Source organism: Pseudomonas syringae (assembly GCF_023278085.1).
In the GTDB taxonomy this organism is placed as follows: Bacteria; Pseudomonadota; Gammaproteobacteria; order Pseudomonadales; family Pseudomonadaceae; genus Aquipseudomonas; species Aquipseudomonas syringae_Q.
Genome location: NZ_CP066265.1, coordinates 56,164 through 111,927, shown reverse-complemented (window position 1 = coordinate 111,927; position 55,764 = coordinate 56,164). Strand labels below are relative to the sequence as shown.

The 55,764-nt window shown below is 59.2% G+C and carries 60 protein-coding genes, 1 tRNA gene and 1 pseudogene (2 of these 62 cut by a window edge); 30 read left to right on the top strand and 32 right to left on the bottom strand.

Features of this window, described 5'->3' with window-relative positions:
• The 4 genes from hisH to I9H07_RS00560 all read right to left on the bottom strand — a co-directional run.
• On the bottom strand, positions 1–535 hold the 5' portion of the coding sequence (gene hisH / locus I9H07_RS00575) for an imidazole glycerol phosphate synthase subunit HisH (RefSeq protein WP_024646355.1). Its footprint begins 104 nt before the window's first position; the window shows 535 of its 639 coding nt (coding positions 1–535); its start codon is at positions 533–535; the stop codon falls past the left edge of the window.
• Positions 535–1,128, bottom strand: coding sequence for an imidazoleglycerol-phosphate dehydratase HisB (gene hisB / locus I9H07_RS00570; RefSeq protein WP_002551454.1), 594 nt, complete (start codon positions 1,126–1,128; stop codon positions 535–537). Before hisB ends, hisH begins: the two co-directional genes overlap by 1 nt.
• A gap of 92 nt (positions 1,129–1,220) precedes the next feature.
• Positions 1,221–2,420: an aromatic amino acid transaminase gene (locus tag I9H07_RS00565; protein WP_236423313.1), complete on the bottom strand. Its 1,200-nt coding sequence runs from the start codon at positions 2,418–2,420 to the stop codon at positions 1,221–1,223.
• 305 nt (positions 2,421–2,725) lie between these two features.
• A complete protein-coding gene (locus tag I9H07_RS00560; RefSeq protein ID WP_032606150.1) occupies positions 2,726–4,387 on the bottom strand; it encodes an OFA family MFS transporter in 1,662 nt (553 codons plus the stop codon).
• A 556-nt stretch (positions 4,388–4,943) separates the two neighbouring features.
• On the opposite strand from I9H07_RS00560, the gene I9H07_RS00555 reads away from it, so the two are divergent.
• From I9H07_RS00555 to I9H07_RS00540, 4 genes are all read left to right on the top strand, one after another.
• A complete protein-coding gene (locus I9H07_RS00555; protein WP_236423315.1) occupies positions 4,944–7,166 on the top strand; it encodes an AsmA family protein in 2,223 nt (740 codons plus the stop codon).
• Positions 7,167–7,261: 95 nt separating this feature from the next.
• Positions 7,262–8,329 (top strand): A/G-specific adenine glycosylase, encoded by a 1,068-nt coding sequence (gene mutY / locus I9H07_RS00550; RefSeq protein WP_024672619.1) that lies wholly within the window; start codon positions 7,262–7,264, stop codon positions 8,327–8,329.
• Positions 8,326–8,598, top strand: a complete 273-nt coding sequence (locus tag I9H07_RS00545; protein WP_002555777.1) for an oxidative damage protection protein — start codon at positions 8,326–8,328, stop codon at positions 8,596–8,598. The genes mutY and I9H07_RS00545 overlap by 4 nt, the downstream gene beginning before the upstream one ends.
• A 101-nt stretch (positions 8,599–8,699) precedes the next feature.
• Positions 8,700–8,775, top strand: a tRNA-Phe gene (locus tag I9H07_RS00540).
• A gap of 156 nt (positions 8,776–8,931) precedes the next feature.
• Here the strand turns inward: I9H07_RS00540 and I9H07_RS00535 are convergent.
• Both I9H07_RS00535 and I9H07_RS00530 read right to left on the bottom strand, forming a co-directional pair.
• Positions 8,932–9,114: a type II toxin-antitoxin system RelE/ParE family toxin gene (locus tag I9H07_RS00535; RefSeq protein WP_236423317.1), complete on the bottom strand. Its 183-nt coding sequence runs from the start codon at positions 9,112–9,114 to the stop codon at positions 8,932–8,934.
• Positions 9,107–9,352, bottom strand: coding sequence for a type II toxin-antitoxin system ParD family antitoxin (locus tag I9H07_RS00530; protein WP_236423319.1), 246 nt, complete (start codon positions 9,350–9,352; stop codon positions 9,107–9,109). Before I9H07_RS00530 ends, I9H07_RS00535 begins: the two co-directional genes overlap by 8 nt.
• 265 nt (positions 9,353–9,617) lie before the next feature.
• On the opposite strand from I9H07_RS00530, the gene I9H07_RS00525 reads away from it, so the two are divergent.
• From I9H07_RS00525 to I9H07_RS00510, 4 genes and pseudogenes are all read left to right on the top strand, one after another.
• Entirely contained in the window at positions 9,618–9,896 is a 279-nt protein-coding gene (locus tag I9H07_RS00525) for a hypothetical protein (RefSeq protein WP_010433117.1), read from the top strand.
• A 322-nt stretch (positions 9,897–10,218) separates the two neighbouring features.
• Positions 10,219–10,989 (top strand): annotated as a pseudogene (locus tag I9H07_RS24980) (PAS domain-containing protein); the annotation flags it as partial.
• Between the two features lie 69 nt (positions 10,990–11,058).
• On the top strand, positions 11,059–11,565 hold the full coding sequence (locus I9H07_RS24975; protein ID WP_236423355.1) for a methyl-accepting chemotaxis protein: 507 nt from the start codon (positions 11,059–11,061) through the stop codon (positions 11,563–11,565).
• 149 nt (positions 11,566–11,714) lie between these two features.
• Positions 11,715–12,218, top strand: coding sequence for a hypothetical protein (locus I9H07_RS00510; protein WP_024646347.1), 504 nt, complete (start codon positions 11,715–11,717; stop codon positions 12,216–12,218).
• Positions 12,219–12,253: 35 nt separating this feature from the next.
• Here the strand turns inward: I9H07_RS00510 and I9H07_RS00505 are convergent, their stop codons facing one another.
• From I9H07_RS00505 to I9H07_RS00455, 11 genes are all read right to left on the bottom strand, one after another.
• Positions 12,254–13,711, bottom strand: a complete 1,458-nt coding sequence (locus I9H07_RS00505; protein WP_236423320.1) for an NAD-dependent succinate-semialdehyde dehydrogenase — start codon at positions 13,709–13,711, stop codon at positions 12,254–12,256.
• Between the two features lie 117 nt (positions 13,712–13,828).
• Positions 13,829–14,986 (bottom strand): acetylornithine deacetylase, encoded by a 1,158-nt coding sequence (gene argE, locus I9H07_RS00500; protein WP_236423321.1) that lies wholly within the window; start codon positions 14,984–14,986, stop codon positions 13,829–13,831.
• Positions 14,983–16,137, bottom strand: coding sequence for an NAD(P)/FAD-dependent oxidoreductase (locus tag I9H07_RS00495; protein WP_058824060.1), 1,155 nt, complete (start codon positions 16,135–16,137; stop codon positions 14,983–14,985). The genes argE and I9H07_RS00495 overlap by 4 nt, the downstream gene beginning before the upstream one ends.
• Entirely contained in the window at positions 16,134–17,543 is a 1,410-nt protein-coding gene (locus I9H07_RS00490; protein WP_058824059.1) for an NAD(P)/FAD-dependent oxidoreductase, read from the bottom strand. Before I9H07_RS00490 ends, I9H07_RS00495 begins: the two co-directional genes overlap by 4 nt.
• Positions 17,522–17,833 (bottom strand): (2Fe-2S)-binding protein, encoded by a 312-nt coding sequence (locus tag I9H07_RS00485; protein WP_024674951.1) that lies wholly within the window; start codon positions 17,831–17,833, stop codon positions 17,522–17,524. Before I9H07_RS00485 ends, I9H07_RS00490 begins: the two co-directional genes overlap by 22 nt.
• Positions 17,830–19,671: an ABC transporter ATP-binding protein gene (locus I9H07_RS00480; protein ID WP_236423323.1), complete on the bottom strand. Its 1,842-nt coding sequence runs from the start codon at positions 19,669–19,671 to the stop codon at positions 17,830–17,832. Before I9H07_RS00480 ends, I9H07_RS00485 begins: the two co-directional genes overlap by 4 nt.
• Position 19,672: 1 nt before the next feature.
• Complete coding sequence (locus tag I9H07_RS00475) at positions 19,673–20,551, bottom strand: ABC transporter permease (RefSeq protein ID WP_236423325.1); 879 nt, start codon at positions 20,549–20,551, stop codon at positions 19,673–19,675.
• Complete coding sequence (locus I9H07_RS00470) at positions 20,548–21,504, bottom strand: ABC transporter permease (protein WP_024674948.1); 957 nt, start codon at positions 21,502–21,504, stop codon at positions 20,548–20,550. Before I9H07_RS00470 ends, I9H07_RS00475 begins: the two co-directional genes overlap by 4 nt.
• A gap of 31 nt (positions 21,505–21,535) precedes the next feature.
• Positions 21,536–23,173, bottom strand: a complete 1,638-nt coding sequence (locus I9H07_RS00465) for an ABC transporter substrate-binding protein (protein ID WP_236423327.1) — start codon at positions 23,171–23,173, stop codon at positions 21,536–21,538.
• A 93-nt stretch (positions 23,174–23,266) separates the two neighbouring features.
• On the bottom strand, positions 23,267–24,541 hold the full coding sequence (locus tag I9H07_RS00460; RefSeq protein WP_236423356.1) for an NAD(P)/FAD-dependent oxidoreductase: 1,275 nt from the start codon (positions 24,539–24,541) through the stop codon (positions 23,267–23,269).
• 72 nt (positions 24,542–24,613) lie between these two features.
• Positions 24,614–25,282, bottom strand: coding sequence for a haloacid dehalogenase type II (locus tag I9H07_RS00455; RefSeq protein ID WP_024674945.1), 669 nt, complete (start codon positions 25,280–25,282; stop codon positions 24,614–24,616).
• Positions 25,283–25,815: 533 nt separating this feature from the next.
• On the opposite strand from I9H07_RS00455, the gene I9H07_RS00450 reads away from it, so the two are divergent.
• The 5 genes from I9H07_RS00450 to I9H07_RS00430 all read left to right on the top strand — a co-directional run bounded on the left by I9H07_RS00450 (position 25,816) and on the right by I9H07_RS00430 (position 29,948).
• On the top strand, positions 25,816–26,673 hold the full coding sequence (locus tag I9H07_RS00450; RefSeq protein ID WP_024674944.1) for a GNAT family N-acetyltransferase: 858 nt from the start codon (positions 25,816–25,818) through the stop codon (positions 26,671–26,673).
• A gap of 133 nt (positions 26,674–26,806) precedes the next feature.
• Positions 26,807–27,520, top strand: a complete 714-nt coding sequence (locus I9H07_RS00445; protein ID WP_236423328.1) for a cupin domain-containing protein — start codon at positions 26,807–26,809, stop codon at positions 27,518–27,520.
• Positions 27,521–27,954: 434 nt separating this feature from the next.
• Complete coding sequence (locus tag I9H07_RS00440) at positions 27,955–28,404, top strand: hypothetical protein (RefSeq protein WP_236423330.1); 450 nt, start codon at positions 27,955–27,957, stop codon at positions 28,402–28,404.
• Positions 28,405–28,532: 128 nt separating this feature from the next.
• On the top strand, positions 28,533–29,240 hold the full coding sequence (locus I9H07_RS00435) for a hypothetical protein (protein WP_058390991.1): 708 nt from the start codon (positions 28,533–28,535) through the stop codon (positions 29,238–29,240).
• Positions 29,241–29,279: 39 nt separating this feature from the next.
• Positions 29,280–29,948: a hypothetical protein gene (locus I9H07_RS00430; protein ID WP_050585283.1), complete on the top strand. Its 669-nt coding sequence runs from the start codon at positions 29,280–29,282 to the stop codon at positions 29,946–29,948.
• Positions 29,949–29,966: 18 nt separating this feature from the next.
• Here the strand turns inward: I9H07_RS00430 and I9H07_RS00425 are convergent, their stop codons facing one another.
• The 4 genes from I9H07_RS00425 to I9H07_RS00410 all read right to left on the bottom strand — a co-directional run bounded on the left by I9H07_RS00425 (position 29,967) and on the right by I9H07_RS00410 (position 33,806).
• Positions 29,967–30,470: a GNAT family N-acetyltransferase gene (locus I9H07_RS00425; protein ID WP_024674940.1), complete on the bottom strand. Its 504-nt coding sequence runs from the start codon at positions 30,468–30,470 to the stop codon at positions 29,967–29,969.
• A gap of 129 nt (positions 30,471–30,599) precedes the next feature.
• A complete protein-coding gene (locus tag I9H07_RS00420) occupies positions 30,600–32,144 on the bottom strand; it encodes a phosphoenolpyruvate carboxykinase (RefSeq protein ID WP_024674939.1) in 1,545 nt (514 codons plus the stop codon).
• 179 nt (positions 32,145–32,323) lie between these two features.
• The gene (hslO, locus tag I9H07_RS00415; protein ID WP_024674938.1) at positions 32,324–33,226 is read right to left on the bottom strand and encodes an Hsp33 family molecular chaperone HslO; all 903 of its coding nucleotides are present in this window, start codon (positions 33,224–33,226) and stop codon (positions 32,324–32,326) included.
• A gap of 172 nt (positions 33,227–33,398) precedes the next feature.
• Positions 33,399–33,806 (bottom strand): RNA-binding S4 domain-containing protein, encoded by a 408-nt coding sequence (locus tag I9H07_RS00410; RefSeq protein ID WP_024674937.1) that lies wholly within the window; start codon positions 33,804–33,806, stop codon positions 33,399–33,401.
• A gap of 167 nt (positions 33,807–33,973) precedes the next feature.
• On the opposite strand from I9H07_RS00410, the gene I9H07_RS00405 reads away from it, so the two are divergent.
• The 4 genes from I9H07_RS00405 (at position 33,974) to gltP (ending at position 37,927) form a co-directional block, all read left to right on the top strand.
• On the top strand, positions 33,974–34,756 hold the full coding sequence (locus tag I9H07_RS00405; protein ID WP_024674936.1) for an EAL domain-containing protein: 783 nt from the start codon (positions 33,974–33,976) through the stop codon (positions 34,754–34,756).
• Positions 34,757–34,805: 49 nt separating this feature from the next.
• The gene (locus I9H07_RS00400; protein ID WP_200866813.1) at positions 34,806–35,249 is read left to right on the top strand and encodes an ATP-dependent zinc protease family protein; all 444 of its coding nucleotides are present in this window, start codon (positions 34,806–34,808) and stop codon (positions 35,247–35,249) included.
• Positions 35,246–36,151 (top strand): 30S ribosomal protein S6--L-glutamate ligase, encoded by a 906-nt coding sequence (gene rimK / locus I9H07_RS00395; protein ID WP_003318100.1) that lies wholly within the window; start codon positions 35,246–35,248, stop codon positions 36,149–36,151. Before I9H07_RS00400 ends, rimK begins: the two co-directional genes overlap by 4 nt.
• Positions 36,152–36,595: 444 nt before the next feature.
• Positions 36,596–37,927 carry a glutamate/aspartate:proton symporter GltP gene (gene gltP / locus I9H07_RS00390; protein WP_024674934.1) on the top strand — a complete coding sequence of 444 codons (1,332 nt, stop codon included), beginning with the start codon at positions 36,596–36,598 and terminating at the stop codon, positions 37,925–37,927.
• A gap of 107 nt (positions 37,928–38,034) precedes the next feature.
• Here gltP and I9H07_RS00385 read toward each other — a convergent pair whose 3' ends face one another.
• On the bottom strand, positions 38,035–38,706 hold the full coding sequence (locus I9H07_RS00385) for a glutathione S-transferase family protein (protein WP_236423331.1): 672 nt from the start codon (positions 38,704–38,706) through the stop codon (positions 38,035–38,037).
• Positions 38,707–38,895: 189 nt separating this feature from the next.
• Here I9H07_RS00385 and I9H07_RS00380 point away from each other — a divergent pair, with 189 nt between their 5' ends.
• From I9H07_RS00380 to I9H07_RS00370, 3 genes are all read left to right on the top strand, one after another.
• A complete protein-coding gene (locus tag I9H07_RS00380; RefSeq protein ID WP_236423333.1) occupies positions 38,896–39,174 on the top strand; it encodes a hypothetical protein in 279 nt (92 codons plus the stop codon).
• Positions 39,175–39,389: 215 nt separating this feature from the next.
• Positions 39,390–39,638 (top strand): TIGR02647 family protein, encoded by a 249-nt coding sequence (locus I9H07_RS00375; RefSeq protein ID WP_024674931.1) that lies wholly within the window; start codon positions 39,390–39,392, stop codon positions 39,636–39,638.
• Positions 39,639–39,820: 182 nt separating this feature from the next.
• Positions 39,821–42,667, top strand: coding sequence for a class I adenylate cyclase (locus I9H07_RS00370; protein WP_058824052.1), 2,847 nt, complete (start codon positions 39,821–39,823; stop codon positions 42,665–42,667).
• 215 nt (positions 42,668–42,882) lie between these two features.
• Here the strand turns inward: I9H07_RS00370 and rnk are convergent, their stop codons facing one another.
• From rnk to cyaY, 3 genes are all read right to left on the bottom strand, one after another.
• The gene (gene rnk / locus I9H07_RS00365; RefSeq protein ID WP_025388600.1) at positions 42,883–43,290 is read right to left on the bottom strand and encodes a nucleoside diphosphate kinase regulator; all 408 of its coding nucleotides are present in this window, start codon (positions 43,288–43,290) and stop codon (positions 42,883–42,885) included.
• 136 nt (positions 43,291–43,426) lie between these two features.
• The gene (locus I9H07_RS00360) at positions 43,427–43,663 is read right to left on the bottom strand and encodes a DUF1289 domain-containing protein (RefSeq protein ID WP_024672103.1); all 237 of its coding nucleotides are present in this window, start codon (positions 43,661–43,663) and stop codon (positions 43,427–43,429) included.
• 2 nt (positions 43,664–43,665) lie between these two features.
• Positions 43,666–43,998 carry an iron donor protein CyaY gene (gene cyaY / locus I9H07_RS00355; protein WP_024672104.1) on the bottom strand — a complete coding sequence of 111 codons (333 nt, stop codon included), beginning with the start codon at positions 43,996–43,998 and terminating at the stop codon, positions 43,666–43,668.
• 206 nt (positions 43,999–44,204) lie between these two features.
• On the opposite strand from cyaY, the gene lptM reads away from it, so the two are divergent.
• From lptM to I9H07_RS00325, 6 genes are read left to right on the top strand one after another with little or no spacing between them, the layout of a single operon-like run.
• Complete coding sequence (gene lptM / locus I9H07_RS00350) at positions 44,205–44,351, top strand: LPS translocon maturation chaperone LptM (protein ID WP_003377923.1); 147 nt, start codon at positions 44,205–44,207, stop codon at positions 44,349–44,351.
• Positions 44,352–44,360: 9 nt separating this feature from the next.
• Positions 44,361–45,608, top strand: coding sequence for a diaminopimelate decarboxylase (gene lysA / locus I9H07_RS00345; RefSeq protein WP_236423334.1), 1,248 nt, complete (start codon positions 44,361–44,363; stop codon positions 45,606–45,608).
• 4 nt (positions 45,609–45,612) lie between these two features.
• Positions 45,613–46,443, top strand: coding sequence for a diaminopimelate epimerase (gene dapF, locus I9H07_RS00340; protein WP_024672106.1), 831 nt, complete (start codon positions 45,613–45,615; stop codon positions 46,441–46,443).
• Between the two features lie 13 nt (positions 46,444–46,456).
• Positions 46,457–47,191: a DUF484 family protein gene (locus I9H07_RS00335; protein ID WP_058390997.1), complete on the top strand. Its 735-nt coding sequence runs from the start codon at positions 46,457–46,459 to the stop codon at positions 47,189–47,191.
• A 2-nt stretch (positions 47,192–47,193) separates the two neighbouring features.
• Entirely contained in the window at positions 47,194–48,093 is a 900-nt protein-coding gene (gene xerC / locus I9H07_RS00330; RefSeq protein ID WP_058390998.1) for a tyrosine recombinase XerC, read from the top strand.
• Positions 48,086–48,778, top strand: coding sequence for an HAD family hydrolase (locus I9H07_RS00325; RefSeq protein WP_058390999.1), 693 nt, complete (start codon positions 48,086–48,088; stop codon positions 48,776–48,778). The genes xerC and I9H07_RS00325 overlap by 8 nt, the downstream gene beginning before the upstream one ends.
• Before the next feature lie 80 nt (positions 48,779–48,858).
• Here I9H07_RS00325 and sutA read toward each other — a convergent pair whose 3' ends face one another.
• From sutA to glnK, 4 genes are all read right to left on the bottom strand, one after another.
• Entirely contained in the window at positions 48,859–49,188 is a 330-nt protein-coding gene (gene sutA, locus I9H07_RS00320; protein ID WP_024643544.1) for a transcriptional regulator SutA, read from the bottom strand.
• 97 nt (positions 49,189–49,285) lie between these two features.
• The gene (locus tag I9H07_RS00315; RefSeq protein ID WP_058391016.1) at positions 49,286–49,711 is read right to left on the bottom strand and encodes a secondary thiamine-phosphate synthase enzyme YjbQ; all 426 of its coding nucleotides are present in this window, start codon (positions 49,709–49,711) and stop codon (positions 49,286–49,288) included.
• A gap of 287 nt (positions 49,712–49,998) precedes the next feature.
• The gene (locus I9H07_RS00310; protein WP_236423335.1) at positions 49,999–51,336 is read right to left on the bottom strand and encodes an ammonium transporter; all 1,338 of its coding nucleotides are present in this window, start codon (positions 51,334–51,336) and stop codon (positions 49,999–50,001) included.
• 34 nt (positions 51,337–51,370) lie between these two features.
• A complete protein-coding gene (glnK, locus tag I9H07_RS00305; protein ID WP_002555808.1) occupies positions 51,371–51,709 on the bottom strand; it encodes a P-II family nitrogen regulator in 339 nt (112 codons plus the stop codon).
• A gap of 419 nt (positions 51,710–52,128) precedes the next feature.
• On the opposite strand from glnK, the gene I9H07_RS00300 reads away from it, so the two are divergent.
• Positions 52,129–52,395 (top strand): accessory factor UbiK family protein, encoded by a 267-nt coding sequence (locus I9H07_RS00300; protein ID WP_024672112.1) that lies wholly within the window; start codon positions 52,129–52,131, stop codon positions 52,393–52,395.
• Between the two features lie 33 nt (positions 52,396–52,428).
• Here the strand turns inward: I9H07_RS00300 and I9H07_RS00295 are convergent, their stop codons facing one another.
• The 3 genes from I9H07_RS00295 to I9H07_RS00280 form a co-directional block, all read right to left on the bottom strand.
• Entirely contained in the window at positions 52,429–52,734 is a 306-nt protein-coding gene (locus I9H07_RS00295) for a HigA family addiction module antitoxin (RefSeq protein WP_236423336.1), read from the bottom strand.
• A 9-nt stretch (positions 52,735–52,743) separates the two neighbouring features.
• On the bottom strand, positions 52,744–52,962 hold the full coding sequence (locus I9H07_RS00290) for a type II toxin-antitoxin system RelE/ParE family toxin (RefSeq protein WP_094188367.1): 219 nt from the start codon (positions 52,960–52,962) through the stop codon (positions 52,744–52,746).
• A gap of 220 nt (positions 52,963–53,182) precedes the next feature.
• Complete coding sequence (locus tag I9H07_RS00280; protein ID WP_058391000.1) at positions 53,183–54,100, bottom strand: AraC family transcriptional regulator; 918 nt, start codon at positions 54,098–54,100, stop codon at positions 53,183–53,185.
• Positions 54,101–54,325: 225 nt separating this feature from the next.
• Between I9H07_RS00280 and I9H07_RS00275 the strand changes: the two genes are divergently transcribed.
• The 3 genes from I9H07_RS00275 to I9H07_RS00265 form a co-directional block, all read left to right on the top strand.
• The gene (locus I9H07_RS00275; RefSeq protein WP_058391001.1) at positions 54,326–55,060 is read left to right on the top strand and encodes an SDR family oxidoreductase; all 735 of its coding nucleotides are present in this window, start codon (positions 54,326–54,328) and stop codon (positions 55,058–55,060) included.
• A 180-nt stretch (positions 55,061–55,240) separates the two neighbouring features.
• Positions 55,241–55,717, top strand: coding sequence for an antitoxin Xre/MbcA/ParS toxin-binding domain-containing protein (locus I9H07_RS00270; protein WP_236423338.1), 477 nt, complete (start codon positions 55,241–55,243; stop codon positions 55,715–55,717).
• On the top strand, positions 55,714–55,764 hold the beginning of the coding sequence (locus I9H07_RS00265; protein ID WP_236423339.1) for an RES family NAD+ phosphorylase. It continues 441 nt past the right edge of the window; the window shows 51 of its 492 coding nt (coding positions 1–51); it begins with the start codon at positions 55,714–55,716; its stop codon lies beyond the right edge, outside the window. The genes I9H07_RS00270 and I9H07_RS00265 overlap by 4 nt, the downstream gene beginning before the upstream one ends.

The following is a 55,764-nucleotide window of genomic DNA, read 5'->3' as shown; positions in this document are numbered from 1 at the left end:
GCGCTGCAGCGAAATCGAGCCCGTAGTGACCACGCCCGACCACCTGACGCTGGTTGGCAGCATCGATGTAGAAACTGTGCACGAAGTAGAAGCGCGCAAGGTCCGGAATGTCGTGCCACAGCGGGTGATCTACCGCCTGGGACACCTGATTCCAGCCCATGTGCGGCACTTTCAGGTGCTCGCCATCTTCGTGCAGGTCCTTGCCGAAGAACTTCACCTGCCCGGGAAACATGCCGATGCAGTCCACGCCGCCATTCTCTTCACTGCTGTCGAGCAATGCCTGCATACCGACGCAAATGCCGAGAAACGGACGGTCCTGACTCACTTCCTGAACCAGCGAATCAAACTCCAGGCGGCGGATCTCGGCCATGCAGTCGCGAATCGCGCCGACACCCGGAAACACCACACGGTCGGCTTCACGAATCACCTTGGCGTCGCTGGTAATCAGCACACGGCCTGCGCCGACATGCTCCAGCGCCTTGGCGACCGAGTGCAGGTTGCCCATGCCATAGTCGATGACCGCAACCGTCTGCATCAGAGCACACCCTTGGTGGAGGGCATCTGACCGGCCATGCGCTCATCCAGCTCGACCGCCATGCGTAGCGCACGGCCGAAGGCCTTGAACACGGTCTCGATCTGGTGGTGAGTGTTGGTACCACGCAGGTTGTCGATGTGCAGCGTCACGTTCGCGTGGTTGACGAAGCCCTGAAAGAACTCCTGAAACAGATCCACATCGAAGCCGCCAACCGTGGCGCGGGTGTACGGCACATGCATCTGCAAGCCCGGACGACCCGAGAAATCGATGACCACACGCGACAACGCCTCATCGAGCGGCACATAAGCGTGGCCGTAACGACGAATGCCTTTCTTGTCGCCGATGGCCTGGCTGAACGCCTGGCCCACGGTGATCCCGACATCTTCAACCGTGTGGTGGTCGTCGATTGCCAAGTCACCTTTGCACTCGATGTCCAGGTCGATCAGCCCGTGCCGGGCGATCTGGTCGAGCATGTGCTCAAGGAACGGCACGCCGATATCGAATCGGGCCTTTCCGGTGCCATCCAGGTTGATCGAGGCTTTGATCTGGGTTTCCAGAGTATTGCGCTCGACGTACGCCTTACGTTCGGCCATCACCAGCTCCGCAAAATCATTGGGCGAAAAAAGGCGAGCATTATAGGCTCAGAAGCGCTCGCCATGAAGCAAACAGACGACCAGCAGGGTATTTAGTGAGCGAAAAGGCTCGCGATTGCGTCACACACCTTGTCGATATTCTCTTCATTCAGGCCCGCCATGCATACCCGGCCACTGCGCAGCATGTAGATGCCGTGAACATCTTTCAGCTCGTCAACCTGCTGCGGGGTCAGCCCGGTGTAGCTGAACATGCCGTTCTGCCTGAGGATGAAGCTGAAATCACGCCCGGCGACTTTCTGCGCCAGCACCTCAACCAGGCGGGTACGCATGTCGATGATGCGTACGCGCATGGCCTCGACTTCGCTCAGCCACTGATCACGCAAGTACGGCGTGTTGAGGACTTTGGAGACCAGAAACGCGCCATGCGCAGGCGGGCTGGAGTAGTTGCGGCGCACGGTGGCCTTGAGCTGACCGAACACATTGGCAGCCGACGCCGTGTCTTCGCAGACCACCGACAGCCCGCCGACCCGCTCGCCATATAAAGAGAAGATTTTCGAGAACGAGTTACTGACCAGCGTGGTGATACCTGCATCGGCCATCGCACGGATCGCGTAGGCGTCGTCGTCCATGCCCTTGCCGAAGCCCTGATAGGCGATATCCAGAAACGCGATGAGCTGACGCTCCTTGATCACCGCGATCAACTGATCCCACTGCGCAACCGACAGATCGGCGCCGGTCGGGTTGTGGCAGCACGGGTGTAGCAGCAGAATGCTCTGTGCGGGCAGGCTCTGCACGGTGTCGAGCATCGCGTCGAACCTGACTCCACCGGTCTGGGCATCAAAGTACGGGTAGGTATTGACCTTGAAACCCGCTCCGCCGAACAGCGCGAGGTGGTTTTCCCAGGTCGGATCACTGACCCAGACCTGAGAGTCCGGGAATGCATATTTGAGGAAGTCGGCACCGACTTTCAGCGCACCCGAGCCGCCAACGGTCTGGATAGTCGCCACACGACCAGCCTGCACCAGCGGATGGTCCGCCCCAAACAGCAGGGTCTGCAGCGCCTGCCGATAAGGCGCCAGACCTTCCATCGGCAGATACACCGAAGCAGCCTGCTCGCCTTCGGCCAATTGTTGTTGCGCGGTTGCTACGCATGCCAACTGCGGAATACGACCCGCTGCGTCGTAATACAAGCCGATGCTCAGATTGACCTTGTCCGCACGCGAATCCTTGCCAAAGGTTTCCATCAGCGAAAGGATCGGATCACCGGCGTATGACTCCACGTGGGCTAGCATGCGAACAACTCCTTCAAACAATAAATCAGGGGTTGCTAATGTAGCAGCGTCTGCCACGGAACGGGCAGTGCATCGCGCACATTGGGGCGTAGACGTGTGACACAGAGCGTCACGAAAGACATTTCCACGCGGAGCGTGCGGAACGAGAGGTGACCGGATAATGACTACCGTGTCGATGCTCCGCGTCGGCATGCAGTTCTGGACGCTCTGCATCCGATCTTGAGTACCCAGCGCGGCGAGCAATAGGCGGGCAAAAAAAAGCGCCTGCACCGAGGTGCAAGCGCTTTTCTGTGACCTACAGGCTTTTAGTGAAACAGCACTGCGGTCTTTTGCAGGGTGACCCAGATGCCCCACGCCAGCGGGATGCCGACGGCCAGCCAGGCCGCGATGACCAGTGGCTTGCTGCTGTCGGATGCTTTCCACTCCAGCGAAGTGGTGGCATTGGCGCCCTTGTCGTGGCCGATGGCTTGTTCAGCCGCCAGTTCGGCGTCAGTCATGAAGTACTTGTCGGCAACCGGACGAATCAGCAGGTTGCAGATAAAGCCCAGCACCAGCAGACCCGAGAGGATGTACAGGGTGATGTCGTAGGCATCGGCACGCGCAACACCGTGGCTGAGCTGGTACTCACGCAGGTAGTTGACCAGTACCGGACCCAGCACACCTGCCGCCGCCCATGCGGTCAACAGACGACCGTGGATCGCACCGACCATCTGTGTACCGAACAGGTCTGCCAGATAAGCCGGAACCGTCGCGAAACCGCCACCGTACATCGACAACACGATGCAGAACGCGGCAACAAACAGCGCGATGCTGCCCATGTGACTCAGTGTCGGAACCGACGCATAAAGCAGGAAGCCCAGTGCGAAGAACACAAAGTAGGTTGCCTTGCGACCGATGAAGTCCGAGCACGACGCCCAGAAGAATCGACCGCCGATGTTGAACAGGCTCAACAGCCCTGTGAAACCGGCTGCAATGGCAGCAATGGCCTTCAGTTGATCGGCATTCAGCTCGCCGAACGTCAGAGTGTTACCCAGCAGCCTGCCAGCGAACACTTCCTGCAGCAGCGGCGAAGCCATGCCCAGGATGCCGATACCGGCCGATACGTTCAGGCACAGCACCAGCCAGACCAGACGGAACTGCGGAGTCTTCCAGGCCACGCTGACATGCACGTGACGGTTGGTGATCATCGAGTTCTTGGCCTTGGCAGCCGGAGCGGTCCAGCCTTCAGGTTTCCAGCCGGTTGGCGGAACACGGTAGCCCAGAGCGCCACCGATCATGAAGATGAAGTAGATCACCGCCATCACCACGAAGCTCTGCCAGACACCCACGCTTTCAGCCGAAGCGAAATGCCCCATCAGCGCAGTGGCCAGCGGTGCGCCCACCATCGCGCCGCCACCAAAGCCCATGATCGCCATGCCGGTCGCCATGCCGCGCTTGTCCGGGAACCACTTGATCAGGGTCGATACCGGGGAGATATAGCCCAACCCCAGACCAATACCGCCGATTACCCCCGAACCCAGCCACATCAACCAGATCTGGTGCGTGTAGATACCCAGCGCGGAAATCAGCAGACCGCCACACCAGCACAGTGCCGAAACGACACCGGCCTTGCGTGGACCTGCGTGCTCCAGCCAGCCACCCCAGATGGCAGCCGAGCAACCCAGGAAGATGAAGAACAGCGTATAGATCCAGCCCAGCATGGAGATCTGCCAGTCACAGGTCGACGCGAACATCTGCGCGAAGAAACCCATGTCCGGTGTGCAAGCGACAGGTGCCGTAACACCGATAGCCTTCGACAGCGGCAACCAGAACACCGAAAAGCCGTAAGCCATACCGATGCAAAGATGGATTGCCAATGCTGCAGGTGGAACAAGCCAACGGTTGAAACCGGGCTTGGCGATAATGCGCTCTTTGGACAAGAACGCAGGCTGAACGGCTTCGCCGCCCAAGGCTGTGCTTGTGCTCATTATAATTACCCCAATGTGTGAAGCTCGCAGATGGTCCGCTGGCCCGCCACAGACTCGATGCCGTGCGGCCATGTCTGTTTTATCGGCAGGTTATTCAGATACGTGACAAAAAGACGCACCTTAGCCAGCAAAAACGGAGACTACCACTGTCTGATGGCAAATAAGCATCTTGTTAAGTCCTTTTTATTATCAAGATACCCACGTCAATCCACGCCATCTATTGACCCATAGAGGCAACCAATTAACAGGCGAATAGAAGAGCACTCGACCTTTATATATAGCCCACCAACTTGCACTTGGCCACGCGCTGAAATAAGCCCGGAAGGCATATCGTCAAGTAACGAACCGTGTACTTTTGGCTGCCGTCGACGCTGCGCAGATGATCAGAAAAATCTGCCGGGGCAGCACCATCGCCAGCCAGCTGTCGAGCATTCGAAAACGGCCAGCCCCTCAGAAAACGGATTCCGCTCGGCAATAACGGCATCGACAGCCCGAGAAGGACGCAGGGGCGGTATACTCGTGGGCTATTTTTGAACATCGACACAAGGACTCGCCCATGAAAGCGTTCGGCAAAATCCTGGGGCTGTTTATTCTCGGGTTGTTGCTGATCATCGTGGCTCTCGGCTTTGCCCTGACTCACCTGTTTGATCCCAACGACTACAAAGACGAGATTCGACAACTGGCGCGTGAAAAGGCCAACGTCGAGCTGACGCTCAATGGTGATATCGGCTGGAGTCTGTTCCCGTGGCTTGGCCTGGAACTGCACGACACCCACGTCGCCACCCTGACCGCCCCTGATCAGCCGTTCGCCGACGTGCAGATGCTCGGCCTGTCCGTGCGCGTCCTTCCGCTGCTGCGTCGCCAGGTACAGATGAGCGACATCCGCGTCGAAGGCCTGAACCTGACACTGCACCGTGACGAGAATGGTCACGGCAACTGGGAAGACATCGGCAAGCCTGCGGTTTCCTCTGCCACGCCACCTGAAACCACTCCGGCACCAACGCCCGATGCGCCCAAGCCGGATCGTCCCTCGCAGCCTCTCCGGCTGGACATCGACAGCCTCACGGTCAATAACGCTCGCGTGGACTACAGCGACGCCAGAAAAGGCCAGACCTTCATGGCCGAAAGCATCCAGTTGAGTACCGGCCCGATTCGCGAAGCGTCGGACATTCCAATCAAGCTGACCGCCTTCCTCAGCACCAACCAGCCCGTGGTGCGCGCCAAGACCGAGCTGGTCGGGCAGTTGCGTATGGACCGAGCGCTCAAACGCTATCAGTTTGAAGACATGCGCCTGTCCGGTGAAATCGCAGGCGAGCCGTTGCAAGGCAAGACGGTGACCTACTCGGCTCAAGGCCAGTTGCTGGTCGACCTGGCCGCCAATATCGCCGAATGGAACAGCCTGAAGTTTTCCGCCAACCAGTTGCGCGCACTGGGCGAACTGCGCGCCCGCGATCTGGATAAAACACCGCAAATCACTGGCGGCCTGTCGATTGCCCAGCTCGACCTGCGCACGTTCATGGAAAACATCGGCCACCCGCTGCCCGCCATGGCCGAGGGCGCGCTGAGCAAGGTTGAGATGGTCACTCGTCTGAGTGGTACGCCCACCAGCCTGGTACTTGAAAACCTCAATCTGAAAGTCGATGAGAGCACCTTCACCGGACGCATCGCCGTAGATGATTTCGCCCGCCAGGCGCTGCGCGTGCAGCTCAAGGGCGATACCTTCGACGCCGACCGCTACCGCCCTGCCGAAAGTGAAGACAGCAAAGGTGCCAAGGCTGCGCGTCAGTCCGAAGTGCAGAGTGGCGAAGCGGCAGCCGCCGCAGGTGACTCGCCGCTGCCCGAACAACCGACCAAAGCGGCCTGGAGCAGCACCAGGCTGCTGCCACTGGAGCGTCTGCGCACGCTGGATGTCGAGGCTGACCTCAGCTTTGGCAAGCTGACACTGGAGAAACTGCCGATCAACAATGCTGCGCTCAAGACTCAGGCCAACGCTGGGGTGATCAGGCTCGATACATTGAGCGGCGACCTGTACAACGGCAACTTCGAGGTCAAAGGCAATCTGGATGTCCGTCCTGACGTACCGGTTGTGAGCGTACAGACGCGCGTCGCCAGGGTGCCCATCGAGCGCATTCTGGAAAGCCAGGGCCAGAAACCTCCGGTGCGTGGCGTGCTGACCCTCAACAGCGACCTGTCCGGCAAAGGCAACAGCGAAAAAGCCCTGATTGACGGCCTGAACGGCAATGCCAGCTTCGCACTGGACAATGGCGTGCTGGTCAACGCCAACCTCGAACAGCAACTGTGCCGGGGTATTTCGATCCTGAACCGCAAAACGCTGAGTGGCGAACCGCGCGCCAAGGACACACCGTTCCAGCAACTCAACGGCAATCTGGTGGTGCGCAACGGCGTGGCCAGCAACCCGGACCTCAAGGTGCGCACGCCGGGCATGGCCGTCAACGGTAACGGCGACGTCGACCTGCGCGTACTGGGCATGAACTACCGCGTCGGCATCATCGTCGAAGGCGACAAGAGCGACATGCCGGACCCGGCCTGCGAGATCAACCCGCGCTTCGTCGGTATCGAGTGGCCGGTGCAGTGCCGTGGCCCGCTGGAACTGGGCGCCAAGGCCTGCCGTCTGGACAAGGAAGGCGTCGGTCAGATCGCCGCAAAACTGGCGGGCGACCGAATCGGCGAAAAGCTTGAGGACAAGCTGAACGAGAAACTGGGCGACAAGGTGAGCCCCGAGTTCAAGGACGCCCTGAAGGGGCTGTTCAAACGCTAGCCCAGGGCTGACGGCTCAGGAGCGCCCATTACGGCGCTCCCTGACGCCTGGCAGTAAAAGACTTTCACATTCCGACGACGAGAGCCCTCCAGGCCATGCAACCTGAACAATTCTCCAGCGCCGTGCTGGACTGGTACGACCGTCATGGCCGACACGACCTGCCCTGGCAACAGGGCATCACGCCCTATCGGGTCTGGGTATCGGAAATCATGCTGCAGCAGACCCAGGTCAGCACCGTCCTGAACTACTTCGAGCGCTTCATGGAAGCCCTGCCGACCGTGCAGGCGCTGGCTGACGCGCCTGAAGACGAAGTGCTGCACCTGTGGACCGGGCTGGGTTACTACACCCGCGCCCGCAACCTGCAGAAGACCGCAAAAATCGTCGTCGCCGATCACGACGGCGAGTTTCCCCGCGACGTCGAAAAACTGATTCTGCTGCCCGGTATCGGCCTGTCCACCGCAGGCGCAATTGCCAGCCTGAGCATGGGTATTCGTGCGCCCATCCTGGATGGCAACGTCAAACGGGTGCTAGCGCGCTTTACCGCGCAAGAGGGCTATCCCGGCGAACCCAAGGTCGCCAAACAACTGTGGGCCACCGCCGAGCGCTTCACACCGCACAGCCGCGTCAATAACTACACCCAGGCGATGATGGACCTCGGCGCCACGCTCTGCACCCGCAGTAAACCCAGCTGCCTGCTGTGCCCGCTGGAGCGTGGCTGTCAGGCACACATGCTGGGCCTGGAAACCCGCTACCCGATCCCCAAGCCACGCAAGACCGTCCCGCAGAAGCGCACGCTGATGCCGATGCTGGCCAACCGCGACGGCGCGATTCTGCTTTATCGTCGTCCTTCCAGCGGCTTGTGGGGCGGCCTGTGGAGCCTGCCGGAGCTGGACGACTTTGCAGACCTGAAGCATCTGGCCACACAACACGCACTGGAACTGGGCGAACACCACGAACTGCCGGGGCTGATCCACACCTTCAGCCACTTCCAGTTGAGCATCGAGCCCTGGCTGATCGAAGTCCAGGAATCCGCCCATCACGTGGCCGAGGCCGACTGGCTCTGGTATAACCTCGCCACCCCGCCACGCCTGGGCCTTGCCGCCCCGGTGAAAAAGCTGCTCAAACGCGCAGCCGACGTATTGAACGCAGGAGAGTCGTCATGACCCGCACCGTAATGTGCCGCAAATACAAAGAAGAACTGCCCGGCCTGGAACGCGCCCCATACCCTGGCGCCAAGGGTGAAGACATCTTCAACCACGTTTCGCAGAAAGCCTGGGCCGACTGGCAGAAACACCAGACCCTGCTGATCAACGAACGTCGCCTGAACATGATGAATGCCGAAGACCGCAAATTCCTCCAGACCGAGATGGACAAGTTCCTCTCAGGCGAAGAATACGCCCAGGCCGAAGGCTACGTTCCCCCCGAAAAATAAAGCATTTCACGCGGTGAAGGTCGTAAGCGTCGGTAATAATTCAATTTTTTGAAAAAACACGCTTGACGACCTCCTGAAAAACACGTTTAATGCGCCCCGTTGCCCAGATAGCTCAGTCGGTAGAGCAGGGGATTGAAAATCCCCGTGTCGGCGGTTCGATTCCGTCTCTGGGCACCACCTTTCGTTTTCAGGTGATGCCAAGCACACCTGAAAGCACACAAGAAGCCCGCCCCGTGCGGGCTTTTTGTTGTCTTTAATTTTCTTGACTGAGTACCTGCCTGAAAAAACCAGCACAGCGCTCGACGTCAGATATAAGACTGCGCATCCATCCGCTCATGAAGAATACGAGTGATCGCAGGTCTGGGCTGTTTTGGGTGAATGCGCCAGCTCCGTAAAAACCTTCGTGATGCTATCGATATAACGATTGGCCTGCGTCGAGCCCCATTCATGAAAGGTGTAAACCCAGATCGCTTCCAGATCGCGCTCCGCAGCAGGTGCAAGACGATACTCAGCCATTCGCTTTCAACATTCTCTGCTTGAATTCATCGGCATTGAATGGACGAGGCTCACCACTGGATTCACCTTCGATCAGCGCAAGGCGGATAGCCTCGATGTCGGCGCTCCTGGCCTGCTCTCGGCGGATCAAGTCGCGAATATACTCGCTATCGTTGGTATAACCGCCTACGTCAATCTGCGCCTTTATCCAGGCATCCTGCTGATCAGTCACGGTGATGGTTTTGCGCACGGTTCCCATGATTAAAACCTCAGACTTGGTTATAGTTGGCGATCAAATTATCATACTATTGATGCTGATTTGGGTATTTCTGGATGACTGGATAGCCATTCAAAGCGCTCAGTGACGGGAGCCTCTAGTGAAGAAGCCTCAAAAAACGAAACCAAACAGCAGCCGCATTCGGCATCAAGACCACCCGGCTAGAGCCGCAGCCGCCCCATCCCATTGAACTAACTCCCCCCGCTCGCCCTCGAAACCCTACATTTGCCATCTGAAGGAACATTCCGTGCTCAAGTTAACTGCCTCTGCCCTCATCATCGCCGCCACTCTGGGTCTGGCTGCCTGCGACAGCAAGTCTGAACAGAAAGCACAGGATGCTCAGGCTCACCAGGAAAAATCCCAGGAGAAGATGGAATCCGCTCAGGACAAGGTGAACGAGGCTGCCAAAGAGAACACCGAAGCGGCGAAGGATAAAGCGGCGTCCAAGGAAGCGGCTGCCGAAGAGTCGAAGACCTTCGTGCCGACGTCTGAAGTGACCAATACGATTCAGCCGGAAAAAAAGTGAAAACAGTGAAAACCCTTCACAAACTTTTCACAGCCGACACGTCATTGTAGAGCTGCTCCCAAGTGTGAATCCTTAAGCCCGCTCCCCCATCGCGGGCTTTTCTTTGTCTGCCGTTTGGCGAATGGCAGACAGCTGTCGCTCCACCGTAAAGCACTCAAAAAGCTCTCTTCGCCAGCACGATCCATTCAAACGCATTTACAGTTTTTTGACATAAAAAAGACCCTACCCGCCTGTCTGCTTTGCCGCCTGACAAATTAATGTCGCGACAATTTGTGTCGATAGCCTGAGAGCAATCCGTCCGTAAAAACACCAGGGGTACGTTATGTTCGGAAACAAGAGCAAGGCTGAACTGACCGCCATGAAGGCTGAGGTAGACACGCTCAAAGGACTGACAAACGCGCTGGAAAGATCGATGGCTGTCGTCGAAATGGACCTCGATGGCAAGATCCTTCGCGCCAACGATAACTTTCTGGCGACGATGGGGTATCGGCCAGAAGACATTGCAGGCAAGACGCACCGGGATTTTTGCGAACCCGACATGCTCCGCAGCCGCGAGTACGCAGATCTCTGGGCTTCTTTACGGGCGGGCAAATTCATCTCCGGAAAATTCAAGCGCCTCAACAAGAGCGGCCACAACGTCTGGCTGGAAGCCAGTTACAACCCGGTAAGCGATGCTCAGGGCAACGTATTCAAAGTCGTCAAATACGCGCTGGATGTCACCTCGCAGGTCATGCTCGAAAACGAGACCCGCAGCAAGCTGGCCGCTGTCGATCGCGCCATGGCCATTTGTGAGTTCGACCCCGCTGGCAATGTGATCGCCGCCAACAGCAACTTCCTGAATGTCATGGGTTATGCGCTGAATGAAATCAAAGGCAAACATCACCGATCTTTCTGCGAACCGTCGCTGGTCAACAGCCCTGAATACACAGACTTCTGGCGCAAACTGAACCATGGCGAGTTTGTCGGCGGGCAGTTCAAGCGGATCGGCAAGAACGGCCGGGTGGTGTGGCTGGAGGCAACGTACAACCCGGTGTTTGATGTTGAGGGCAAACTCTACAAAGTGGTGAAGTTCGCCAGCGACATTAGCGCACGGGTTGAAAAGCAGGACGCTGACGCGCACGGCGCCTCGCGGGCTTACCATATTTCGGCAGAAACCGAGAAAGTGGCCGAGCAGGGCACCCTGGTCATTCAGGACACTGCGCGGGAGATGCGGCAGATTGCCGAAAACATTGGTGCCTCGGCGAAGCTGGTGAGTCAGTTGGGTGATCGCTCCGAACAGATCACCGCGATCGTCAACACCATTCGTGGCATCGCGGATCAGACCAATCTGTTAGCGCTCAACGCCGCCATCGAGGCCGCACGGGCCGGTGATCAGGGTCGCGGGTTTGCGGTGGTGGCCGACGAAGTACGTCAGCTTGCAGGACGCACCAGCGGCTCGACCACGGAAATTGCCGAAATGATCGGCAAGATCCTCGCCGAAACGCGCGAAGCCGTAGCCAGCATGAGCGCCACCCAGGAAGGTGCCAACCGGGGCGTGACGCTGGCGGATCAGGCCGGGCAGGTGATCGTGCAGATTCGCGACGGCGCAAGCGATGCTGTCGAGGCGGTCAGTATGTTTGCCAACCGCATGGATGAAGCCGAGGCGTTTTCGAAGCCGAGTAAACGTTGACGCGTTGATAAGACAGAAATAATCAAACCCGCGTAAGGCGGGTTTTTTATTGCCCGGCATTGCGCTATTTACGGCCAGACCTTGGTTATTGCCTGCTTCTGCGTTTCAATAGTCGCCATTGCCCCACACCGCCCGCCAAAGGACCGCTCATGGCCTCGCCAGACAAGCAGCAGAAACGTGCCAAACGCGCGAAGATCAAAGCCAAGCAGAACCGTTCGGGCAAATCCCCGACTCGCCTGGTCCATCCGGTATTCGCCTCTGCGCTGGTCAATCAGCCGTTTGATGATGTCGAACTCGACCTCAATACCTTCGACTTCCCGGACATCGTCGAGAACGGCTTCGACCCTGCCGACTACGATGACCTGTTCGTGGCCATGAATGCTGCCGAAGCCATCAGTCAATTGGCGCTGTGCGTGGTTTTCCTGCAGTACCCGGTGCTGGCACTGGTGATTTCCGAAGAGGAAGAAGACCCCGCCACGGACTTCATGATGGGCTTGCTGATCGTGTATCGCGCCATGTATCACGATGAGGACGAAGACACCGCCATCGAGTGGATCGAAAGCCCGGCCTTCCAGAAGGATTACACCCTGGCATCGGATCTGTTGACCCAGAGAGACAGCAGGGCTGCACAGCAGGTGGATCGCCCCTACTAGAGGCGATTCTCGAGGCCGCGCGTGGTTATCCCGCCTTACAGACCGCCGACATGAAACGCCTTCACTTCCAGGTACTCATCCAGCCCGTAGCTTGAGCCTTCACGGCCCAGGCCGGACTGTTTGATGCCACCGAACGGGGCGACTTCCATGGAGATGATGCCGGTGTTGAGGCCGACCATGCCGAACTCCAGCGCTTCGCCGAAACGCCATGAGCGGCGCAGGTCCTGGGTGAAGTAGTACGCGCCCAGGCCATAAGGCGTAGCGTTGGCCAGCGCGAGCGCCTCGGCTTCATCGGTGAAGCGCATCAGCGGAGCGACCGGGCCAAAGGTTTCTTCGTTGGCCAGCAGCATGCCTGCATGGGTATCGCCCAACACGGTCGGCTGGACGAACTGGTTGTCGCCGCCGGGACGCTCGCCGTACAGCAACTTCGCCCCCTGACTCAGTGCATCGTCGATGTGCCGGGTGACCTTGCTGACCGCTGCCGGGTTGATCAGCGGACCAATGGTCACACCCTCTTCCAGGCCGTTGCCCACTTTGAGCCTGGCGACCTCTTCTACCAGACGCGCCGCGAAACGGTCGTAGATCCCGTCCTGCACCAGAATCCGGTTGGCGCACACGCAGGTCTGCCCGGCGTTGCGGAATTTGCTGAGCATGATGCCTGCTACCGCCTGCTCCAGATCAGCGTCATCGAAGACGATAAAAGGCGCGTTACCACCCAGCTCAAGACTCAGGCGCTTGATGTGTTCAGCGCTTTGGCGCATCAGCAAGCGGCCGACCGGAGTCGAGCCGGTAAAGGAAATCTTGCGCACCACCGGGTTGCCGGTCAGTTCTTCACCGATGCCGGTCGGCATGCCGGTGATCACGTTGAACACCCCGGCAGGAATGCCCACACGCTCGGCCAGCACGGCCAGGGCCAGCGCCGACAGCGGCGTGAGGTCCGAAGGTTTGACGATGATCGGGCAACCTGCGGCCAGGGCTGGCGCGCACTTGCGAGTGATCATCGCGTTGGGGAAGTTCCACGGTGTAATCGCGGCGCAGACGCCGACCGGCTGCTTGAGCGTCATCAAACGACGATCTGCACTGGGCGTCGGGATGGTTTCGCCGTAGGAACGACGTGCCTCTTCGGCGAACCATTTGACGAAGCTGGCACCGTAGCGGATCTCGCCACGCGACTCGTTCAGCGGCTTGCCCTGCTCAAGGGTCATGATCAACGCCAGGTCTTCGACGTTGTCGAGCATCGCCTGGTGCCAGCGTTCCAGCAAGGCCGCACGTTCGGCGGCAGGTCGGGCGCGCCAGGCAGGCCAGGCCCGATCAGCCGCTTCGATGGCACGCCGGGTTTCGACGCCTTGCAGCGCCGGAACCTGCGCGATCATTTCGCCGGTCGCCGGGTCGCTGATGGTCAGCGTTGCACCGTCGTCAGCGCTGATCCATTGCCCATCGACATAGGCGCGGTCCACCAGCAGGCTGGGGTCTTTCAACTGATTCTTGAGCATGGTCATCGAGTCCTGTTGCGGGATGACTGCCAGTCTAGGCAGACGTCACAGGCCAGGATGCTGAAAGCAGGATAACGGCAGCGTCCGATGCTGAAATTCGCGCCCGGACGGCAGCCTCTACTGCTTCAGCGAGCCCAGCAGACTTTGCAAAAAGCGCTCGCCCGCATCCATCTGGCTCTCGTCGATGAACTCGTCCGGCTTGTGCGCCTGCTCGATGGAACCCGGCCCGCACACCACCACCGGCACGTTGAGCCGCCCGGCGAACAGACCACCTTCGGTGCCATACGAGACCTTGATGTTCTGCGTGCCCGGTTCGGCAAACGCGTGCAGCATGCGCACTGCTTCGACGCTTGGATGGGTCTCCAGCGCCGGGTACTCGTTCATGACTTCGATCTCGATGGCCGCCACGCCCGACAGCTGCCGCGCTTCGCGTACCAGCACTTCGGCACGCTCGCGCAGTTGCTCCAGCAACAGGTCGGGATTGTCCCCCGGCAGGTTGCGGTATTCGAATTCCAGGGTGCACAGATTGGGCACAATATTCAGCGCCTTGCCGCCATCGATACGCCCGATGTGCACGGTGCTGTAAGGAATGTCATAGCCCTCGTCACGCGCGCCCTGCTGCTCGATCCGTTTCTGGCTGTTACGCAGTTCAGCGATGAAATCACTGGCCAGATGAATCGCATTGACTGCCCGGGGCGCCAGCGAAGAATGCGCTTCCTGGCCCCGGCAGAAGGTGCGATAGGACGCCTTGCCTTTGTGCCCGACGGCAAACTGCATCAGCGTAGGTTCGCCCACCACGCACAGGAAAGGACGCACCGGCGCGAGGTGCAGCACATCCAGCAGACGCCGCACGCCGACACAGCCGATTTCTTCATCGTGGGACAAGGCCAGTTGCAACGGCCGCAGCAAGGTCATGTCCGCCGCATTGAGCATCGCGTCGATCGCCAGCGCGATAAACCCCTTCATGTCACAGGTGCCACGGCCATAAATACGCCCGTCGCGCAGGGTGGCCTGAAACGGGGGCATCGTCCACGCCTGACCGGCAGCCGGCACTACATCGGTGTGGCCGGAAAGCAACACGCCCGGCACGTCTCGCGGACCGGTGCTGGCGAACAGGTTGGCCTTCTTGCCGGTTTCGTCCTTGACGATCAACGACTCGATGCCCTTGCTCGCCAGCAGCTCGCGAACGTATTCGATCAGCGCCATGTTCGGCTCTGATGACACGGTGTCGAAGGCAATCAGGCGCTTGAGGATTTCCAGTGCGCGTGGGCTCATGAGGCTTTACTCGCTTGTTCGGTGAAGACATCAAAACGGCGAATGTCGAATGGGCTGATCGAGGTGCTGGTGCTGCCAGTGCTGATCAGTTCAGCCATCACATCGCCGACGCCCGGACCGAGCTGGAAGCCGTGACCGCAGAAGCCAAACGCATAGAACAGCCCGTCGACCTTGCCGCTGCGGCCCATTACCGGCAGTGAATCCGGCGTGTAGCCTTCAATGCCGCTCCACACACGAATGATGTTCAGGTTGCCGACGCCGGGCAGCAAGCGACGCATCTGCTGCAGCTGATTGATGATGCTGCGCGGCTCGACATAGGCTCGGCGATTGGCCATGTCCGGTTTGCTGCGAAAGCCACCGCCAATGACGATATTGCCCCGTGCGATCTGCCGGAAATAGATCACTTCGTGAGGGATTTTGGTGAACACGCCGATCACTGTCGGCAGCGCGTAAGGCACCGGTTCGGTCACTGCCATCTGCGGGCCGTGAGTGTCCAGTGGCACCGGCTCGCCGAACTGTGCAGAGAGTTTCTGCCCCCACGCGCCAGCGGTGATCAGCAATTGATCAGCGGTGAAAATACGCCCATCGGTTGTCGTGACTTCAAATTCGTTACCGACCTTTTCGACGTGCGCCACTTCAGTACGCTCTTCGATCCGCGCCCCGGCACGAATGGCAGCGCGGGCGAAGGCGGGTGCGGCCAGACGCGGGTTGGCGTGGCCATCGTGTGGCGCGTAAGAGCCGCCCTTCACGTCCGGCCCAAGAAACGGGAAGCGCTCGTGCAGTTCCTTGCCGCGATAGATTTTCAGGTCCAGCGCCTGCGCTTCCGGGGCCGCTGCGTAAGCCTCCAGCTCAGGAATTTCATCCTCGCGGTAGCAAACGCGCATGTGGCCGCTGGGCAGGAACTCCAGGTCTTCACCGATCAGTTGCGGCAGCCTCTGCCACAACTCCCTTGAGCGATTGGCCAGCTCCAACTGGCCCAGATGACGGCCCTGACGCCGCACATTGCCGAAGTTCACACCGCTGGCGTACTGGCCGATCACGTCGCGCTCCAGCAACGTCACCGACTGGCCGCGCTGGCGCAGAAAGAACGCCGACGCCGAGCCCATGAAACCACCACCGACAATCAGCACATCGACTTTCGGCTGCCTCATGACACCACCTCGTCCACCAGCATCGACAGCGGTTTGACCGGAGCCTGACCACGCTGGCGACCGACCTGTTCGACCGGCACGCCGGCTTCGGCGGCGATCACTTCGGCACCGGCCTGCGAGCAGTAACGCCCCTGACAACGGCCCATGCCGACGCGGCTGAACGCCTTGGCGCGGTTGACTTCACAGGCGCCCTTTTCTCGCACCACACCGCGTAGCTCGCCCGCGCTGATCATTTCACAGCGGCAGACAATCGCCTCATCAGGCAGCGCCGCCGCTTGAGCGGCAGGCCAGGGAAACGCTTCGGCCAGGCCGACGCGAAAGCGATCCATAAGGATCAGATTCTTGCGCACGTCTTCGCGACGGGAGTTATCCACAGGCCGGCCAAGATCGTCCAGCAACGCCATCGCCGCCAGCCGACCGGCCTGCTCGGCGGCGTCAGCGCCACGAATCTTCGCACCATCGCCAGCAGCGTAAACGCCGTTGACCGAGGTGCGGCCTTCTTCGTCAACCGCCAGCACCCATTGCCCGGAGGCGTCATCGAAGCGCAGGCCGCATCCGGCCAGGTCAGCCAGTTGGGTTTCGGGACGCAGGTGATAACCCAGTGCCAGCGCGTCGCAATCGACGGTCAGCGAGTTGCCGTTGGCAAGCTTCACACGCACGCCGGTCACGCCGTCCTGCTCGCTGCCAATGATTTCTTCAGGCTGCACGCCCAGATGCACCGGCACTTTGGCGCTGTACAGTTGAGCCAGCAGTTTCATGCCGTTGAACAGCAGGCCGGGACGCGCAAGCAATTTGGGCATCGCGCCAATGCGTTTGCTGAACGGTGAAGTGTCGAGCACCGCAGCCACATCGGCACCGGCTTTGACGTATTGGCTGGCGACCAGATAAAGCAGCGGGCCGCTGCCCATGAATACCACGCGACTGCCGATGGAGACCGACTGCGACTTGAGCGCAATCTGCGAGCCGCCGAGGCTGTAAGTGCCTGCCAGTTGCCAGCCCTTGATCGGCATCAGCCGGTCGGTGGCACCGGCACACAGTATCAATGCGTCATATTCGACCACCGTGTGAGCGCCCTGGCTGGCGCAGCACAGCTCACCCTGTGTCAGGTTCCAGGCCAGGGTGTCGGGGCGATAGTCGATCTGTTTGCGCAAGCGGTCGAAGCTTTCGTGCAGGTCACGCGCCTTGGCCGCTTCGGTGCCATACAGCGCCGAATAATCACGCTTGAAGCCTTCCGGCTGACGGCGATAGATCTGCCCGCCGTCGCGCCGGTTTTCATCGATCAGGATCGGCTTGATGCCTGCGGCCAGCAGGGTTTCTGCACACCGGGTGCCCGCCGGACCGGCACCAATGATCACGACGCGGGGGCTGGCCGGGTTCTGAACGTCTAACCGTGAAGAAGTGGCCATTTCGCCTCCGGCTGGGTGGTGACGATATCGAGCCCGTCGCGGACTTCGTTGGAGCAGGCGCGCAGGCGCTCGCCGCTACGGGTCCAGACCCAGCAATCCTGGCAGGCGCCCATCAGGCAAAATCCGGCACGTCGCCCCGAATCGAATTCAGACTGACGCAACGTCGCTTTGCGGGTCAGCAGCGCCACCATCAGCGTGTCGCCCTGCAAGGCGTCGATGGGCGCACCATCGACCACCAGGCTTACAACCGGGCGATCATGCTCGCCCAGCCTCACAAAACGGCCGTTCATGCGTAGGCTCCTGCAGTCATAGGATTCAGGTTCTCTTGCAGTGCTAGCAGTTCGTCGCTGTCGCGATGGCAGAGGATCTCGCTGCCACCTGCGATCCGCCGACGGCTCGGAGCGGTCTTGTTGCACAGGCCCTCAATGCGGGACGGGCAGCGATTGAGAAAGGTACACAGCTCCGGATTACTGACGGGCGCGCTGATGGGCGGCAGCTTGCCACTGGTCACGCCGCAGCTTTCCAGCCAGCCCTGACGCAATTCCGGCACCGAATGCACCAGCAAGTCGGTATACGGGTGGAACGGCACGCGGCTGAAGGCTTCGCGGCTGCCCTCTTCGACCTTGTGGCCGCTGTACATCACCACGATGTCGTCGCACAGCGCACGGACAGTGGATATATCGTGGCTGATGAACAGGTAGGAAACACCCAGCTTACGGCGCAATTCGCCAAGCAGTTCGAGAATGCACGCACCTACCACGGTATCCAGCGCCGAGGTCACTTCATCGCACAGAATCAGGTCCGGTTTGGCCGCCAGTGCGCGGGCCAGATTGACGCGCTGTTTCTGGCCGCCAGAGAGTTCGTTCGGACGCCGCTCGGCGAGTTCGCGGGGCAGCCGCACCAGATCCATCAGTTCGCCGATGCGCTCACTCAACGCCTTGCCCTTTAAGCCGAAGTACATCTTCAGCGGCCGGGCAAGAATCGCGCTGATGCTGTGCATCGGGTTGAGCGCGGTGTCGGCATTCTGGAACACCATCTGAATGCGCCGGAACTGCTCTTGGGTACGGCCTGCCAGGGTGCCGGACAATTCCGCACCGTCGAACGTCAGGCTGCCCAGGGCCGGGTCCAGCAAACCGGCGACCACACGGGCCAGCGTCGATTTGCCCGAACCGGACTCACCGATAACACCGATGGCCTGGCCACGACGAATGGTCAGGTCGATGTCTTCCAGCACGCGAATCATCGGCATGCCTTGCAGGTTCTTTTTGCCGTAGCCTGCGGTCAGGCCTTTGATGGTCAACAGCGTGCTGTCCTTGACCACGTCGCTGGCCGGGGTCAGCACTTTGTCTGGACGCGCCGCCGCCAGCAGGCTGCGGGTGTAATCCTGTTCCGGCCCCTTGAGCAGTGCCGCGGTGCTGCTGGTCTCGATAATCTGCCCGCCGTTGAGTACCACGATCTGGTCGGCCATCTGCGCCACCACGGCCAGGTCATGAGAGACGTAAACCGCCGTCGCACCGCGCTCGCGAACCACATGTTTGAAGGCGCGCAATACGTCGATCTGCGTGGTGACGTCCAGCGCAGTCGTGGGCTCGTCGAGGATCACCAGCAGCGGATCGCTGATCAGCGCCATCGCCGCCATCACGCGCTGCAACTGACCGCCCGAGACTTGATGCGGGTAACGCTGGCCAATAGTGTCCGGGTTGGGCAGCGCCAGGTCGCGGAACAGTTCGATGGCCTTGGTTTCCAACGCTGCACGGCTGCCCAAACCATGAATCAGCGCGCCCTCGATCACTTGATCAATCAGCTTTTTCGCCGGGTTGAAAGCTGCTGCGGCGCTTTGTGCGATGTAGGAAACGCGGTTGCCGCGCAGGCCCTGCAACTGGCTCTCGGGCAGGCTGAGCATGTCGTGCTCGCCGACCTGCACCACGCCGCCCGCCAGTTTGCAGCCGCGCCGGGCGTAGCCCAGCAGCGCCAGCGCGATGGTGGTCTTGCCGGAGCCGGACTCGCCGATCAACGCCAGCACTTCGCCTTTTTCCAGCGCGAAGCTGACGCCTTTGACGATCTCCAGTTGGCCATGGTCGCTATCGGCGACCACGCGCAGGTCTTGCACACGAATCAACTGGCTCATATCAATGCCCTCCCGAACGTCGACCGCGCCGTGAGGCCAGTCGGTCAATGAACAGGTTCACACCGATGGTCAGCGTGCCGATGGCCAGCGCCGGAATCACAATGGCCGGCGCGCCCTGGCTGAGCCCACCGATGTTCTCGCGTACCAGCGAACCCAGATCGGCGTCGGGTGGTTGCACACCGAGGCCCAGAAAACTCATGCCGCTGAGCAGCAATACGATGAAACCGAAACGCAGCCCCAGGTCAGTCAGCACCGGGTTGAGCATGTTCGGCAGGATCTCGCGGCAGGCGATGTACACGCGACCTTCACCGCGCGTACGCGCCACTTGCACGTATTCCAGCGCCTCGATGTTCACCGCCAGGCTGCGCGCAATGCGAAATGCACCCGGCGTGTAACTGAGTACTGCCGTGCAGATCAACAGCACTTCAGACGAGCCGAACGCCGAGACCATGATCAGCGCCAGCATTTTGCTCGGGATCGAAATGAAGGCGTCCATCAGGCGGCTGATGATTTCATCGAGCCACCTGGGCGCGACGACTGACAGCAGCGCACACAAGGTGCCGATGCCACTGGCCAGCACCGCCGAGATCAATGCCAGGCCCACCGTGAAGCGTGCGCCGATCAGTACCCGGCTGAGCATGTCGCGGCCCAGGTAATCCGTACCGAACGGATAGGCCGCACTCATGTTTTCGAACATGTTGTCGGAGACCACTTCACCCACCGGATGCGGCGCGAGCCAAGGGCCGAACACGGCAACCATCAGCCAGATGAAGCACACCGTTGCGCCCAGCAGGCCCAGCCACGACGTCGGACGGGCGGTTCTTTTGCGAGGCACCGGTTGCGGCGCAACAGGCGTCGATTTCGCAATGAATTCAGTCATTGGGTTCTCAGCCTCGGGTTGGAAAGAATTGCACACAGGTCGGCCATCAGCACCAGACCCAGGTAAGCGGCGCAAAACAACATGGTGCAGCCCTGCACCAATGCCATGTCGCGGTTGGTCACGGCATCGACCATCAGGCTGGCGATGCCGGGATAGTTGAAGATGGTTTCAACGATGACCACCCCGCCCAGCAGATAGGAAAGGCTCAGCGCCACGGCGTTGGCAATCGGCCCGATGGCGTTGGGCAAGGCGTGACGCAACACGATACGGACCGGGCTGACGCCCTTGAGCCGGGCCATTTCCACATAGGGGCTGTCCAGTTGATCGATGACTGCGGCGCGGGTCATGCGCGCCATCTGCGCCACGATCACGCAGCACAGGGTCATCACCGGCAAGGCATAGGTGCGCATGAACTGCCAGGGCGAGCTGACATCCCCTCCATACGACAGGGCCGACAGCCAGCCCAGGTTGACGGCAAAAATCAGCACCGCCAGCGTTGCCACCAGAAATTCGGGCACTGCCACCAGGGTCAGCGTGATGAAATTCAGCGCACCGTCCAGGCGACTGCCGCGATACATCGCCGCACCGATGCCCAGTGCCAGCGCGACCGGAACCGATACCAGCGCGGTCGTTGCCGACAGCATCAGGGTCTTTGGGAAGCGTCCGGCAATCAGCTCGGAAACCGGCATCGCGTTGGACACCGACTCACCGAAGTTGCCACCGAGCAGGTTGGTCAACCACTGCAGGTAACGCACCACACCGGGTTGGTCCAGGCCCAGTTTTGTACGCAACGCCGCGACCTGTTCAGGCGTCGCGAATTGCCCAAGAGCCTGTTGTGCTGCGTCCCCCGGCAGCACCGCCGTAATGGCGAAGACCACGATGGAAACGATCAACAACGTCACGATCGCTGCGCCGAAGCGCTGCACGATCAACCAGAGTGTGTTGCTATTCATCTGCATCCTCCTGCTCGATTCAGCGCTTCATTTACGCGTCCAGCCACACCTGCTCGCTGAACATGTAACCCATGAAGCCGCCCAGCGGGTTGCTGGAGTAACCCTGGATACGCTTGTCCACGCCATCGATGTTGCTGATGAATACCGGAATGCCGATGCCGCAGTTCTGGCTGACCAGTGTCTGCATGTCGCCGTACATCTTGGCGCGCTTGTCGTCGTCGGTCTCGCCACGGGCCAGCAGCAGTAACTGATCGAACTGATCGTTCTTCCAGCCAGACTCGTTCCACGGTGCCGTGGACTGGAAGAATTGCGAGAAGATCACGTCGGCGTTCGGGCGCGGGTTGATGTTGCCGAAGCTCAGCGGGTGCTTCATCCAGTGGTTGGACCAGTAGCCATCGCTTGGCAGACGGTTGACGTTGAGGGTCAGGCCAGCCTGCTTGGCCGACTGTTGCAGCAGCACGGCGATGTCCACCGAACCGGTCGCAGCGGGCGATGCCGCCACCGCCATGGTGATCTTTTCCATACCGGCTTTCTTGAGCAGGAATTTGGCCTTCTCAGGATCGTAGGCGCGCTGCGGCAGGTCAGCGTTGAAGTAGCGCGAGCCGGGCGAGATCGGATGGTCGTTACCCACGCGGGCGTAGCCACGGAACACTGCCGATTTGACCTGTTCACGGTCCAGCAGGTACTTCATGGCCTCGGTGAATTCCGGGCTCTTGCCGGGCATCTGGTCCTGGCGAATGATCAGGTCGGTGTAGTTGCCGGACGGCGCATCCACTACACGGTGCGTGGTGCTGGCGGCAATGCGCGTGGTGGAACGCGGGTTGACCTCGTTGATCATGTGCACATCGCCGGACAGCAGCGCGTTGACCCGCGATGGCTCGTCGGAAATGGCGATGAATTCGATTTCGTCCAGATACGGCAGACCCGGTTTCCAGTAGTTGGGGTTGCGGGCGCTGACCGAGCGCACGCCTGGGTTGAACTCCTTGACAGTGAACGGGCCGGTGCCGATGCCCTTGCTGAAGTCGGTGGTGCCTTCGGGCACGATCAGCAGGTGCGAGACCGCCAGGATCGAAGGCAGCTCGGCGTTTGGCGAGCTGAGGGTGATCTGCACTTCCATCGGGCCGGTGGCCTTGATCTCGGAGAACTGCGCCATCAGCGGCAACACTTTCGAGCCGGTGGCCGGGTCCTTGTGACGCGACAGCGAGAACACTACATCGCCAGCGGTCAATGCCTTGCCATTGTGGAAGGTCACGCCCTGAAGCAGGGTCACGGTCCAGACGGTGGCGTTATCGCTTTCGATCTTCTCGGCCAGTTCCATGTGCGGAACCAGATGGCTGTCGAAGCGGGTCAGGCCGTTGTAGAACATGAAATGGCGAACGTAGTCGGTGGACAGCGCACCTTTGGCCGGGTCAAGCGTATCGGCCGTGGAGCTAGACATGCCCGCCACACGAATGCGACCGCCTGGCTTGCCTTTGACCGGCGCATCCGCGTCATCGGCAAAGACCTTGCCCGCCGCGCCGAACAGGCTGGAAGAGCCAGCGGCGACCACGCCGGCAACGCCCAGCATACGCAGTGCGTCACGACGCGACAGACCACGGTTGAGACCCTCGAAAACACGCAGGCTGTCTTCGCCTGTGATCAATGGGGAATCGGTTTTCTTGTCAGCCATATCAGTTCTACCTGTCGAAAAGGGGAAATTCCGAGTTGCTCACGGTGGGCCGGAGCATCCTTCATGCGCACACGACGACGGTTAAACAAAAACTCAGTGGCGACTGTCCTGATAGCGGTAGTAAGCGCCGACCAGAGGCAGAAACCAGGGCTTGCCGAAGTGGCCGGGGATCGCTGGCCAGCTCAGGTCTTTCCAGGGATTGGCCTGCGCCTTGCCTTCCATGACTTCGGCCATCACCTGGCCCATGTGTACTGACATCTGCACGCCATGGCCGCTGTAACCCATCGAGTAGAAAACTCCGCCGTGCTCGCCTGCACGCGGCAAACGGTCGGACGTCATGTCCACCAGACCACCCCAGCAGTAGTCAACCTTGACGTGGGCCAGTTGCGGAAACATCTGCACCATCGCTGCTTGCAGCACCTTGCCGCTCTTGGCGTCGGAGCTGCTGTTGGACATCGCAAAGCGGGCCCGCCCGCCGAACAGCAACCGGTTATCCGGTGTGAGACGGAAATAGTTGCCGATCAAACGGCTGGTCACATAAGCGCGCTGGTTGGGAAACAACTGGTTGATCAGCGCCTGCGGCAATACTTCGGTGACAATCACGAAACTGCCGACCGGGACGATACGGCGGCGATACCAGCCCAGGCCGCCATGCTGGCAGGCCCCCGTGGCGAGCAGCACTTGTCCGGCCTGAATAGAGCCCTTCGAGGTGTTGACCACGAAGCCACCGCGGTTGGCTTTCCAGTCCTTGACCGTCGCGCTCTGATACACCCGAGCGCCATGCCGCACGGCCGCATCAGCGAGGCCCAGACCAAAACGCCCGACGTGCATCTGCACACCGTTGCGTTGCAACAGGCCACCGTGGAATTCGTCTGAATCAATTTCCGAGCGTACGTCGTGAGCCGACAGCAGTTCGACGTCGGCATCGACTTCCCGACGAATCAGCTCGCAGGTGCGGGCCAATCCTTCGTAATGCCCCGGTTTGGCCGCCAGCTTGAGCTTGCCGTTGCGCTTGATGTCGCAGGCGATACTTTCCTGCTCGATCACATTGACGACGCTCTGCACCGCACTTTCGTAGGCCTTGTAATAGGCGCGCGCCTGATCGGCACCCAGGCTGGCGCTCAGCGACGCATAGTCCTGAGCCACGCCAGTGTTGCACTGCCCGCCATTGCGGCCAGAGGCTTCGCCGATCACCCGACCTGATTCCAGAACCACCACGCTGGCACCTTTCAAGGCCAATGCACGCGCTGCCGCAAGACCGGTAAAACCGCCACCGACCACCACAACGTCAGCCTGCCCCTCCACCGCGCCATCCTGCGCGCCGGTAAAATCTGGAGCTGTGTCGAGCCAGTAGGACTCACTGCGCATTTTGTTCCCCTTGTCACTCATGGATGAGCACCTTGAAAAATGCCGGTGTTGCTGTTGGCTCAGCCTGTCCGGTCAGAGGCCGACCAGACCGGGCAGACCGCCGATGTCCGGGATCTGGTGATACTCGAAGGAGCTATTGGCCGGTTGTTCGTGACCGCGTGCCACAAACGCCTTGTTCCTGATTTTCATGTCATGCGCCGAGAAAAGGTCGTAACGGAAGCTGGAAGAGACATGCAAGATGTCTTCCGGGCCGCAACCAAGGTTGTCGAGCATGAATTCGAACGCGGCCAGACGCGGCTTGTAGGCCTGGGCCTGTTCAGCGGTGAACACCTTGTGGAACGGCGCGCCGAGCTTTTCGACGTTGGACATGATCTGGCTATCGCTGGCGTTGGAGAAAATCACCAGAGGGATCTTGTCGGCGATTTTCGACAGGCCGGCCGGGACATCGGCATGCGGGCCCCAGGTTGGCACTGCGTCGTAGTACAGCTGGCCTTCTTCACGGTACTCAACGTTCCAGCGCTTGCAGGTGCGAGCCAGTGCCACTTTCAGGATTTCGTCGTAAGGCATCCAGTCACCCATGACCTGATCCAGGCGATACGCCGAGAAGTCTTTGACGAACTGGTCCATCTGTTCAGCCGGAACGCGGTCGGCGAACAGCTCGCGCGTCATGGTGCCCATATGGAAATTGGTCAACGTGCCGTAGCAGTCGAACGTAATGAATTTTGGTCGAAGAAAGCTCATTGTGTGCGGTCCTGAAAGTTCGTTGAGGGCATGGCATGACGCACAATCCGGCCTCGTCAGAAGGGCGGTGATGCACGCTGAAGCACACCCTCATTACAACACCGTGAAATCAGCATATGGCGTTAAAAGTGATGGCTGCTTGATAGAAACCACCGTTTTGAGGTGTGCGCTCAGCAGACTTTGCGGGGCGCTCCAGCCTTGGGCAAACCCCGGTTTCCGGTGCTTTTTTGACCCTTTTCAGGGCGCTCAGGCTCAAACGCAGGGGTTTGCGCCGCAGAAACTGCGCCGCTTCCGATGATCCACAAGAAGCAAAAACCCGCTGCTATATAAAGAACGTTATGCGCCCAAAAAACCACAAGCATTTGCTGCCGGGTCTTCGACCGTTTTAAGCAGTAACTGTGGTCTGGCGAACGGCGGTTTGTGGAATCTGCCGAATGCTCGCCAGCCTCTTGTCTCCTCTCGCCACAGGTGGGATACAGCACATCTGCAGCAACTTTTTATTGCCTGTGCATCCTTCTGGACGGAGACACGTCATGCTCGCTCAGCAACGCCTCGACTTTGAATACCGCCCCATGACCGCAGCCGATGTCGGCAACGCACATGAACTGTCCATCGCCCTGAAGTGGCCGCACCGACTTGAAGACTGGGCCATGCTGCAACGTGTCGCTCAGGGCTTCGTCGCGCTACACAATGGTCGCTTGATCGGCAGCGCGTTTGCCTGCCATCAGGGCGAGTTCTCCACCATCGGCCTGGTGATCGTCAGCGACGACTATCAAGGCAAAGGCATTGGCCGCAAGTTGATGGAGCTGGCCGTCGGCAGCGTTGCACCGCGTACGGCTGTACTCAACGCGACACTGGCAGGCGCACCGCTCTACGAAAAAATGGGCTTCGTCCGCTTTGGCGAGATCCAGCAGCGTCAGGGCCAGGCGCAACAACTGACGCTGACCGAGCTGAAGTCCGATGAAAGCTGCCGCGTCCTCAGCGAAGCCGACCATCCTCGTGTGCTGGAACTGGCCAACGCCGGTTCGGGCATGGATCGCTCGGTCACGCTGGGCGATGTGTTGAGCAACATCGAGCACGCGGTGGGCGTTGAACGTGACGGTCAGTTGCAGGCATTTGCTCTGCTGCGCCCATTCGGACGAGGCCTGTGCATCGGCCCGGTGGTTGCGCAGTCTGTCGAGCAAGCACGACACATGATCGAACACCTGCTGGCCAAGGTGCCTTACGCCTTTGTACGCATCGACATCCCGACCGATTGCGGTCTTGCGGACTGGCTGGAGGAAGCAGGCCTCAAGCGCGTGGACAGTGTGACGTGCATGAGCATGGGCGCAGTCCCGCAAGCCACTCAGGGCGTGCGCCAGTTTGCGCTGATTAGCCAGGCGATCGGCTGATCGCCTGGAAGAACATCATCGTGCCAATGCTCCGCGTCCGGTCTCGAACAGGTGACGCAGAGCGTCACGAAAGGCATTACCACGCGGAGCGTGGGAACGATCATCAATGCTTCAACTTCAGGAGCCCGACCCAATGCCCCAACCCACAGTCCTGCTATTGGCCCGCGCTGACCTAAGCCCGGTAGATACCGAATTCACCACCGGCCCACTCGACGCCCACGATCCGTTCGACGAAGGCCGTCGCACGGCGTTCGTCGATGAACAGGGCATCGCTGCCGGAATGGTTCATTTCGGCACGTCGCTGTCAGTGGAAGCCTATCCTTATACCGAAATGCTGGTGATGCATCGCGGCGCAGTCATCCTGACCTCCGGCGCCGACAGCATCACTATCAGTACCGGCGAAAGCGCGGTGATCGGTCGCGGTACTCAGGTGCGCATCGACGCACAACCGGACAGCCTCTGGGCGTTCTGCGCGTCCACCCAGGCCAGCGGACCAGACAAACCCGGCATCACCGCGCTCGACCGCCTCGCCATGCTCACGCCGTCCTCACCGCCCGACCCGGCGATCATGATCAGCGCGCTGCCGCAGTGCCGCAGCAACAACCTGTTCGAAGACACGGCCAGCACACTGCGCATCGGCGTCTGGGACTCCACCCCCTACGAGCGCATCTCACGCCCGCACAAGATCCACGAACTGATGAACCTGATCGAAGGCAGCGTCGAGTTGACCCTGGAAAACGGCCCGAGCCTGACCGTGAACACCGGCGACACCGTATTTGTTGCACAGGGCGCCCCCTGCAAGTGGACCAGCACTGCGTATGTGCGCAAGTTTTATGCGGTGACGTGAAGTAGAGAGAGGCGCCCTTCAGCTCTGTGGGGCGCTTCAATTCGCACATGCATAACTTCCGCCCGTGCAGTTAATCCAACTCGATACTAAAAGACAAGAACAATCACCATGATTAACTGATTTGCAAAGAATCAGAAGTTCCCTACTTTTCTTTCCCGTCCATCGTGCTAAACCATCATCACGGACTGCGAAAAGTTAATCTTTTCGTCTGGCCCGTCCAGCGGAACTGCCCGTGTGTCACCACAGGTTTTTCCTCTGTATACCTCCTACATCGAACATGCTTTACGAGAACGGCGCTCACACCTCCGCACTCACACACCAGTGGTTTTTATCTGGACGACAGGCTGCGGCCACGAATTAATAGTGCAGTGCCGTCTTGCGCGGGCCTTACTTAAAAATATGAACTTAATTACTTAACTCAGGAACTACCAACAATGAACACCAAAAAAATCTTACTGACTTCTTTCGCTCTCACCACGCTATGCGCCGCTGTTGCTGCGCATGCGGGGCCACCGGTGACTGTGACATTTAAAAATCTGGGCTCAGACGTAGCAGAGTATAAAGTCGTCACTCGCAACGAACTATCGACTCAGCGTAATACCAGAACGACTATTGCACCAAACGTCCAACCTGGGGATTCAGATAGTTACTCCACACAAAGCACTCTATCACCGGATACAAACTACGCCAGTGTTCGCTACGTCATGGGCTCCAAAGTTTGCGTATTCTCGACCACCTTCATAAAGCTTCCCGGTGCGGGTGGTGTCAAGGTGCCAAAGTGGAACCGGACCGCAAATTCCGAAGGTGGCGCTGTCTGCACGGCGACGTCTCGCGCCACCAATCTTTCCACTTATGCGTGGGCTGCTGAATTCACAATGAAATAAGCGCCGGGGCGTGCGTGTCGCATTTTGACACGCACGTTTTTTAACGGAAAGTTAAAGCTGACTCTGGCTTGGCCGATACAGGGAGTGAATATAAAGCCATGGATTGGCCTCAGCAGCGAGGACGCAGCATGATTGATACGACATCCGTCGCCCACCTCACCCATAACACCACAATAACGACTGTCGCGAAAAGCACCTCCGTCACGAATACAAGTTCCCGCCTAAAAGAGCTCACTTCTGAGCCAGCCATTGACGGCGCCACCCTCTCGAAGCTGTCCAGTCAATTGAGCAATAGTGCCGCACGCGCCCAGGCTCGCGACAGCAGTCTTGATTTCAAAAGTTTGGGCTCTCTAGCAAAAAGCATCAGTGATAAAATTGCAGGCAACAGTTATTACTCCAATAGAAAACTGCACGACGCAGAGGTACCGGATACGGACGACCCTGCACTGCTCGAAAGGGCCAGGCAAGCGACTTCGTTCAAGAACGGGTCAGGAGCAAATCCGTTCGCGGGGTTATCTCAAGATCAACTGAGGCTGATCATATACGACGAAGATAGCGACTTCACAATTAACGAAAGAAGTGCTGCGTACTCCGAAAACTACGCTCAAGAGCAAGTATGGAAAAGGGCCATCTGCCAAAGATATGTCGACGAATACAACGAAACCGGCAAGAGCACGCAAACGCTGGTTGAGCTTCTCGCTCACTATGACCAACTGCCACCCATAGAAAAAGCCCAATACCCTGCCAGCTATGCCGCCAACATTACCTCGGGGGACAGCTCGGCCATGCAGATCTTCAACACCCTGAAAAGTCAGTCTGTTCCCCAGGAGGCATGAGTGCCCGGTAACAAAAGCGGCCGTCACGCGTACGAGAACTTGAGTGTCGACGAGGAGGACGCGCTCACGCGTGCTCCCCTATACACATCAAGGAAGCCACCGACGTTCCAGCGCAATCTGCTGACGCTGCTGGCACTCGTCGGGCTGTGCGGCTACGGGGTGTTTCATTACAGCCATTTGCCAAAAACAGGGGGGATCGTCCCGGCAATGCCTCCTGCGGTTGTTGCCGACGTTACCGCCTTTGCGCAACCACCCACTACCGAGACGTCGAGGCGAGCCCTGACGCTGCCGGAGTGCATGGGTGCGGATAATCTCATCGACGAGGCAGTCGTTGCCTGTCGATTCGGGAAAAGCCAGAAGACGGTTCACAACTCAACCGCGCAGGGCATGGTGTCTGCGCGCTACATGAGCCAATACAAAGCGCAACAACAGACGCAACAGTCACGACTCGCAACAGCACAATTCGTTGAGTCGGCAGTCGTGTGGCAATGGGACCGGAAGCGCACCTATGTCGCTGAATGGGTCGTGACAGGCAATCAAATTGACGACACCAGCGTATGCCGTAACTGGCGCAGAGGCTCGATCGAATACCGGGAATGCCGCAAGGGCGCCAAGGTGTATTTCAAAGAACAGTGCAAGCGCCTCCCTGAGTCAGGCACCCGCCAACGCTATTGCAGTGCCGCGAGCGGGTTCGGTCCGTTGGGCTGAGCGACCGTAGCCAAGGCATCAATCAGGGTTCAGACCCAGCACGTAGAACTTGCTATCCACTGCGATCAACGGAAAGCTCGCAGGCAGCTCCTCCTTCGTGATCTCTCTGAAACCGTGCTTTTCATAGAACCGGTGCGCGGCGAGAAACTTGTCAGTCGTACCCAGAAATACTTCGTTTACGCCCTTCGCTGTGGACTCTTCGACCAGACGATTCAGCAGCCTTGCCGCAACCGAGAACTCGCGCCCCCGAAACGGCGCGGCCACAAACATTTTGCGCAACGCGGCCTGCCCTGAACCTATGTCCTTGAGCGCAATGCTCCCGACCACTCGATCACCCTGCACAGCGACCCAGAAATCGCCCGTGCCGGTCTGGTAAAACGCCGGGATCGCTTTCAGATCAGGCTGATCTTCGGCAGTAATCGCGATATCGAACTCTTCACGCTGGATCGGCAGGATCAACGCCGACACACCTTGCTCATCGCTCGGCATAAAACGTCGCACCTGAATATCGCTAGCACTCACCACACACCTCCATGTCATCGCCAGAAACCGAAAAACAGTATTCCAGACAAGCAAACGCCCCGACAAGTCGAGGCGTTTGCGTGAGCATTTCCGAGGGTCACACCGGCGTGCGGCCTCGAAGATGTTTAATTACAACTTCGGACCGGCAGCCTTGATGGCGTCGCTCACGTCGAACTTCTTGAAGTTCTCCACGAACAGGCTAGCCAGTGCTTTGGCAGCTTCGTCGTAGGCAGCCTGGTCAGCCCAAGTGTTGCGCGGGTTGAGCAGGCCGGTGTCTACGCCGGGTACCAGTTTCGGCACGTCGAGGTTGATGGTGTCGAGGTGTTCGGTTTCTGCGCCGATCAACGCGCCGCTCTGAATCGCTGCAATCACGCCACGGGTGGTCGGGATGTTAAAGCGCTTGCCGACGCCATAGCCGCCGCCGGTCCAGCCGGTGTTGACCAGATAGACCTTGGAGCCGAAGCCGCGGATGCGTTTGATCAGCAGTTCAGCATATTCGCCAGCCGGACGCGGAAAGAACGGAGCGCCGAAGCAGGTGGAGAAGGTGGACTTGATGCCCGAACCCGAACCCATTTCAGTCGAACCGACCAGCGCGGTGTAACCCGACAGGAAGTGATAAGCCGCCTGCTCTTCGCTGAGGATCGACACTGGCGGCAATACGCCGGTCAGGTCGCAGGTCAGGAAGATCACGGCGTTCGGCTCGCCACCGAGGTTTTTCGGGGCACGTTTTTCGATCAGCTCACGCGGGTAGGCGGCGCGGCTGTTCTGGGTCAGGCTGCTGTCGGCGTAATCGGCTTTCTTGGTAACCGGGTCGAGTACGACGTTTTCCAGTACCGCGCCGTGCTGGATGGCTTTCCAGATGACAGGCTCGTTCTTCTCGGACAGGTCGATGCACTTGGCATAGCAACCGCCTTCGATGTTGAACACCACGCCTTTGCCCCAGCCGTGTTCGTCGTCACCGATCAGGTAACGGCTTTCGTCAGCGGACAGGGTGGTCTTGCCCGTGCCGGACAGGCCGAAGAACAGCGTCACATCGCCCTCTTCGCCCATGTTGGCGGCGCAGTGCATCGGCAGCACGTCAACGGCCGGCAGCAGAAAGTTCTGCACCGAGAACATGGCTTTTTTCATTTCGCCGGCGTAACGCATGCCTGCGATCAGCACCTTGCGGGCGGCGAAGTTGATGATGACGGTGCCGTCGGAATTGGTGCCGTCACGCTCAGGCTCGCAGACAAACCATGGCGCGTTCTGGATTTCCCACTCGTCCTTGCCAGCCGGGTTGTACTGTTCGGGGTTGATGAACAGGCAACGGCCGAACAGGTTGTGCCATGCAGTTTCGGTGGTCATCTTGACCGGCAGGTAGTGAGCCGGGTCGGAGCCTACATGAACGTGGGAAACGAAGCGCTCGCGTTCGGCCAGGTAAGCGCCGACACGGTTCCACAAAGCGTCGAATTTCTCGGCCGGGAACTTGCGGTTGATCGGGCCCCAGGCGATGGCGTCCTGGGTGCTCGGCTCTTCGACAATGAAACGATCGACCGGCGAACGGCCAGTACGATGGCCCGTTTGCACAACCAGTGCGCCAGTGTCGGAAAGTTCGCCTTCGTTACGGGCAAGGGCTTCCTTGACCAGTTCGTCGGTGCTCAAATCGGTGTACACAGCGTTGTTGGTTTGCGTCATGAGGTTCCCCGTCGGCCGTTGGCCGAGTGCTTCAAACGGTTTTGTAGTAAAAAAACTACCACTACTACAGCGTAAAAGTGGGCCGGATTATGCCAGAAATGCCCAGAAATGGTAGGACCCTCCTGTCAGAACAGCATTACAGGCGCCCACACCGTATTCTGAGGCTATTTACGCTTTGATTAATGGCGCGTGTCAGACGGAGAATCGACACCGCCGCCAGCAAACAGCTGCGCGACGTCAGTGGCATCGAACAGGTAGCGCTCGTTGCAGAACTGACAGTCGATTTCAATCGAGCCATTGTGCTCGATGACCAATTGCTGCGCGTCCTCCAGCCCGAGGCTGACCAGCGCATTGGCGGATCGCTCGCGAGAGCAGCTGCAACGGAAGCAGATCGGCTGAATGTCGAACAGGCGAACCGGGTCTTCGTGATACAGGCGATGCAGAATCGTCTGGTTGTCCAGGCTGAGCATTTCTTCGGCCGTCAGGGTGTTCGCCAGGGTAATGACATGCTCCCAGTTGGCATCGCGCTCCTCAGGGTCTGTGATCTCTGCGGCGGGCAGTTGCTGCAACAGCAGACCACGGGCGCGATGACCGTCGGCCTTGAGCCAGAAACGCGTACCCAGTTGCTCGGACATCACAAAATAGTTGGAAAGGCTGTCCGACAGGTCGACACCGTCCAGCGCAACGATGCCCTGGTAGCGCTTGCCCTTGCTCGGGTCGATAGTCAGCGCCAACGACCCCTCGGGCATCAGGTCCTGGAGGCCCGCGCCAGGGCTGATCAGCGATTCGTCGTAACGCGCGATCCCGCGCAGTTCACGCTCGCTGGAGCACTCGACCATCAACAATGGAACGGCGCCGCTGGAACGTGCCTGCAGGATCAGCAAGCCGTCGAACTTGAGCGTGCCGACCAGCAGCGCAGCCGCCGCCATCAGTTCGCCAAGCAATTGCGCGACCGGCTCCGGGTAGGCATGTTTGGCGAGCACTTCGGCGTAGCTGCGCTCCAGGGCAACCAGCTCTCCACGAACGTCGCTTTCGTCGAAAATGAAGCGCTGGGTGAAATCGATGTCGGGGAAATCATGCATAGGAAGAGGTATCTGAGGTAATGACAATGGATGGCCATCGGCAGCAAGCGCCATTCGGCACCTGAAAATGCTGCGCACCGTAGGTTTTGACCGGCATTTTAGGAGCTATCCGGCGCGCTTCCAAGCTGGATGGCTTTTCGGTCCGATCACCGGGCGTGCCATCCACTCGATTTCAGTCGCTGTGCTGACTGCCCCGAAAATCAAAAATCTGTCGGCGCTGCTTCTTGGTCGGCCGCCCATCGGTGGTGACACCCAGGTTGCCGGCCTTGCGTTGCGCCGCGGCGTTCTCACGTTTCGCAAGGCTCTCCGGGGTCTCGCGATACAGCGTCTGCGCTTCCGGCGCGCCACGTCGAACAACCGATAGCGCCTCAACAACGACCGTGCGCTCATCGAAGCCCATACGAATCTGCAACTCGTCGCCGACACGGGGCTCCTTGCCGGGCTTGCAACGTTCGCCGCGACAGTGCACCTTGCCGCTTTCGATGGCTGCTTTGGCCAGCGCCCGCGTTTTGAAGAAGCGCGCCGCCCACAGCCATTTATCCAGACGAACCTTGTCGTCTTCTTCCAACTTTTGCGCCATTTGAATTCCTCATCAGTGTGGCAGTCTGAACGTTATCAGTCTGAACGGGAACCGGCCGGCCAAATCGTCAGACCGGAGAATCTCCCGAAAACATGCAGTAACCGGTCATTGCTTGTCAGAATCAGCCATTAATCATTTCATTGCCCCGACCTCACATGGAGTGCGACGTGACAGAATTTCCAACTTCGTTAACCTCCCCTGGAAAAAGGTGTGAGGGATGTACGGGCAGCCCCGAACTGGGTTTCTCGTTTGACTACGCCTATCAGCCGATTGTAGACCTGCGTGACCAGTCGACTTTCGCTCATGAAGCGCTGGTGCGCGGCCCCAATGGGGAAAGTGCCTATTCGGTGTTGAGTCAGGTCACGGACCAGAACCGTTATCGTTTTGACCAGATGTGTCGTACCACGGCCATTGCCGGCGCTGCAAAACTGGGGATGAACGAGCGTTTATCGATCAACTTTTTGCCCAATGCCGTTTATCGTCCCGAGCTGTGCATCCGCAGCACGCTGGAAGCGGCCAAAAAGCATGATTTCCCTATCGACAGGTTGATTTTCGAGACCATCGAAAGCGAGCATGTGTGCAGCAATGGCCATTTGAGCAACATCCTGCGTGAGTATCGAGAGTTCGGTTTCATGACCGCTATCGATGACTTCGGCGCCGGGTATTCAGGCCTGACGCTGCTCGCTGATTTTCAACCCGACCTGATAAAACTCGACATGCACCTGATCCGCGACGTTCATCGCAATCGCGTGCGTCAGGCGATTGTTCGTAGCGTTGTCACAATGTGTTCGGACTTGGGGATTAAAGTCATCGCAGAGGGCATCGAGCAGACCGAAGAGCGGGACTTTCTCGCCGATTGCGGGATTTTCCTGATGCAGGGTTATCTGTTTGCCAAACCTGCCTTCAAAGCCCTGGCTCAGGTCGCCCCTGAGGCCTTGAAGACGTCTTGAGAAGTACGGAATCACATTGAAGACATTTGATCACCTGACCGTTATCGGCCTGCGCGAGTGGGTGGCGCTTCCCGACCTGGGGGTGGCAGGCCTGCGGGCGAAAATCGATACCGGCGCGAGCACCTCAAGCCTGCACGCTACTGAAATCGAACCTTTTGAACGTGATGGTCAGAAGTGGGTGCGTTTCAACGCGCATCTGGGCACGGTGGTGCAGTTGCGACATCGCCGCTGCGAGGCGCAACTGGTTGCCATGAAAACCATTAAAAGCTCCAACGGCCATGCGCAGGTGCGCTATGTGATTCGTACCACGCTGGCGCTGGGTGATCGTATATGGCCGGTTGAGTTCACGCTGGCTTGCCGCAAGTCGATGCGCTATCGACTGCTGCTGGGTTCCAAAGCTCTGGTAGATGGCCAACTGGTGGTCAATCCGGGCATTACTTACGTACAAGACAAGCCGGTGTTCCCGGCCTCTACTTCCTCAGGTGTTGCATGAAGATCGCTGTGCTTTCGCGTAATCCGCGTCTGTATTCCACCCGTCGTCTGGTCGAAGCCGGTATCGAGCGAGGCCATGAGATGGTGGTGATCGACACCCTGCGCGCCTATATGAATATCGCCAGCCACAAGCCGCAGATCCACTATCGCGGCAAACCGCTGGAAGGCTTCGATGCGGTCATTCCGCGTATCGGGGCTTCGGTAACGTTCTATGGCTGTGCGGTGTTGCGTCAGTTTGAAATGATGGGCGTGTTTCCGCTCAACGAATCAGTCGCCATTGCCCGTTCGCGGGACAAACTGCGCTCGCTGCAATTGCTCTCGCGGCGCGGCATCGGCTTGCCGGTGACCGGCTTTGCCCACTCCCCGGATGACATTCCCGATCTGATCCAGATGGTCAACGGCGCGCCGCTGGTCATCAAGGTGCTGGAAGGCACTCAGGGCATCGGTGTGGTGCTGTGCGAAACCGCCACCGCGGCTGAATCGGTGATCGAAGCGTTCATGGGTCTCAAGCAGGACATCATGGTGCAGGAATACATCAAGGAAGCCGGGGGTGCCGACATTCGCTGCTTCGTGGTCGGCGACAAGGTCATCGCCTCGATGAAGCGCCAGGCCAAACCGGGTGAATTCCGCTCCAACCTGCACCGTGGCGGCAGCGCCAGCCTGATCAAGATCACGCCGGAAGAGCGCATGACGGCATTGCGCGCAGCCAAGGTCATGGGCCTGAGTGTGGCGGGCGTGGATATCCTGCGCTCCAATCACGGCCCACTGGTGATGGAAGTCAACTCGTCACCGGGTCTTGAAGGCATCGAAGTGACCACCAGCAAGGATGTCGCCGGGATGATCATCGAGTATCTGGAAAAGAACAGCGGCCCGCACATGACGCGTACCAAGGGCAAGGGTTAGAAACCGCTTCACACGCTCAGGCCAATTGCCCGTTTCCGTGCACTGGCCTGAGCACGCGATACCGTATATCCGGTAAAAACGCTAAGTAATCGATTCAGCACGATCAAATCCCATCACCCTCCCTGCCTATGACTGCCAAGCCAAAGACGACGTTTTAGCCACCTTTGCGCCGATTCACCGCCTTCCCCGCAGATACAAATCAACACTTTTTCCTGCTTTTGTATGCCGATTGCGCATGAGGTAGTCGTTTACGGCATTAGACGAATGCGCACGCCATGGGAATAGTTGCGACTTTTTTCGCCTGCAACCGAGCCGACAGGCTCGTCCGCAGTGGCCCTCTCTGGAGATTTTCCAACGTATCCGTGCCCTGAAATTGCTGTGGCAAAGCCCTGTCAGTGCGGCGGTTCCGGAACGATCCAAGCTACTTCAAACAAGGGTAAAAATATGAAGAAGGCAAAGTTGAGTCTGGCATGGCAGATTCTCATCGGACTGGTACTGGGTATCGCCGTCGGCGCTCTGCTCAATCATTTCAGTGCTGAAAAGGCCTGGTGGATCACCAACCTCCTGCAACCGGCAGGTGACATCTTCATTCGTCTGATCAAGATGATCGTGATCCCGATCGTTGTCGCATCGCTGATTGTCGGCATTGCAGGCGTGGGCGATGCGAAGAAACTGGGGCGCATCGGCCTCAAGACCATTCTGTATTTTGAAGTCGTGACCACCATTGCCATTCTGGTGGGTCTGGTGCTGGCAAACGTGTTCCATCCGGGCACAGGCATCGACATGAGCACCCTGGGCACCGTCGATATCTCCAAGTATCAGCAGACCACTGCCGAGGTTCAGCACGATCATGCGTTCATCGCGACGATCCTCAACCTGATCCCGTCCAACATCTTTGCGGCCATGGCGCGCGGCGAAATGCTGCCGATCATCTTCTTCTCGGTGCTGTTCGGGCTGGGCCTTTCCAGCCTGCAAGCCGAAGTCCGCGAGCCGCTGGTGAAACTGTTTCAGGGCGTATCGGAAGCCATGTTCAAGGTCACGCACATGATCATGAACTACGCACCAATCGGCGTGTTCGCGCTGATTGCGGTAACGGTCGCCAACTTCGGTTTTGCCTCGCTGCTGCCGCTGGCCAAGCTGGTGATTCTGGTTTACGTGGCCATCGCCTTCTTCGCTTTCGTGGTCCTCGGGCTGATTGCTCGTGCCTTCGGCTTCTCGGTCATCAAGCTGATGCGCATCTTCAAGGACGAGTTGATTCTGTCCTACTCCACCGCCAGCTCTGAAACCGTGCTGCCACGCGTGATCCAGAAAATGGAAGCCTACGGCGCACCGAAAGCGATCTGCAGCTTCGTCGTGCCGACCGGTTACTCGTTCAACCTCGACGGATCGACGCTGTATCAGAGCATCGCGGCGATTTTCATTGCCCAGTTGTACGGTATCGACTTGTCGATTGGCGCCCAGTTGATGCTGGTGCTGACCTTGATGGTCACCTCGAAAGGCATCGCGGGCGTGCCGGGCGTGTCCTTCGTGGTGCTGCTGGCAACCCTGGGCAGCGCAGGCATTCCACTGGAAGGCCTGGCGTTCATCGCTGGCGTTGACCGGATCATGGACATGGCGCGTACCGCCCTGAACGTGATCGGCAATGCGCTGGCAGTGCTGGTTATCTCGCGCTGGGAAGGCATGTATGACGATGCCAAGGGTGAGCGCTACTGGAACTCCCTGCCGCACTGGCGCAGCAAGCAACCTGTGCCTATGGGTCAGCCGGCGGCTGATTGACCCTCCCTCCCGCTCCGCGCCGACTGCTCAAGAGCCGACGCGGAACGTCTGGATATGCGCGCCAATGCGTTCAGAGCATTGGCACGATAATCAACCTCCGGAAATTCCTAGCCAGCCCGGCCTGCGCTCTGCACTCGGGCCATGAAAGCCGGCCAGTCCGCCTCCCTGTCGGCCGCTACTCGCTGGACGTTCGGGTTCTGCGCAAGACGCGCCTGCAAGGCTCGCGCTGCGGGCATATTCCCGAGCAGGTCCAGATCGAACAGCCGCTCCCCCACTTGCTGCGCCAGGTCGACGCTGTATAGAAAATACAGATCTGCCACGGTGAATTGCCCGCCAGCCACATAGGGCGCAAACACGCCGCGTTGCGCCAGGGCAGCGAAGCCCTTGATGAGGTCGCGGCGCGCTTTGGCCTTCAGATCCGGCGGCGTCGGCCGTCCGCCAAAGATCACTTCTACGTAGCACAGGCGCGCAGGCAGCTCGATGTACAGCTCGATTTCCTTGGCGATGGTCCAGACCTGAGCCCGTGCAAACGGGCTCTCGGGCAGCAATGGCAGGCCAGGGGAAATATCCTCGATATAACGCAAAATGACGTCTGTTTCACTGATGAAACCGTCAACCGTGCCCAGCACAGGTACTTTACCGCGGGCACTGACGGCCAGTACCTCCGGGCTCTGGCAGCCGTGCAGCGGCACCACCTCGAAAGGCAGCTGTTTCTCCAGCAGTGCCAGTTTGACCATATTGAAATAGTTGCTCGCAGCAAATCCATAAAGCTTCAGCATCGTTTGCCTCCTCAGCCCTGTACCTTCAGTTCAGTGGTGAGGACGCTATCAACATGGTCATACTTATCAGTGACTTACATCAATTGCCTATAACTTGAGGAATTGTCCTACGCATAACCATTCCACCGCACAGGCATGCCTGACTGAAAAGAATCCGGTTAAACTGCCTTTCTGACATGAGGATTGAACATGACCGACACACTCGACAACGACGAAGACGACGATTTCGCCGGCCAAAAACTGATCGAAGCCATCGAGAACCAGATCGAGGCCAACGAACCGCCCGCAGCCAAGGCCGTGTTCAACAAGCTGACGCTGGTGGGCTACGAGCGTGAAGAGATTCTGGAAATGATGGCTCATGTGTTGGCCTTCGAGGTTCACAACCTGCTCAAAGAAGACCGTCCATTCGACGCGCACTGGTACGAAACCGCGCTGCGCGCCCTGCCTGAACTGCCGCCTGATCAATAATCATCCAGCGCCGTAATGCCGGCGAGATATATGCTGCAAAGCGTTCAGACGCTGTCTACACTGCAGATGCCCCGCTGCCGCTTGAGCCCCGGGGCTACCACGCCAAGCCGGCTTCAACGGTCTCCAGAACCGACGAGCATAGAAACCGACACGTCGATTCCAGACACACCCGCCAGCCGGCGAGGTCGTATTACTATAAAAAGTCTGGAGTACCTATGTCGTATACCCCTGAGTTGGTTGCCGAACTGGAAATCCTTGCACTGTTCAATCTGGGAAACACCCAGGAAGGCCTCAAAGTTCATCACGTCGCGGCCCCCACTGCCGTCGCAGCAGCAAAAAGACTTTTCGAAAAAGGCCTCACGACCCAGGTCGATGGCGGTTATCTGACCAGCCTCGGGCTTGAGGCTGCACAACATGCGCAGTCGATCCTGACCATCCTCAACGTCTCGAAACAGGCAGCCTGAACCGCACAGGGCCTGCACAGCAAAAAGCGTCGCAGGCCCTTCACTTTCAGAAACATCGGCCGATAACAGCCGTTGGCGCCTGAATGACCACCCGACCGAACCCGCTTCTCTCGGCTGCAAACCTTCTTCGCCCTCTTGCTCAGTAACTCCACGCCTGCCCGGGCCAGATGCCTTGAGTTGCGATGACGCGTAATCCTGAAATTCGCCCTGACCTGGATGAGGGCATCGACCGCAAGGTGCTCAGCCAGTTGCGTAACCGCTTCCTGTCGGTCAATGACGGGAGATACGCGCGTGCCCTGGAAGGCATGTCGACCCGCCAGCAAAGCGTGATGACGCTATTGCCGCTGTTCTTTCACGTCAATCATCCGCTATTGCCCGGCTATGTTTCCGGCAGTACGCCTGCGGGCGTTTCACATTACGAACCCGGCGCGCAGGTACTGAGCGAAGCGCAGCGGCTGACCCGCTCTTTTTCGTACAAGGCACGGCACGGCAACCCGCCGCAGCCGATCCATGGCCTGTTCCTGATGGGCAGCCTCGGCACACTGGCCCAGGCTGAACAGAGCGATATGGACGTGTGGGTCTGCCACGACAGCGCGCTGGAGCCGGAGGCCATCGCCGAGCTGCGCAAGAAGTGCAAAGCGCTTGAAGCGTGGGCGGCAACCATGGGCGCTGAGGCGCATTTTTTCCTGATTGATCCACAGCGATTCAGGCGCGGAGACCGCGATTCGCAGCTCAGCTCCGACGATTGCGGCACCACTCAGCATTATCTGTTGCTCGATGAGTTTTACCGCACCGCGATCTGGCTCGCGGGTCGCACACCGATGTGGTGGCTGGTGCCGGTCTATGAAGAACAGAATTATCAGGATTACACCCATACGCTGCTTAGCAAGCGCTTCATCCGCGCCAGCGAAGTGCTTGATCTGGGGCCGATGTCGGCTATTCCGCCCGCAGAGTTTGTCGGTGCCGGGTTGTGGCAATTGTTCAAAGGCATCGAGTCGCCTTACAAGTCAGTCCTCAAGCTGCTGCTGATCGAGGTGTATTCAAGCGAACATCCACGCGTGCAGTGCCTGAGCCTGCGCTTCAAGCAAGCGGTGTTCGCCAACCAGCTCGACCTGGATGAACTCGATCCTTATGTGGTCGTCTACCGGCGCATCGAAGAGCATCTGCAAGCACGTAAAGAATCAGAGCGTCTGGAGCTGGTGCGGCGCAGCCTGTACCTGAAGGTCAACAAGAAGCTGACCGGCTCGCCCCGCCTGCGCAGCAATGGCTGGCAGCGCCTGCTGCTGGAGCGTCTGACCTTGGAATGGGGATGGGATGATCGCCACCTGACCCTGCTCGACAGCCGCAGCCAGTGGAAAGTCCGCCAGGTGGTCAATGAGCGGCGGGCGCTGGTCAACGAGCTGAATTACAGCTATCGCTTTCAGACTCAGTTCGCTCGCACTCAAAGCAGTGCAGATGCACTCGACGCTCGCGACCTGACCATCCTCGGGCGTCGTCTTTATGCCGCCTTCGAACGCAAGGCCGGCAAGATCGAATTCATTAATCCGGGCATCGCTCCGGACCTCGCCGAAGACACGCTGACGCTGGTCAATTCACCCAACAAACGTGAACCGGGCAAACACCAATGGGCGCTGTACAACGGCAACCTCGGCATACATGAATGGCCGGACTTTTCGCCGATCAAGCGCAGCCGTGAACTGCTCGATATCTTGACCTGGTGCCATCGCAACAGCGTGATCGACGCCACCACCCGCGTGGCGCTGCATCCGGGTATCAGCGACCTGACCGAATTCGAGCTGTTCAATCTGCTCGGCGCCTTGCAGCAAAGCATCGAGCTGCCACTGCCTGAGGTCAGTGACGAAGCGTTGCTGCAACCCAGCGTGCCCAAGGAAATACTCTTGCTGGTGAATGTCGGCGTCGACCCGCTCAGGCACCATCGCGATCTCAATATCCTGATGACCACCCACCGCACCGACTCGCTCAGTTACGCAGGCGTTCGGGAGAATCTGGTGCTGACGCTGGACCAGATCACGCTCAATACCTGGAACGAAACACTGGTCAGCCGCTATGACGGCCCGCACGCGCTGCTCGATTGCATGAGCGAACTGCTCGCCAGCCTGCCGGAACACCGTCAACAGCCGCAGATTCGCGTGCGGTGTTTCTGCCATAACCGGGCGCCCGCCATCGCCCAGCGGGTCGAAGAGCTGATCAGCACGGCGCAACTGCTGCTCGCCAGAAAGCTCAATCATCGCTATCTGATCCAGGTGCAGCAGCAGTACCACGTCCTGGAGATCGAGCCAGGCAGGGTCGGTCATATCGTCGTCAACAGCCTGCCCGGCCTGTTCAAATACCTGGGTGAAGAACTGCCGAGATACAGCCCGCTGCATCTCGACCCTCAAGCACTGGACGACCACGACCTGGCCCTGATCCTGCCTTTCGGGCAACCGGAGTGTATTCAGGTGTTCTACCGGATCAACGAGCCGGATGCCGATCTGTACGTGCTGGACGAGCACAATTCGCTCTGGCACCAGCGCGTGCCGTATCACGACGAACCCAGCCTGCTGATACCGCTGCAGCGCTTTTTTCACTCATTGGTCCACCGCCGTGGTGCATCGTTGCCGCTGGATAATCCGTTCGAGCCCGTATTGCTGGAAACGCTTTACCACCAGGTTCTGCCTTCGGGTGCGGCAGTGGCGCGGCGCATCGAACATCGTCAGGCGCCGACCGCTGCAGACAAGTCGTATTACGACGTCCAGGCGATCATCGAAGAAAGCTCGCCGGGGCAGATGAACGTCACCCTGTATTGCGACAACAGCGAGTTTTCCGAGCTGGAATATGGCGATCAGCTGTATGCCGCCGTTGCACAGCAAATCCTCGGCAAGCGCCAGGAGCCGCAACGCTACCGCTGTTACATCACCGACCTCGACCTTTCCGGCCTGCTGGATGGCAAACACGGGCAAAGCATCCTCTTCCTGCGGCACAAGGCCGCGCTGGAAAAACTGCTGAATGAGGCCATGGATCAGGCTTGAGTGCTTGTGCCGCGCTCACATTGAAGCGTTGACGCCTGCTTCAGGCCGTACGAGATGCAGGCACCGTCAAAGCCTGAGTTTCGTTCACGGGCGCTGTCTCGTCGGACTGAAGATGTGTGACGCGGAGCGTCACGAACGGCATGCCAACGCGGAGCATTGGCACGAGAGTCAGATGTTATTAGGCAGAGATTGGAAACGAGATGTAACGATTTCGCTTACTCGTACTCGCCCGCTGCCTCTGGTTGATACTCGACCGCCAGCAGCGTCAGTTTGAGGGTCTTGCCGCCCGGGGCGGGCCAGTCGATGTGCTGGCCGACCTGCAGGCCCAGCAGGGCCGAGCCCATGGGCGCGAGGACCGAGACGGTGCCGTCTACGCCTGCATCCTGCGGGTAGACCAGTTTCAGGTGGTAGTCCTTGCCACTGACTTCTTCACGGCAGTGCACACGTGAGTTCATGGTCACAACGCCCGCAGGCACTTCATCGTGGCCAACCACTTGTTCGGCGCGGTCCAGTTCGGCTTGCAGTGCCTGGAGGCCCGGCGTGTCTTCGTCCTGGCTGTCGATGAGCGTCTCGAGACGCTGTACGTCGAGCCGGGTGAGGATGATCGAAGGTGCTGTGGTCATGGTCTGGGCAGACTCCTTTATTCTCCATGAATAAAACAAAACCCCGCCGGTGCGGGCGGGGTTTACGAGCTTCTCTACCTGGAGAAGCAGCCTTCGACACTAACACAGCGCAACAAATACACAACCAGGCAAGGTCTCAGCCCACAGCCTGGCCGGCCTCGAAGCTTGCACGCCGTTCATCTGCGTCACGGCGAATCTGCCGACGCCGATCATCATCGGCCGAACGCCATTCGCGGATGTCTTCGACGTGGCGAAAGCATCCCAGGCATACCTTCTGCTCATCAAGCCTGCACAGGCTGATGCAAGGTGATGCCACCGCCGGGCTGACGTTGCTGAAAAGCGGTTTGGGCGGTCGAGCGGGTGTCTGGCTCACGATCAGATCTCGGAGAAATCAAGCTCGACGCCAGCCTGCTCGACGGTGAAGCGCTCCAGCATCTCGCTCAGCAGTTCATCACTGGAATCGCAGGCCCAGCACTGGTCCTCTTCGTTGTAGTCGAAGTGAAAACCACCCGATTTGGCGGCCAGCCAGAGCTGACGCAGCGGCTCCTGACGGCTGAAGATAAGCTGCGTGCCGCCTTCAAACTTGACGGTCAGTACACCGGCCGAGTTTTCCAGGTCCACATCCAGACCACTCTCGTCGAATACGTCTTCGATATTCTGCTGAGTCGCATCGACCAGATCGTGAAAGCGCGCTTCGGTCAAACTCATTACGGAAACCTCGATAATTGTCTGCTGATGGCGCAGACGGGCAAGATACGGACGCTGCCAGGCAAATGCAAAGCTTACCCGTCAGTTTGTGTTTCATGAACGTTTTAATGCCCGAGGCCCGCCAGACGGGAGGCCCCTCGCATAGGCAAGCTGCCGGGTGGTCGGTATACTCGGGCGCAATTAATGCTTTTACAAAGGATTTCGCCATGAAGCGCCTGATCTCTTCGCTTGCTGCGCTTGTCGCGGTCGCGTGTCTTGTTACAGCCTGTGGCCAAAAAGGCCCGCTGTATCTGCCGGATGACACCAAAACCCCGGAAGAACAAGCCAAATCGCAATCGCACAAGCATCTTTAAGGGAACTCCATGGACGCCTTCAACTACCGCGACGGTGAGCTGTTCGCGGAAGGGGTAGCCTTGTCCGGCATTGCCGAGCGCTTCGGTACGCCGACCTACGTCTACTCGCGCGCTCACATCGAAGCGCAATACCGTGCCTACGCCGATGCGCTGGCTGGCATGCCGCACCTGGTCTGCTTTGCGGTCAAGGCCAACTCCAACCTGGGTGTACTCAATGTCCTGGCGCGTCTTGGCGCCGGTTTCGACATTGTTTCGCGTGGTGAGCTGGAGCGTGTGCTGGCGGCTGGCGGCAAGGCGGAAAAAATCGTGTTTTCCGGCGTCGGCAAGACCCGTGAAGACATGCGCAGGGCGCTTGAAGTCGGCGTGCATTGCTTCAATGTCGAGTCCACCGACGAGCTCGAGCGCTTGCAGGAAGTGGCTGCCGAACTCGATGTTCGTGCGCCGATTTCGCTACGCGTCAATCCGGACGTGGATGCCGGCACCCATCCGTACATTTCCACAGGCCTGAAAGAAAACAAGTTCGGCATTGCCATTGCCGCTGCCGAGGACGTTTACATCCGCGCCTCGCAGTTGCCGAATCTGGAAGTCATCGGGGTCGATTGCCATATCGGTTCACAACTGACCACCCTTGAACCCTTTATCGATGCACTGGATCGCCTGCTGGATCTGGTCGACCGTCTGGGCGATTGCGGCATCCACCTGCACCACATCGATCTGGGTGGCGGTCTTGGCGTGCGTTACCGCGATGAAGAGCCTCCGCTGGCCGCTGACTACATCAAGGCTGTACGCGAGCGTCTTGCCGGTCGCGATCTAGGCCTGCTGTTCGAACCGGGGCGCTTTATTGTCGCCAATGCGGGCGTGCTGCTGACCCGGATCGAATACCTCAAGCACACCGAGCACAAGGATTTCGCCATCGTCGATGCGGCGATGAACGACCTGATCCGCCCCGCCCTGTATCAGGCCTGGATGGACGTCACAGCGGTACGCCCGCGTGACAGCGAACCGCGTGCCTACGACATCGTAGGGCCGATCTGCGAAACCGGCGACTTCCTTGCCAAGGGCCGCGAACTGGCACTGGCCGAAGGCGATCTGCTGGCTGTGCACTCGGCCGGCGCTTACGGTTTTGTCATGAGCTCGAACTACAACACCCGTGGCCGTGCCGCTGAGGTACTGGTCGACGGTTCCGAGGCGTTTGAAGTGCGTCGTCGCGAAACCGTGGCCGAGCTTTTCGCTGGCGAAAGCCTGCTGCCGGAGTAACCCCATGCTGCTGCGTTTTACCAAGATGCACGGGCTGGGTAACGACTTCATGGTCCTGGACCTGGTGAGTCAGCACGCGCACATCCTGCCCAAACACGCCAAACAGTGGGGCGACCGTCACACGGGTATCGGTTTCGATCAGCTGTTGCTGGTCGAGGCACCGAACAATCCGGATGTGGATTTTCGCTATCGCATCTTCAACTCGGACGGTTCCGAGGTCGAACAATGCGGCAACGGCGCACGCTGTTTCGCACGCTTCGTGCTCGACAAGCGCCTGACCGCCAAGAAACAGATACGGGTCGAGACCAAAGGCGGCATCATCGAACTGGATATCCGCAGCGACGGGCAGATCAGCGTCGACATGGGACCGCCGCGCTTCGTTCCGGCAGACATCCCCTTTCAGGCACCCGAGCAGGCCACCCATTACTCGGTCGACGTCGACGGACAGACCGTCGAACTGGCCGCAGTATCGATGGGCAATCCTCACGCCGTGCTACGGGTCGATGACATCAACAATGCGCCTGTGCATGAGCTGGGCCCGAAACTTGAGCACCACCCGCGCTTTCCGGCGCGGGTCAACGTCGGCTTCCTCCACGTTGTGGATCGCCAGCGTGCGCAGTTGCGTGTCTGGGAGCGCGGTGCCGGGGAAACCCAGGCCTGTGGCACCGGCGCCTGTGCAGCAGCAGTGGCCGCCATCAGCCAGGGCTGGATGGACTCGCCCCTGTTGATCGACCTGCCCGGAGGACGCCTGTCCATCGAATGGGCCGGCCCGGGACACTCCGTGATGATGACCGGCCCTGCGACCCGGGTCTACGAAGGCCAAGTTCGTCTTTAAGCGAGTACATACGATGACCGACCAGCCTCCAGCTTCCACCGGCACCCCCAGCGAATCGCCTGCCGATAGCGCAGCGCCAGACCTCGAAGCAGAGGCGGTCATCGCTTTCCTGCTTGAGCATCCCGAATTCTTCGCCGAGCACGATGAACTGCTTGTGTCGATGCGCATTCCTCACCAGCGTGGCGACACCGTTTCGCTGGTCGAGCGCCAGCTCAAGCTGCTGCGCGAACGCAATATCGAAATGCGCCATCGCCTCTCGCAGCTGATGGACGTCGCGCGCGACAACGACCGACTGTTCGAAAAGACCCGCCGTCTGAATCTCGCGCTGATGGATGCCACCAGCCTGGACGAGTTGGTCATTGCAGTAGAAGACAGCCTGCGCCAGGACTTTCAGGTGCCTTTCGTCAGCCTGATCCTGTTTAGCGATACCCCGATGCAAGTCGGCCGCTGGGTCAGCAATGCCGAAGCCCAGAAAGCCATTGGCGGTCTGATTGGCGAAAAAATCATCTGCGGCGCCCTGCGTGAGCACGAACTGGCCTTTCTGTTTGGCGCAGATCAAGCCAAGGAAGTCGGCTCGACCGCAATCGCCAGCCTCAACCATCTGGGCCTGCATGGTGTGCTGGCCATCGGCAGCCGCGACCCTCAACACTACAAAAGCTCGGTCGGCACCCTGTTCCTCAGTTACATCGCCGATGTACTGAGCCGCCTGCTGCCCCGCTTCGCCCACTCGCTACGTTCGGTTCGCTAGCCATGGAACAGCATCTGGACGCCTACTGCATGCACCTGCGCAGTGAGCGCCAGGTGTCGCCGCACACGCTTGAAGCCTACCGACGCGATCTGGGCAAGGTGCTCGCGTTCTGCCAGAAAACCGGGCTATCCCACTGGACCGCTCTGGATATCCAGCACCTGCGCAGCTTCACGGCTCGTCAACATCAGCAGGGCCAGTCCTCGCGCAGCCTGGCCCGCATGCTGTCGGCCGTGCGTGGTTTCTACAAATACCTGAACCGGGAAGGCATCTGCCAGCACGACCCCGCGAACGGTCTGGCGCCGCCCAAAGGCGAGCGACGCCTGCCCAAGACGCTGGACACCGACCGCGCTGCGCAACTGCTGGACGGCGGCGTCGAGGAAGACTTTCTGGCCCAGCGCGACCAGGCCATCCTGGAACTGCTTTACTCATCAGGGTTGCGGCTGTCCGAACTGACCGGCCTGAACCTTGATCAGTTAGACCTGCGCGCCGGGCTGGTGCAGGTGCTCGGCAAGGGCAGCAAGACTCGTGTTTTGCCGGTCGGCAGCAAGGCTCGCAAAGCGCTGGAGTCCTGGCTGCCCTTGCGCGCCCTGACCAACCCGCAAGACGATGCGGTGTTCGTCAGTCAGCACGGCAAACGGCTCGGCCCACGTGCAGTGCAGAACCGAGTGAAAGCCGCTGGCGAGCGCGAGCTTGGCCAGAACCTGCACCCGCACATGTTGCGTCACTCATTTGCCAGCCATTTGCTGGAATCATCGCAAGACCTGCGCGCCGTGCAGGAGCTGCTCGGTCACGCCGATATCAAGACCACGCAGATCTACACGCATCTGGACTTTCAGCACCTGGCTACTGTCTATGACAGTGCTCATCCACGAGCCAAACGGAAAGGATCTGCAGATGATTAAGCTGGTGACGTTCGACCTTGATGACACGCTCTGGGATACCGCGCCTGCGATTGTCGGTGCAGAAGCCTCGTTGCGTGACTGGCTGGCCGAGCACGCGCCAAAGCTCGGCCCCGTTACCGTCGAGCACCTGTGGGAGATCCGCTCACGCCTGGTGGCCGCTGATCCCTCCTTGAAGCACCGAATCAGCGCGTTGCGTCGGCGGGTGCTGTTTCATGCCCTTGAGGACGCCGGTTACGACTCAGACGAAGCGCAGGATCTGGCTGATCAGGCTTTTGAGGTGTTTCTGCAGGGTCGCCATAAGGTGCAGATCTTTCCTGATGTGCAGCCTACTCTGGAAATTCTCGCCAAAACCTTCACCCTGGGCGTCATCACCAACGGCAATGCAGATGTGCGACGGCTGGGCCTCGCGGATTACTTTGCCTTTGCCCTGTGCGCCGAAGACCTGGGCATTGGCAAACCAGACCCGGCACTGTTTCTGGAGGCACTCAGGCGCGGTAACGCAGACGCCAGCGTGGCGGTCCACGTCGGCGACCACCCCAGCGACGACATCGCAGGTGCGCAACAGGCTGGCATGCGCGCCATCTGGTACAACCCGCAAGGCAAAGCCTGGGATACCGACCGGTTACCGGACGCCGAGATTCACAACCTGTCGCAGTTGCCGGAAGTGCTCGCCCGCTGGGCTTGACCTCTGCGAGGGCGAAACGCGCCCAAGAAAAAGCCCGCAGCGACGGCGGGCTTCTCTTTTCTCACAAGGCAGTTACAACTTCAGATAGGACGGCTGCCATACTTGTTTTCAGGCTTCTTGGGCGGATCGGCGACCACATTGGCCTCCACTTCCTGCACCTTGCCGCCACGCGCCAGGAATTCTTCCATGGCACGCGCTAGCGCATCACGCTCTTTGTTCTTGGCTTCTACGCTGGGCAATTCTTCGACCGAAACTGCGGCCTTGGCCTTGCCTTTGGCGGGTGCCGCCGGAACGTCGGAGTCGTCTACTTCAACGGCGTCGTCTTCCGGGGAAGCAGCTGCAAGCTCTTCACCGTCATCCTCGCCTTCCAGGTCGTCTACCAGGTCGTCGTTAGTGTCGTCGTCGCTCATGTTCTACCTCATGACTTGCGAAAGCTGATTAGTTATAGCCCAACCACCCGGAATTACTAAGGCGGCCGGAAAATTCAACAACCGCTGACTCCAGCGGTTATATCCATTCACCCTGGAGGGTGGCAAGGACGTTACGAGATCCACCAGCGTCTCGATGTTCGCCTAGATAAATACCTTGCCAGGTGCCCAGCGCCAGACGGCCTTCCGTCACCGGCAGAACCAACTGACAGCCCAGCAAGCTGGCCTTGAAATGTGCTGGCAAGTCATCAGGGCCTTCGTCGTCATGTTCGTAGCCGTCCACGCCCTGGGGCACCAGACGGTTGAAAAAACGCTCGAAGTCACGACGCACCGCCGGGTCGGCATTTTCGTTGATGGTCAACGACGCCGAGGTATGTTGCAGCCACAAGTGTAGCAATCCAACCCGACAACTCCGCAACTGCGGCAGACCTGCCTGTATTTCGTCGGAAACCAGATGAAACCCTCGGGGTCTGGCCCGCAAGGCGATTCTGGACTGATGCCACATACCGTTCTCCGCACCTTCGGCGCGCATTCTAACTCGACTGAGAAAAAAGCAAAGCGCGCAATAAACCGGCTTCCCTGCAAGCTGACGAAGACGGTCGTGGCAATGCTCGTCGCTATTCTTCTAACGACGCCACACCACCGTCTGCAACCACGTCACCTGCGCTGCGTCAGGGACCGGGATCATTGACGCGGGCAAGATCAATGACAGCAAAAATACCGGGTTTATCCACAAACATCAGACAAAAAAAATACCCGGATACCGGGCATTTCTTTTTTGCGGGCTGCTTCTTACAAGTTGTAGCCACGCTCGTTGTGTTGCGCAAGGTCCAGACCGACCGACTCTTCCTCGTCGGTGACACGCAGACCCATCACTGCATCCAGCACCTTGAGGATGATGAAAGTCACGATAGCGGTGTACACGACGGTGAACGCAACGCCCTTGAACTGAATCCAGACTTGAGCGCCGATGTCAGTCACGGTGCCGAAGCCGCCCAGTGCCGGGGCTGCAAACACGCCGGTCAGGATCGCGCCGACGATGCCGCCGATACCGTGTACACCGAAGGCGTCCAGGGAATCGTCGTAGCCGAGCTTGCGTTTCAGGCTGGTGGCGCAGAAGAAGCAGATCACGCCTGCAGCCAGACCGATGATCAGAGAACCCATCGGGCCGACAGTACCGGCAGCCGGGGTGATGGCAACCAGACCGGCAACCACACCCGAAGCGATGCCCAGGGCACTTGGCTTACCGTGAGTCAGCCACTCGGCGAACATCCAGCCCAGCGCAGCAGCAGCCGTCGCGATCTGGGTGACCAGCATCGCCATACCGGCAGTGCCGTTGGCTGCAGCCGCAGAACCGGCGTTGAAACCAAACCAGCCAACCCAGAGCATTGCGGCGCCAATCAGGGTGTAACCCAGATTGTGCGGAGCCATAGGCGTGGTCGGGAAGCCTTTGCGCTTGCCCAGTACCAGACAGGCCACCAGACCGGCTACACCGGCGTTGATGTGCACCACGGTACCGCCAGCGAAGTCCAGAACGCCCCAGTCCCACATCAGACCACCAACGCCGCCCCAGACCATGTGGGCAATCGGCGCGTAGACCAGCGTGAACCAGATGGCCATGAAGATCAGCATCGCGGAGAACTTCATACGTTCTGCGAAAGCACCGACGATCAGGGCAGGCGTGATGATCGCAAAGGTCATCTGGAAGGTGACGAACACCGCCTCAGGGAACAATGCAGCAGGACCGGTAATGCTTGCCGGCGTGATACCCGCCAGGAACGCTTTACCCATACCGCCGAAGAAGGAATTGAAGTTGACGACGCCTGCTTCCATACCGGTTGTGTCGAACGCGATGCTGTAGCCGTAGACGACCCACAGAATGCTGATCAGACCGGTGATAGCGAAACACTGCATCATCACGGAAAGAATGTTTTTCGAGCGGACCATGCCGCCGTAGAACAGCGCGAGACCGGGAATGGTCATGAACAGGACCAGAGCGGTCGCCGTCAGCATCCATGCGGTGTCGCCAGAGTTCAGCACCGGCTCGGCCACTGGATCAGCCGCCAGGGCAAGACCAGGTAATGCGAGGGACAACAGGGCACCGAGCCCTGCGAATTGACGCAGAGTCATATTGTTTTCTCCTGGGGCGTTGGGGTTTGGCGGCTTAAATAGCGTCGGTATCGGTCTCGCCGGTACGGATGCGAATGGCCTGTTCCAGATTGACCACGAAAATCTTGCCGTCACCAATCTTGCCGGTGTTGGCGGCTTTGGTTATGGCCTCGATGACGCGATCCAGATCCTTGTCATCAATGGCAACGTCGATCTTCACCTTTGGAAGAAAGTCGACAACGTATTCAGCACCGCGATACAGCTCAGTGTGACCCTTCTGACGCCCGAAGCCTTTGACCTCGGTAACGGTGATGCCCTGCACGCCGATTTCAGACAACGACTCGCGCACGTCATCCAATTTGAACGGCTTGATGATGGCAGTGACTAGCTTCATGAAAACTTTCTCCCGAATTGGTGGACTTGCCCCAGGAAAACAAACCCGACTCAAGTCTAAGCGCAGTGTCTGGCTTTGTAACGTGTCGGCCGCCTGATCAGGCCAGACCAACCCCAGAAAACCGCTTGTGACGAAACACATCCCCGCTCCGCCTGCCGCACTGCATTCGTCACAGCGACTGCATCAGTGCATGGGTCATAAGCCACTAAGCAGAAAGCTTGCCAGCTCGTGAATATTCATTGAATACAGGCCCTTGGACGTATTAAAGCCTGCAAGACCCGATTCTTCGCTCAGGCAACGCACAAGCATGGTGCGCACATGCACTGGACAACGCTCCATAAGCGTGCATCTGACGCCTCCGGAAATGACTATAGACGCTGCGTGCTACACTGCTGCCCATCTGATTCAGGAAAATTATCATGCTCGCGCCTAAAGCTTTCCTCGACGCCCTCAGCGGCCACGCCTCCCGCCTGTTCAACGGCGAAACGCCTGTACCTCGCAGTGAGTTCGAAACCCAGTTCAAGGCGCTGCTGCAAAGCGGTTTCAGCAAACTGGACCTGGTCAGCCGTGAAGAATTCGACAGCCAGATGGCCGTGCTCGCCCGCACCCGCGCCCGCCTTGAGGCGCTGGAGGCCAAAATGGCCGAGCTGGAAGGGAAAGTTGGTGGGGCTGAAAAAGCTGAATAAGGTTCTTCTGGTTACGCTGACCGGTGAGCGTTATCAGGCGCAGCGGGCCAGACTCCTGACCTGCTCACGAATCTGCGCGCCCTTCTCGATCTCTGCCTTGCGCAGATCGTAGGCAAGCTGCAAGTTAAGCCAGAACTCGGGACTCGTCTCCAGGCATGCGGCCAGACGCAGCGCCACATCAGCACTTACTCCGCGGCGCTGGAGCACAATGTCATTCACCGTCGGCGTTGAAACACCTAATGCCCGAGCCAGCGCCGCAGCGGTCAGTCGCATGGGCTCCAGGTATTCCTCTCTAAGGACTTCACCTGGATGCACGGGGCGCATTCCGTTTTTGTTCATTGCTGCACCTTAATGGTAATCGATGATTTCAACGTTTTCGGGACCATTAACGCCCCAAATGAAGCAGATCCTGAATTGAGCGTTTATGCGGATGCTGTATTGGCCAAAGCGATCCCCATCAAGCATCGCAAGTTTGCGCTCGGCAACTGATTTTATCGAAGCCCATAACCGGGTTTTGCCGTGCTCGAAAAGGTCGCTCGTATGCACGCATCTAAAACTCACAATCACGATTAAAGCTTAACGTTATTCGTTAAAGCAGGATTTTATTCAACCCCCCCTCGAGCCCACAATGCGACCTTTCGGCAAATGCTGTGGGAATTAGCCGACTTCTGATGGCTCAGGCCAAGTCGAGTTCATCAACGCTGACAACCGCTCCTTCACGGGATGGATCAGCCAGGATCAATATGCGCGGCTGACTGCCCCCAGGCAGTGATGTGCTGCAATTGCATCAGATGATCCGGCGAACCCGGCTCACGTCGGTTGAAGGCGGGCAGCCAAACTGGCGACTGTACTCCCGGCTGAATTGCGAAGGGCTTTCATAGCCGACGCGATAGCAGGCGCTGGATACATCCAGACCCTCGTTGATCATCAGCCGTCGAGCCTCTTGCAGGCGCAGTTGTTTCTGATACTGCAACGGGCTCATGGCAGTCAGCGCCTTGAACCGGTGGTGCAAGGTTGAATTGCCCAGGTTGGCCACACGCGCCAGTTCATCGATACGCAGCGGCTCGGCGTAATGAGCGTTCAGCCAGTTGACCGCACGCGTAACACGGTGCGTCTGTGAATCCCCGACCGCAATTTCATAGAGCCGACGCCCGTTGTTGCCACGCAGCAGGCGATAGTAGAGTTCCCTGAGCGCCAAGGGCGCGAGCATGCCGATATCCCGAGGGGTGTCGAGCAGGCGCACCAGACGCAGAACCGTTTCAAGCAGCGGCTGGTCGATGTGATCAAGAAACAGACCGCGCTGCGGCTCATCCGGCACCCCGCTGAGCGGCGCATCGGCGATGAGCTGAGCAATGTGCACGGGGTCGAAATCCAGTCGAATACACAGATAAGGCGCGTCGGAACTCGCTTCAATCACCCGCCCGGAAACAGGTACGGTCACTGCGACCACAAGGTAGCTGAGCGAATCGTACACATACTGCTCATCGCCCAGCCCAAGCTCCTTGCGACCCTGAACGATCAAACACAGGGCTGGCCGATGAACAGCGTGAATCAGCTCGGACGGCGCGTCGCAGCGGATGACATGCAGCGGCGCAATCGCCGTTTCATACACACCGGCGGCGGTAAACCTGCGCGTTATCAGCCGAATGATCTCAGCGCGATAAACACTATTGCCCTGAAGGCTGGCAGCCACATTTGTATCCACGAAGCACTCCATCCGACCTGAGTTTTGCTGTACGCCCTTCCCTTGCCTCGGGCGCATCATAGCGGCCATTGGGCAGTCGCTCAGTGCCCGACCGACGATCAGACAGAAACAGGCAAGCTTCGCGCAGGTATCGGCAAGCGCGCGGCATGACCGACTCGTAGCATTACACCCTCACCCAGCTGGAGCATCACGCTGGAATTGAGCACTTTACGAGGGAATCCGCTCATGTCGAACATTCACGGCAAGGTTGTATTGATCACAGGTGCCAGCAGCGGCATCGGCGCAGCGGCCGCCAGACTCATCGCCGCCAAAGGCGCCCTCGTCGTGCTGGGTGCGCGCCGCATCGAGCGCCTGGAGGCACTGGCAGCAGACATCGAATCGCAAGGCGGCTCGGCACGTGTCAGGGCGCTGGATGTAACAGACGCAGCCGACGTGCAGGCATTCGCCGACTTCGCCAAACGTGAATTCGGCAAAATCGACGTCATCATCAACAACGCAGGCGTCATGCCCCTGTCGCCCCTCGCCGCGCTGAAAATCGCGGAGTGGAACCAGATGCTCGACGTCAACATTCGCGGCGTGCTGCACGGCATTGCCGCTGTGTTGCCGAGCATGGAAGCGCAGGGGCATGGCCAGGTCATCAACATCTCGTCCATTGGCGGCCTTTCCGTCTCCCCGACCGCTGCGGTGTACTGCGCCACCAAGTTTGCTGTCCGGGCGATATCCGATGGCCTGCGGCAGGAATCCGACAAAATCCGCGTGACCGTCGTCTGCCCCGGCGTGGTCGAGTCAGAACTGGCGGACTCGATTTCAGATGAGACAGCGCGGGAGGCGATGAAAGGGTTTCGGAGAGTTGCGTTGAGTCCGGATGCGATTGCGCGGGCGCTTGTGTATGCGATCGAGCAGCCTGACGGGGTGGATGTCAGTGAGATTGTCGTGCGGCCGACGGGGAGTCCTTACTGAGCTAATACGACAGGAAGAGACCGCTCTTCTCTATCTGGACAATATTCCATACAGATAACGAGTTCATGCCCTCTATCGACTCCTCCAGAATAAGGCGCTCTGCTACAGCGTATCAATGCTACGCGCCATCTGCGCCAAACGGCGCTATACTTGCGTCAAATGTCGCACCTGGAGGAACACATGATGGTTTCCACCACCACACCTGGCGTCAAGCCTGCACCGGCATCCCGCAGGCCAACGGAATACCTGCTCAGGGCTGAGGCCGGCCAGCTCAGTCAGGTAATGGTTTACAGGCTGACGGTCAAAGGTTTCGAACTGAAAGACGTACAGGACATGCTGTCGATCTCTGATCTTTATTCGACGAATAAAGTCATGAGCCGCATCGTGGGCAAGTCCATAAGGACGATCCAGCGTCAGGGCAGCAGCAAGCAGCCTGCACACCTCAACTCCCAACAGAGCGCCGTAGCGTTTCAGTATGCGAAGGTTCTGGAGCACGCCATCAATGTTTTCGGTACTCAGAAGCTTGCAGAAGAGTGGCTCGGGCGCCCCTGCAAATACCTGGACGGCGACGTGCCGCTGGACGTTATCGATAACCCCATCGGGTTTCAGGCCGTCGAAGACTACCTGGAGCGCATCGAATATGGGGTCTATCAGTGAATCCATTGCCCTGGACTGACTCGTGGCGCGCATGGCGCCTTGATCGC

Bases quoted from the DNA above. Each gene is read 5' to 3' on its own strand.
- sutA (WP_024643544.1), bottom strand. From the start codon at position 49,188: ATGAGCGACGACGACACTAACGACGACCTGGTAGACGACCTGGAAGGC.
- I9H07_RS00315 (WP_058391016.1), bottom strand. From the start codon at position 49,711: ATGTGGCATCAGTCCAGAATCGCCTTGCGGGCCAGACCCCGAGGGTTT.
- I9H07_RS00465 (WP_236423327.1), bottom strand. From the start codon at position 23,173: ATGGCTGACAAGAAAACCGATTCCCCATTGATCACAGGCGAAGACAGC.
- I9H07_RS00310 (WP_236423335.1), bottom strand. From the start codon at position 51,336: ATGACTCTGCGTCAATTCGCAGGGCTCGGTGCCCTGTTGTCCCTCGCA.
- glnK (WP_002555808.1), bottom strand. From the start codon at position 51,709: ATGAAGCTAGTCACTGCCATCATCAAGCCGTTCAAATTGGATGACGTG.
- I9H07_RS00435 (WP_058390991.1), top strand. From the start codon at position 28,533: ATGATTGATACGACATCCGTCGCCCACCTCACCCATAACACCACAATA.
- dapF (WP_024672106.1), top strand. From the start codon at position 45,613: ATGCTGCTGCGTTTTACCAAGATGCACGGGCTGGGTAACGACTTCATG.
- I9H07_RS00275 (WP_058391001.1), top strand. From the start codon at position 54,326: ATGTCGAACATTCACGGCAAGGTTGTATTGATCACAGGTGCCAGCAGC.
- I9H07_RS00295 (WP_236423336.1), bottom strand. From the start codon at position 52,734: ATGAACAAAAACGGAATGCGCCCCGTGCATCCAGGTGAAGTCCTTAGA.
- I9H07_RS00470 (WP_024674948.1), bottom strand. From the start codon at position 21,504: ATGAATAGCAACACACTCTGGTTGATCGTGCAGCGCTTCGGCGCAGCG.
- I9H07_RS00420 (WP_024674939.1), bottom strand. From the start codon at position 32,144: ATGACGCAAACCAACAACGCTGTGTACACCGATTTGAGCACCGACGAA.
- I9H07_RS00380 (WP_236423333.1), top strand. From the start codon at position 38,896: ATGACCGACACACTCGACAACGACGAAGACGACGATTTCGCCGGCCAA.
- rimK (WP_003318100.1), top strand. From the start codon at position 35,246: ATGAAGATCGCTGTGCTTTCGCGTAATCCGCGTCTGTATTCCACCCGT.
- I9H07_RS00375 (WP_024674931.1), top strand. From the start codon at position 39,390: ATGTCGTATACCCCTGAGTTGGTTGCCGAACTGGAAATCCTTGCACTG.
- I9H07_RS00300 (WP_024672112.1), top strand. From the start codon at position 52,129: ATGCTCGCGCCTAAAGCTTTCCTCGACGCCCTCAGCGGCCACGCCTCC.
- I9H07_RS00490 (WP_058824059.1), bottom strand. From the start codon at position 17,543: ATGGCCACTTCTTCACGGTTAGACGTTCAGAACCCGGCCAGCCCCCGC.
- I9H07_RS00560 (WP_032606150.1), bottom strand. From the start codon at position 4,387: ATGAGCACAAGCACAGCCTTGGGCGGCGAAGCCGTTCAGCCTGCGTTC.
- I9H07_RS00530 (WP_236423319.1), bottom strand. From the start codon at position 9,352: ATGGGAACCGTGCGCAAAACCATCACCGTGACTGATCAGCAGGATGCC.
- I9H07_RS00485 (WP_024674951.1), bottom strand. From the start codon at position 17,833: ATGAACGGCCGTTTTGTGAGGCTGGGCGAGCATGATCGCCCGGTTGTA.
- cyaY (WP_024672104.1), bottom strand. From the start codon at position 43,998: ATGAGTTTGACCGAAGCGCGCTTTCACGATCTGGTCGATGCGACTCAG.
- xerC (WP_058390998.1), top strand. From the start codon at position 47,194: ATGGAACAGCATCTGGACGCCTACTGCATGCACCTGCGCAGTGAGCGC.
- I9H07_RS00475 (WP_236423325.1), bottom strand. From the start codon at position 20,551: ATGACTGAATTCATTGCGAAATCGACGCCTGTTGCGCCGCAACCGGTG.
- I9H07_RS00370 (WP_058824052.1), top strand. From the start codon at position 39,821: ATGACGCGTAATCCTGAAATTCGCCCTGACCTGGATGAGGGCATCGAC.
- I9H07_RS00450 (WP_024674944.1), top strand. From the start codon at position 25,816: ATGCTCGCTCAGCAACGCCTCGACTTTGAATACCGCCCCATGACCGCA.
- lysA (WP_236423334.1), top strand. From the start codon at position 44,361: ATGGACGCCTTCAACTACCGCGACGGTGAGCTGTTCGCGGAAGGGGTA.
- mutY (WP_024672619.1), top strand. From the start codon at position 7,262: ATGCAACCTGAACAATTCTCCAGCGCCGTGCTGGACTGGTACGACCGT.
- rnk (WP_025388600.1), bottom strand. From the start codon at position 43,290: ATGACCACAGCACCTTCGATCATCCTCACCCGGCTCGACGTACAGCGT.
- hisB (WP_002551454.1), bottom strand. From the start codon at position 1,128: ATGGCCGAACGTAAGGCGTACGTCGAGCGCAATACTCTGGAAACCCAG.
- I9H07_RS00480 (WP_236423323.1), bottom strand. From the start codon at position 19,671: ATGAGCCAGTTGATTCGTGTGCAAGACCTGCGCGTGGTCGCCGATAGC.
- I9H07_RS00460 (WP_236423356.1), bottom strand. From the start codon at position 24,541: ATGCGCAGTGAGTCCTACTGGCTCGACACAGCTCCAGATTTTACCGGC.
- I9H07_RS00555 (WP_236423315.1), top strand. From the start codon at position 4,944: ATGAAAGCGTTCGGCAAAATCCTGGGGCTGTTTATTCTCGGGTTGTTG.
- I9H07_RS00445 (WP_236423328.1), top strand. From the start codon at position 26,807: ATGCCCCAACCCACAGTCCTGCTATTGGCCCGCGCTGACCTAAGCCCG.
- lptM (WP_003377923.1), top strand. From the start codon at position 44,205: ATGAAGCGCCTGATCTCTTCGCTTGCTGCGCTTGTCGCGGTCGCGTGT.
- I9H07_RS00440 (WP_236423330.1), top strand. From the start codon at position 27,955: ATGAACACCAAAAAAATCTTACTGACTTCTTTCGCTCTCACCACGCTA.
- gltP (WP_024674934.1), top strand. From the start codon at position 36,596: ATGAAGAAGGCAAAGTTGAGTCTGGCATGGCAGATTCTCATCGGACTG.
- I9H07_RS00510 (WP_024646347.1), top strand. From the start codon at position 11,715: ATGGCCTCGCCAGACAAGCAGCAGAAACGTGCCAAACGCGCGAAGATC.
- I9H07_RS00505 (WP_236423320.1), bottom strand. From the start codon at position 13,711: ATGCTCAAGAATCAGTTGAAAGACCCCAGCCTGCTGGTGGACCGCGCC.
- I9H07_RS00565 (WP_236423313.1), bottom strand. From the start codon at position 2,420: ATGCTAGCCCACGTGGAGTCATACGCCGGTGATCCGATCCTTTCGCTG.
- I9H07_RS00495 (WP_058824060.1), bottom strand. From the start codon at position 16,137: ATGAGGCAGCCGAAAGTCGATGTGCTGATTGTCGGTGGTGGTTTCATG.
- I9H07_RS00545 (WP_002555777.1), top strand. From the start codon at position 8,326: ATGACCCGCACCGTAATGTGCCGCAAATACAAAGAAGAACTGCCCGGC.
- argE (WP_236423321.1), bottom strand. From the start codon at position 14,986: ATGAGCCCACGCGCACTGGAAATCCTCAAGCGCCTGATTGCCTTCGAC.
- I9H07_RS00270 (WP_236423338.1), top strand. From the start codon at position 55,241: ATGATGGTTTCCACCACCACACCTGGCGTCAAGCCTGCACCGGCATCC.
- I9H07_RS00535 (WP_236423317.1), bottom strand. From the start codon at position 9,114: ATGGCTGAGTATCGTCTTGCACCTGCTGCGGAGCGCGATCTGGAAGCG.
- I9H07_RS00410 (WP_024674937.1), bottom strand. From the start codon at position 33,806: ATGGCGCAAAAGTTGGAAGAAGACGACAAGGTTCGTCTGGATAAATGG.
- I9H07_RS00455 (WP_024674945.1), bottom strand. From the start codon at position 25,282: ATGAGCTTTCTTCGACCAAAATTCATTACGTTCGACTGCTACGGCACG.
- hslO (WP_024674938.1), bottom strand. From the start codon at position 33,226: ATGCATGATTTCCCCGACATCGATTTCACCCAGCGCTTCATTTTCGAC.
- I9H07_RS00325 (WP_058390999.1), top strand. From the start codon at position 48,086: ATGATTAAGCTGGTGACGTTCGACCTTGATGACACGCTCTGGGATACC.
- I9H07_RS00385 (WP_236423331.1), bottom strand. From the start codon at position 38,706: ATGCTGAAGCTTTATGGATTTGCTGCGAGCAACTATTTCAATATGGTC.
- I9H07_RS00335 (WP_058390997.1), top strand. From the start codon at position 46,457: ATGACCGACCAGCCTCCAGCTTCCACCGGCACCCCCAGCGAATCGCCT.